Consider the following 57,671-nt stretch of genomic DNA (forward strand, 5'->3'; position numbering starts at 1 on the left):
TAAAAAAGACTATGGAGGATGGTTCGGACAGGAGGAAGAGACTTACATATATATATGATGAAAGAGATAAAAAAAGAAAAAGTGTGGTAACGGAGGCAAAAAAAAATTTTGAAGATTATTTTAGCAGATGGACTGAAGTGGATACTTCCAGACTTTATAAAAAGTTCTTAACCAGTCAGGAAGTGTTTGAAAAAATTATAAAGGGAAGAGTTTCTGAAAACCTCTGGAATAATCTTGTAAAGGAAATTAAAACAAATATGGAAAATAAGATAGTAGATGGTGATGATTTGGCCGCACTCTGCTATTTGAAATTTAAAATAGAAGGAGTGCCCAATAAATTCAAATATAAACATCTGGTTGTAGATGAAGCACAGGATTACAGCAGCTTTGAAATGGCAGTTTTAAAGGAAATGAGTACAGGGGACTCCATGACTGTAGTAGGGGATCTGGCACAGGGTATATATGACTATAGAGGAATATCCAATTGGAATGATATTATAAAAAATATATTTGAAAGCAATGTAAAGTATTTTCAGCTGACTCAAAGCTATCGTTCTACAGTGGAGATAATAAAATTTGCAAATAAGGTGCTTGAACGCCAAGAAAATGATTTGAAACCTGCAGTACCTGTGTTAAGACACGGAAATTTACCTAAAATAGTTGAATTTACAAATAACAGAGATTTCGGTGAAAAATTAGATAATATAGTGAAAGAACTTCATAATATTAATAAAAATACAATAGCTGTTATAGGAAAAACCTATGAACAGTGCAGAAAAATCAGGGGTTATTTAAAGAAGTACAGTGAGTACGATTGGAATTTAGTCAGAGAAAATGATAATGTATTGAGAGATGACAAAATAATAATTCCATCCTATATGACAAAAGGATTGGAATTTGACTGCAGTGTAATTTATAATTGTGATGAAGAAAATTATACTGAAAGTGAATTGGATAAGAAAATATTATATGTAGTTCTCACCAGGGCTCTTCATATGGAATATATATTTTATTCAGGAAAAATGTCTAAAATTATTACTGGCTCCTATAAATAATTAGAAAACAGCATCTAAAACAGTTCCCATTATTATCAGCAGATTCAAATCTTTAAACTTCAATGCAGTAGAAGAGGATTCATATTTAAATTTGTATCAGATGAGAAAAAGTTGAAAAAAGCAGGTGAACTTGTAGATAAATTTCTAACTTTGATTTAAATTGGGGGCTTAGACCCCTTGTTTTTTATTATGGCTAGAAGAGATGATATATATTGAATATAATTATTAAAAAGCAATAATTAACCAAAATGATTTTCTCTTTGATATTCTAAAATTAGCTTGTCCAGTTTTTCGCTGCATCTAACCACTGTTTCGTCTGTAAGACTACCGCCTTTTATTAATAAATATAGAGTTTCTTTTAGATTATTTATTTGAATATCTAAATCTGTTAAATCATTTTTCATCACTATTCCTCCATAAGGTAACTTTACTCCTCTTATATTTTACCAGATAATAATAAAATAAACATATCTTTTATTAGCCATTAAAATACAGTATATTACAAAAATAAACATAATTTCTGTAGATAAGGTGTGGATTATTCTGTGGAGAAAATGTGGAAAAAAGAAAAATGTGTCTGTATATATTGATATAAAGTGCCATGGTAAAAATTGCTAAAATAAAATAATGTCTAAAAGTTTTTTATATGTTTCAGTTAAAAATAAAACGTATTGATAAGAAATAATAATATAGAACAATATAAGTATTTTAAATAACTATATTCATTAAGGTTTTACATGTGAAAAAGTTATAATTAAAATATAGAATATAAAAATTGATTGGTGATTTAAATGGTTTCAATAATAATTCCGGTATTGAATGAAGAAAAAAAATTAAAAGGCTTTTTGACATTCTTGGAAAACATAAAAGGGAGAAAGGAAATAATTCTGGTAGATGGTGAGAGTACGGACAATACTGCCTTCATAGCAGGCAAATATGCAAAAGTGCTGTTTAGTGAAAGAGGAAGGTCAAAACAAATGAACAAGGGTGCAGAATATGCCCGGGGTGACATACTATGGTTTTTACATGCAGATTCCATAGTGGATCCTAATTCAATTAATTATATAGAAAAAGCTATTGAAGATAAAAATATAGGAGGGGGATTTTCTCTTTATTTTTATGATTTCAATACATTATTTATGAGATACATATCCAAAACTTCAAATATCAGAGCAGAAAAGTTTAAAATATATTTTGGAGATCAGGGACTGTTTATTAGAAAGGACATATTTGAAAAATTAGGAGGATATGCAGACATAGATATTATGGAGGATTTGGAACTGTCATTAAGATTGAGGAAAATGGGGAAGATGAAATTGCTCAGATGTGGCATAGGAACTTCTGCAAGAAGATTTAAAAACCGGGGGCCCATTAAAACTCATATATTAATGCACAAACTCAGGATACTATATTTTCTGGGTGTTTCACCAGAAAAACTAAATAAAATGTACAGGGAGGCCCGATAATGAATGCACTTATACTGATGACAAGAGTGCCTATTCCAGGTAAAACTAAAACCAGATTAATGGAATTTTTAACAGGAGAGGAATGTGCCAAACTTCATACTCGATTTTTGCTTGATGTTTTCAGGGTATGCAGCATGCTGGGTTCTGGAATAGATATATATCTTACATATACCCCAAAAGAAAATTTGTCTTATATGAGGGATATAATTCCCAGTTATATAAATATATTCCCTCAAAGCGGAAATGACTTAGGCAATAAAATGGACAATGCCATAAATAAGGTTTTATACAAGGGATATGAGAAAGTAATTTTAATAGGAACTGATATACCGGAAATACAACCATCCTATATAAAAAAGGCATTTTATATATTGGAAGATAAGGATGTGTGCCTGGGACCAACAGAAGATGGAGGATATTATTTAATAGGTATGAAGGAAAGATATTCGGAGATATTTTCAAATAATATAAGATGGGGAAAAAAATCGGTAATTGAAGGTACTATGGATATAGCAAATAGAAGTAACAAAACCATAGGATTTACTCACAAATGTTGTGATATAGATACTAAAAGCGATCTAATAAAATTTATGTTCAAAGTAAAGGATAAGAATAGATGCTGGGATATATTCCCTAAAAATACTTATGAATTTGTAAACGAAATTTTATTTTACAAGTTTAATGGAAGAAAAGCTAACACAAATAGATAATTCTATAATTTAAAGGAGTTCATATGCTAAAAGATGAATTGATATATAAGATAAAAGAGTACATAAGTGAAAACAGGGAATTGAGGAGTCTGGGCATAGATGATAATTATTCCATTAGTTTTCTTGCCCAGGGTGAATATAATATAAACTATGTGTTGGAATATGATGATAAAAAATATGTATTTAGAGTGAATACGGGAAGTCAGTTAGAACTTAAACATCAGATTTTATACGAATTCAATGTACTTAGAAGACTTCACGTAAGTCAGGTAACACCTGAGGTGTATTATGCAGATGATAGAAGGAAATTTTTGAATTATGGAATTTTGATTATGGAATTTTTGAAGGGAAAGCCTTTAAACTATAAAACAGATTTGGAAAAGGCTGCAGATATTTTCAGTAAAATTCATTCCCTGGATTTAAATGAAAAAGATGAGAAAGATTTTATAGTGGAGAATAATATTTTTTCCAGCAGGGTATTGGAATCTAAAAAATGGCTTAAGGATTTTATGGTATCTCCCTTGGTTAAAAAAGAACAAAAACATTTTTTTTATAAATTCTTGCAGCAGGCAGAAAGTAATATTTACAGGGAAAAATATTTTGTGGAGGATAAATGGCATGTAATTAATAATACGGAAGTCAATTCAAATAATTTCATTATAGGAGAAAAAAATAATTATCTTATAGATTGGGAAAAGCCGGTAATAAGTGATCCCTGCCAGGATTTGACACAGTTTTTAGCAAAAACCACCACGCTGTGGAAGTCCTCTTATGTGTTTCATGAAGAAGAAATAAACAGATTTTTTGCTATATATGAAAATAAATTAAAAAAAGGTAAAAAGGATATAAGAGAAAGAGTGCATATGTATGCACCATATTTGTACTTAAGGGCTCTCTCCTGGTGTGCATATGCATGGCTTCAGTATAGAAACCCAGAGAAAGATATAAAAAATGAAGATACTCTAAAAAAAATAGAGGAATACTTAAATCTGGATTTTCTGGAAAGTTTAAAGGTGAATTTATGGTAGATAAATTTATTAAGTTGGATGAAAAGGTTTTGAATGAATTGAAGGATATAAGCGTCAGTTGTATAGAATGTGGCTTGTGTGTAAAAGAATGTGAGATGCTTCAGCACTTTTGTGTAAGTCCTAAATCTTTATTTAAGGATACAGTCCAAAAAAAGAATATGGATGTAAGCATACCTTATTCCTGTAGTATGTGTAAAACCTGCAAATCAGTCTGCCCGAAAAATTTGGATTTAAGCAGCGTATTTATGAATATTAGAAAATATGTAGTGAAGAACAATAAGAAAATCTCCCCTCTGAAAGGCCATAGGTCTGTGCATATGCACCAAAAATTAAGTTTTTCAAGGCTATTTAGCGGGATTTTAGGAAATAAGACCGGTGAAAGGCCTAAGAGACTTTTCATGCCGGGATGCAGTCTTTGTGCCTATAACCCGGTTCTTGTATTTAAAACTTTCGAGTATTTGAAAGAAGATTTTCCTGAAACGGCACTGCTTGTAGAATGTTGTGGAAAGCCTTCTAGAATCATAGGAGAAGAGGAGATTTTCCAAAAAAAAATTAAGAGGTTTAAGGAAATAGTAGATTCTTCAGGTGCCGTAGAGATAATAACGGCTTGCCAATCCTGTTTTTTACTTCTCAAAGAATGTGGATTAACTCAAAATGTAGTTTCACTTTGGAACATACTGGCAGATATTGGTCTGCCACATGGTATAGAGGGTATAGGAAAAGACAGTGATATAGTTTTTTCAATCCAGGATTCCTGCTCTACTAGATACAGAGAGGATATCCAAAATAATATAAGATATATAATGGAGGAACTTGGATATAGAGTAAGAGAAGGGAAGTACTATGGAAAGCATACACACTGCTGTGGCACTGGAGGAATGATTTTCACCACAAACCCGGATATATCCAGGAAGATCATGAGAACTACTGCAGGCTGCAGCAGCACTGATTATATACTTACGTATTGTGCCAGCTGCAGGGAGTCCATGTCAATGGGCGGTAAAAAGTCCCTGCACCTACTGGATTTGATATTTGGAGGCAGGTGGGATTCTAATTGCAAGATACCTGACAATACCAGCCTTTATAGAAATTGGATAAATAGGTATAAAGTTATGAGGGGAGGGCACAAGTTTGAATAAAAAAAGTATTCTGTTAAAAATACTGGTTATTGCTTTAATTGTATCTGCTGTATGGATATGTTTTAAATTTGGTTTATGTCATAAATACAATGCAGCTGGTATAAAAAACTACATTGCTTCTTTTGGAATGCTTGGACCTATAATATATATAATAATGTTTACCCTTGTACCTCTTACACTTTTCCCCAATGCTGTACTTGCACTGGCTAGTGGAATGGCTTTCGGTGTGGTTTATGGTATGATATATACTATCATAGGGGCTGTTCTAGGAGCTGCTTTATCTTTTTATATAGCCAGGTTTTTGGGAAAAGATATGGTGGAGAAACTAGTTAGAGGCAGGGGAAAGTGGTTTGGAGATGGAGTGGAAAAAAAGGGTTTTTTAATAGTGTTTGCATTGAGGTTGATACCCTTAGTACCTTTCGATATAATAAGTTATGGGGCAGGACTTTCTAAAATAAAATTCAAGGATTTTTTGTTGGCTACCGCAATAGGAATAATACCAGGGGTATTTGTCTTTATAAATTTAGGTGATAAGTCACAAAATGCAGGTTCTTTAAATTTTATTTTTGCCCTGGTTCTTCTGGGAATTCTTGTTTTAGTATCTTATTTTATAAAAAATAAGATATCTTTTGATAAACTTCAAGATGATTTATCTGGTAAAGAAGTTGACAACACAAAATAATTTATGGAAAATAAAGATAGGATAAATTCAACTGAGGAGTGAGAAAATGTCAGTTACAGTAGAAAATATTATAAAAGATTTAAATTTAGAAGTTATAAATAAAGGGAATAAAATAACTGAAATAACTGAAAGTGATATAAATAGACCGGGACTTCAATTTAGTGGATTTTACAATTATTATGCCAATAAAAGAGTTCAAATAGTAGGTAAGGCTGAATGGAGTTTCCTAGATGCAATGCAGCCGGAACTCAGAAAAAAAAGACTGGAAAAGTATTTCGAATTTTATAATCCCTGTACTATAGTTACTAGAAATTTGCTGCCGCATAAGGAATTTTTGGAAAGTGCCATTTCGAACAACAGGTGGATACTGAGAACTGACAGCATATCAACAAGATTTATAAATAAACTTATGAATTATCTGGATGATAAACTAGCACCTGAAACCAGGCTACATGGGGTTTTGGTGGATGTATACGGCATTGGTATACTTATAACAGGGGAAAGTGGTATAGGAAAAAGTGAAACTGCACTGGAACTTATAAAAAGAGGGCACAGGCTGGTGGCTGATGATGCAGTGGATATAAAGCAGATAGACGGAGTGCTTCATGGTACTTCACCCTATATCACATCGGGAATGATAGAAGTCAGGGGAATGGGGATAATTGATATTCCTGCACTTTATGGATTGAGTTCTGTACTTAGAACTAAAAATATTAGTCTTGTAATATATCTGGAGCAGTGGAAAAAAGATGAAAATTATGATAGACTTGGTATAGACAAAGAGTATATGAATATTTTAAATATTCCAGTGAGAAAGCTGAAAGTTCCTATAAGACCTGGAAGAAATTTAGCTGTTATAGTGGAGGCTGCGGCGGCAAATTATAGATATAGCCTTATGTCAGATATAACCCCGGTAGATGTAATCAGCAAGAGAATACAGGAGGTGGAAAATAAAAGATCATGCGAATAGATAAGTCCTATATTAGAAAAGCAATTAGGGAGGAAAGAAATAACCTGTCTAAAAGCAAAAGAGAAGAATTAGACAATATAATATTTCAAAAAATTTTATGCAGTAAAGAATACAACAGTGCCAAAAGCTTGTTTATATTTGTAAGTTTTGAAACTGAAGTGGATACTCATAAAATTATAAAGAGGGCCTTGGAGGACGGCAAAAATGTTTCCGTTCCAAAAACAATATCCAGGGAGCAGGGAATGGCAGCAGTGAGGATATCTAACTTTAGTGAATTGAAAAGTGGAGCTTATGGAATACTGGAGCCAGAAAATATAAATTTAAAGGTGGAGGAGTCCTCAATAGATTTGTGCTATATTCCTGGTATTGCCTTTGATAAAAATGGAGGAAGAGTGGGATATGGAGGAGGATATTATGATAGATTTTTAAAAAAAGTAAGAAAAAATTCAAAAAAAATTGCTCTTGCCTACAGCTTTCAGATTTTAGAAATGGTTCCAAGAGAAAAGCATGACATACTTATGGATGGCATTATTTCCGACTGAATTTTAATAAAATATTTTTAAGGGCTTTTGCTCTTTTTTTATTTAAGGTGAATTTTAAAACACTTCCACATAAAGCGGACTTATAAAATGCAATGAATTATTTTTGATTAAATTAACACACTAATATAAACTGAGATCATTTATAAGCGAATTAAAGTTGGTTTTTATTGGTGGTGTTTTTATGAAAGTATTGGATATAGACAATAATTTTCAAGAGATTAATGGAACAATTGACTTTGTAAACGGTCATTATTGGATACTTCTGTATATAGATGAAGTTGAAAAGTTAAATGATTTTATATCTGTAGACAGGGAAACTATAGATGAATGTAAAAGCTTTTCACAGACGTCAAAAATAAATTTTTTTAATGGATACATTTTTATAATATTTAATGTGCTGAATTATATGGAGAAGATAGTGGTATCCAGAGAATTAAATGTCTTTTTAAGCAGAAATTACATAATAACTGTATATAAAGACAAAATTGATATATTGGAAAATCTTATAAAAGATATATATGGTTGGAAAAACTGCTTTGTACTAAAGGATAATCCAAGAGTATGCATACTCCTATACTGTATTTTGGATAGAATAGTTATAAAAAATTACGATATAATATCTGAATTGGAAGTAGAAGCTGATAAAATTGAAATAAATATTTTAAAAAGCCCAAAGCAGGATCAAATAGATAATTTAATAACTTTAAGAAGACAGGTCTATAAAATAAGAAAGTATTTAAGCCCTTTGATTTATATAGGAGACAGCCTTACTATAAATGATAATCTTGTTATTGAAAAGGAAAGCATAAAATATTTTATAGGTTTAGACAGAAAAATAGAAAAACTTATGATTTCTCTTGAAAGTTTAGTTCAGGATCTGGCTTTGGTGAGAGAAGCTTTTGAATCTGAAATAGCAAATAAAACCAATGAACTCATGAAGATTTTTACAGTAATAGCTACTATATTTTTACCCTTGAATCTCATAAGCAGTATTTATGGCACTAACTTAAAGGGAGTACCATTTATGGAAATAGAAAATGGATGCCATTATGTAGTTATATTCATGACTTTCATAGCTATAATTCTTATATGTATATTTAAAAGAAAAAAATGGCTTTAGAGAAGGAGTGTATAAGTCTTTTTAAAAATATTCTAATAAAAAATACAAATGATGATTACATTTTTCAATTTTATGATAAAATATAATTGGTAATAAATGAATAATAAAAATTATTTTTCATATTTCATAATTAAAATATAGACAGGAGAGATGAAAATGTCAAAGGATTTAATCAAAAAATATAATTATGCCTGGGATAAATATTCAAAAAAAGATTTTGAACTGCTTTTTAAATTGTCAGATGAATATAAAGATTTCATGTCCAAATGTAAAACTGAAAGGGAATGTATAGCAGAATTCATATCCCGAGCTAAAAAAAATGGATATAAAAATATACAGAATGTAATAGATAAAAAGGCCTCATTAAATCCAGGAGATAAAGTTTATGCCAATAACAAAGGAAAAACTTTAGCACTTTTTGTAATTGGAAATGAAAGCATGGAAGATGGTATGAGAATACTTGGAGCCCATGTAGATTCTCCAAGACTTGATTTAAAGCAGAACCCACTTTATGAAGATACGGATTTAGCTTTATTTGACACTCATTATTATGGTGGAATAAAAAAGTACCAATGGGTTACTCTTCCTCTTGCCATTCATGGAGTAGTAATAAAGAAAGATGGTACCAAGGTGAACATAGTAGTGGGAGAAAAGGACGATGATCCTGTATTTGGAGTATCCGACTTGTTGATACATCTTGCTTCAGAACAGATGGATAAAAAAGGAAGCAAGGTAATAGAGGGTGAAGATTTAAATTTACTGGTTGGAAGTATTCCAATCAAGGATAAAGATGCTAAAAATAGAGTTAAACAAAATATATTGAAATTATTAAATGAAAAATATAGTATGGAAGAAGAGGATTTTGTATCTGCAGAACTGGAGGTAGTTCCTGCAGGGGCTGCTAGGGATTTTGGACTGGACAGAAGTATGGTTATGGCTTATGGACATGATGACAGGATATGTGCATATACTTCCTTTGAGGCAATGATGAAAATAGAAAAACCTGAGAAAACCTGCGTAACTCTCTTGGTGGATAAAGAGGAAATAGGCAGTGTAGGAGCTACGGGAATGCAGTCAAGGTTTTTTGAAAATACAGTGGCAGAGGTTGTAGCTCTGTGTGGGAAGTACAATGATTTAAAGGTGAGAAGGTCTTTAACCAATTCAAAAATGCTGTCTTCAGATGTAAGTGCCGCTTTTGATCCTAATTATCCTTCTGTTATGGAAAAAAGCAATTCAGCCTATCTGGGAAAAGGGATAGTATTTAATAAATATACTGGAGCCAGGGGAAAATCAGGATGCAATGATGCAAATCCTGAATATATAGCCGAAATAAGAAATATTATGGAAAAAAATGATGTGTGCTGGCAGACGGCAGAACTTGGTAAAGTGGATCAGGGAGGCGGTGGAACCATAGCATATATACTGGCAGAATACAATATGCAGGTTATAGACTGCGGTGTAGCACTTCACAATATGCATGCTCCTTGGGAGGTAGCAAGCAAGGCAGATATATATGAAGCCGTAAAGGGATATAAGGCATTTTTAAAGGAAATATAGCATAAAAAAACAGATATGGTAAAATAATCTGTGTAGTCATATATACCATTACGCAGATTATTTTAATTTAAAGCATTCAGTTTATCTAAAAATATTTTTATTCCATCTTCATCTAAATAAACATCACCTATACTGTGACAATGAGATGAATCATCTCTGCCCTCCCTGGGCAAACCATGAAAATCCGAACCTGCAGTTATTATTTTATTATACTTTCTGGCATATTTTATAAATCTGTCCGTATCATTGGCTCCATTCATAGGGTAAATTGCCTCTATACCGTCAAAGGGAAGCTGGAGTAAAGTTTCTATATTTACACCTTTTATGAGAACGGGATGCGCTAAGACTGCCATGGAATTTAAAGATTTAAGAATTCTTATACCTTCCTGGGTGGTTAGCTTTTTGGTGGGAACAAAAGCAGCACAGGAGTCACCTATAAAATTTGTAAATATATATTTAAAGCTGTAATTATATCCTGAATCTATTATGGCTTGAGCTATATGAGGCCGTGTAATAACATTCTGGGTATTTTCAAGCATCTTTTCATAATTTAATTTTATGTTAAAAAATTTATATAAATTATCAACTATTTTTTTTGCCCTTTCTTTTCTGTATACATTCATTTCCGTTAAAAAATTTTTAAATTTAGGGGATATATTAGAAATTTCTTTAAAATAGCCTAATACATGAATGCTTTTTCCCTCATATAAAGTGGATAGTTCTATACCCGGAATAATTTTAAGCCCTGTTTTTTTACCCATATCTAAAGCTTCATCCATGGCTGATACTGTGTCATGGTCTGTTATGGCAATTATATCCATACCCTTTCTGCCGGCCATTTCAACTACTTTACCAGGGGATAATCTTCCATCGGATGCAGTGGTATGCAAATGGAAATCTCCTTTTTTATACAATAATATCACCTGCTTATACTTATTTTAATTATACCTATTATACTCCAAGCAATTTGTAATTTACAATAAAAAATTGAAAGTATATATGTACAGAAGAGAAATATTTTTTATATGCTTATACAATATAAAAAATAAGATCTTATATAAAGGTTTCTAATTATGTAAATAGTTATCTTATTTTCATGTAATTTTATAGAGTAATAATTTTTATATGGAGCAAACTTATAAATGTAATACAAAAACAACAATATATAAAACAAGGAGGAATTAATTATGGCAAGTAACAGAGGAAATAAAGTTTTAGTTCCCCAGGCTAAGGAAGCTTTAAACAGGTTTAAAATGGAGTCAGCTAGAGAAGTAGGAGTAAATTTAAAAGAAGGATACAATGGGGATCTTACATCAAGAGAAGCAGGCTCAGTAGGCGGAAACATGGTTAAAAAAATGATTGAGGCTTATGAGCAGGGTTTAAAATAGAATAATATATAAAATGAAAATAAATTAGAGCCAGATGAATATCATCTGGCTCTTTAGTACAGAATTATTTAATAAATATGAATATATAAGTAAAAATGCTATGACTGATTATTTCCTTTGAAGATTTCTAGCAGTTTTAAGCAAGGCTGTAAAAAAGATAAAAATACCATATATATTAGATATTTTATAATTATTCAATTAAAAGTTTTATTATTTTTAAATATTTTTTAGATATTAGGTAAAACTATATTTGCATAAATAATATTTTATTGAAAAGGAGTGACTTCTGTGGGTGATGATACAAAAAGAGAACCGGAAAGATCCAATATAGGCAGTTATATACTGAGATTTATTTTAACATTAATTGTGCTTGCAATAACATCCTTTTTGACACCTGGTTTCAGAATAATTGGATTGTGGTCTTATTTAGCAGCAGCAGTTGTAATAAGCTTAATAGATTATTTGGTAGAAAGGTTTATGGGGGTGGATGCATCTCCCTTTGGAAAAGGAATAAAAGGATTTATAATTGCAGCTATAATACTTTATATAACTCAATTCTTGGTTCCTAACATGAGGGTATCTTTAATAGGGGCTATTTTAGCAGCAATAGTTATTGGTATATTGGATGCTGTAATCCCGGGAAGAGTTATGTAAAAGAATTTCAATTTTGAAAATAAATTAATTGTAGTGAGTAGTAAATAATTTATGAAGGCTGCTGGGAATTTACCAGCAGCTATTAAATTTTCATTGATAATTTCTTTTAAAGTTTGTTATAATTAAAATGTAATATATACTATTTTTTTAAATTTTTGCAGTTTGTTTTGGACAAACTATTGTAATAATGATTTTTAGGAGGCAATTTTATAAGATGTTTGATTGGAAAGATGAATACAGTTGTGGAATTAGGAGAATAGACGATGAACATAAAAGGTTGTTTGAAATAGGAAGATCTATATATGATTTAGCTATAAATGAAAATCGAGCAGATTATTTTGGAGAAATATTAAATTTAGTTGATGATCTGAAAGAATATACAGTTTATCATTTTGAGGATGAAGAGAAAATAATGGAGATGTACGATTACCCAGGATATAGGGAACAAAAAAAGGTACATGATAAATTTATAGAAAAAATTCAAAGTCTGGATTTAGAAGAAATTGATGAAAATAAACGGGAGGCGGTATTAAAGCTTTTGGATTTTGTATATAATTGGATAACAGGTCATATAATAGGTATGGATTTAAAAATCAAAGATTATTTTCAAAGTCTAAAGCTAAGCCAATTTACGAAAAAAGAAGAGAGGTAGAAGTTTGAATTTTATACAAAAAATTTATTCCAGGAGAAGAGATCATTATCATAAACTTATAGAAAATCAAAAAAATACTGTTTTGATTATAAGCAGGTTGAGGTTTATAATATTTTTATTTGGCATGGGTTTTGTAATATTTTTTTATATAAAAAAATATTATTATATGAGTTTTAGTGTCTTTTTAGCTTCATCTATATTGTTTCTATTTGTTGTAGCAACTCATGAAAAGCTTAGAAAACGTATGAATTTTACAGAAAAACTGTGGGGGGTAAATGATGATTCCTTAAGCAGAGCTGAAGGAGACTGGAGAAAATTCACTAAAGATGGAGAGGAGTTTAAGGATAAAAATCACAATTATTCTTTAGATTTGGATCTGTTTGGGAAGGGTTCTTTATTTCAGTGGATAAGTTGCTGCAGCACGTATGTTGGAAAGAAAAACTTAAAAAATGTGATTTTAGGTGACATAGGAAATGAAAAAGATATAAGGAACCGTCAGAATGCAATTTTGGAATTGCAGCGTAAGTTGAAATGGAGACAGCATTTTCAAGCTGAAGCTTCCTTTGTAAAAAATGAGGGAAAAAGTATTTTAGAACTAAAAGATATACTGAAAGCAAAAAATTCCTTTTATAAAAATAAATATATAATAGTTTTATTTAAGATACTACCTGTTGTAACTATATTATCTTTAATCATGAGTTTCGTATTCCATTTATTTGAAAATTATATAGGGTATATAGCAGTTATAATACAGATTATTTTACTTATACCAGGAGCCAAAGATAGGTTTAACACTTTAAGCAAAGTGTCAGAAATTAAATACAGTATAACAGCATATGAGAAGATTATACATATGATATGCAGAGAAAAGTTTGAATGTACTTATTTAAATTCTTTAAAACAAATACTTTTTAAGGGGGAAAAAACCTCCGTTAATGCTGAGAAGGAGATATATGACCTGAATAAAATTGCAGGTAATATATCACAACGTCAAAATATGCTGTATATTGTATTGAATATATTTCTATTGTGGGATTATCAATGTATGTTTGCTTTTGAAAAGTGGAAGCAAAAAAATGGGAAACTAATTTATGACTGGATTGAAGTAGTGGGAAAATTTGAAATGCTGAATAGTTTTGCAATTATAGCTTTTGATCATCCAGATTGGGTTATCCCTGAGATTTTGGATATTCCTCTTGTGTTCAAGGCAGACTCCATGGCACATCCTCTTCTTGGGGAAAGAGCAGTATGCAATGATTTGACTTTAAAAAAGCCTTCAGGTATAGTGCTTATTACAGGATCAAATATGTCGGGAAAGAGCACTCTTTTGAGAACTGCAGGTATAAACTTGGTTCTGGCATACGCAGGTGCTCCGGTTTATGCAAAAAAGTTCAGCTGTTCTATAATGAGAATTTATACCTGTATGAGGATAAGTGATAACCTGGAAGAAAACATTTCTTCTTTTTATGGTGAAATACTTAGAATAAAACAAATTGTAGAAGCTTGCAGCAGAGGAGAACAGATATTTTTCCTTTTGGATGAGATATTCAAGGGTACTAATTCCATTGACAGACACCTGGGAGCTAAAATTTTAATAAAAAATTTAGAAGCTGCAAAAACCTGTGGAATGGTATCTACCCATGATTTAGAATTAGCTGAAATGGAAAATGAGAGCGGCGGCAGAATAAAAAATTATCATTTCAAAGAATTTTATGAAGATGGGAAAATTAGATTTGATTATAAACTTAGATCAGGAGTTTCAAGTACTAGAAATGCACTTTATTTAATGAAAATGGCAGGTATAGATGCAGGGATATCACTGTAGCAGTGATATCCCTCCCATTGCATTCTAAAATATTAAAATTGTTCTACGAATAACTCAAAATATGATTGAGGATGTGCACAGGCAGGACAAACTTTAGGTGCAGATGTTCCTTCATAGATATATCCGCAATTATTGCATTTCCATTTATATACCTTGTCTTTTTTAAATACAGTATCATCTTCTACGTTTTTAAGTAAAGCCAGGTATCTTTCTTCATGATGTTTTTCCACTTCAGCTATTTTTCTGAAAACAGTTGCTATAGTGTGAAAGCCCTCTTTATCTGCTGTGTCGGCAAATGAAGGATATAGCTGGGACCATTCTTCATTTTCTCCATTTGCTGCTGCCTTGAGAATAGTTTTAGTGTCTCCTAGTGCAACTGGATAAGAAGCGTTTATCTCTACAGCTTGACCCTGTAAATCTTCATTTAAAAATTTAAAAAATCTCTTGGCATGTTCTTTTTCATTTTCAGCAGTTTCTAAAAATATATTTGAAATTTGAACATAACCTTCTTTTTTTGCAGTAGACGAATAATAAGTGTATCTGTTTCTTGCCTGAGATTCTCCTGCAAAAGCTTTCATTAAGTTTTCAGCGGTTTTTGTACCCTTTAAAGATGTCATAAAAATTACCTCCTGATAAATAATATAGTTTAATACTTTGTTCTATATAATATAATATATTAATTTCAGCATATATTCAATATAATTTTAACAAGATAATTGAGAAACATGAATATATAGCTTATTGTAAAGGGTTAAAAAATCAGGGTTAACGCATGAGTAAACAAAGTGTTAAAATGCCTAAAATAGTAAGTTTGGAGCTTCTTTTAAACATATTATTGTGGTATTATAAATCATATAAATTTATATGAGGTAAAATACCATGGTAAAACGTAAAATGTTAACACATTATTTTGGACTTATAACAGATCAAAGACAGGATACAAAAATTAAACATAACCTAACATCAATATTATTCATAGCTGTAGTTGCAACATTAGCAAATTGTGACAGCTGGGTGGCTATAGAAGATTTTGCAAACGACAGGATCGATTTCTTCAAAAAATATCTGACTTTGCCATATGGGATACCTTCTCATGATACCTTGCAAAGAGTTTTTGAATGGATTGACCCAAAAGAATTTAGAAGTAGTTTTATGAAATGGATAGAAGAAATATCAGCAAGTTTGAATGGATCTATTATAGCGATTGATGGAAAGACTGTATGCGGAGCACGTAATATAGCTGAAGAAAAATCAGCAATACATATAGTAAGTGCATGGGCAAGTAAATATAGAATAGTTATAGGACAGGTAAAAACTGCCGAAAAAAGTAATGAAATTACGGCTATTCCAGAACTTCTAAAATTACTAGATATTAATGGATGTATTGTAACTACTGATGCAATGGGATGTCAGAAAGATATAGTAAAAGCGATAGTGGATAAGAATTCTGATTATGTGCTTGCACTAAAAGGAAACCAGAAGCTTTTTTATGAAGAAGTTAAAGAATATTTAGATGATGCAGTAGAAACGGGCTTTAAAGGTATTCCATACAATTATACAATGACAGTAGATAAGGGACATGGAAGAAATGAAGTACGAAAATACTACATTACAGAAAGTATAGATTGGCTCAGTACACGCAGTGAATGGAAAAGTTTAAAAAGTATAGGAATAGCTGTACGAAAGAGTGAAGAAAAAGGGAAAATAACAATAGAGAAAAGATACTATATAAGTTCTCTACCGGCTGATGCTGTAAAATTTTCAAATGCTGTGCGTAAGCACTGGGGAATTGAAAGTATGCATTGGGTACTTGATGTAGTGTTTAATGAAGATTCTAACAGGACAAGAAAGGAACACAGTCCAGAGAATCTATCATTACTTAGGAAGTTTGCACTTAATATACTTAGAAATATAGAAACAGAAAAACCTATGAGTGGCCCAAGGAAAAGGGCTAAAGCAATGACAAATGAAGATTTTCTTGATTCAATTGTAAAGCATACATTTTTGGCTTGATAAAATAGGGCTTATTTTTGATGTCACGGGATATATCCAATAACAAGGACTATCTGGTTAATTAAAAAAAAGCTATTGGTTCATACCACCATATGTGAAAATTTAGCAATGATAGAATTTATTCCAGAGTTTATCTGGGACATAAGAGATTATAACTTTTCATGCGTTTGCCCTGGTTAAAAAATAAAAATATATTGACTAATTTTAAATTTTAGTTCATAATGTTTATTATAAGTGAATAACTGAGGTAGAGGTGCGAAATTTAAGAGTAAAGCTGTGGAGTTAAGCACGGTGAAGCAGCTTGAAAGGAAATTTTGCCGAAGTATTCAGCTAATGTTTTAATGCTGAATAACTGGATTTGTACAGAATATGTACAAAGCTGTCACAATATTTTAGTTTGTGGAGAGCTATCATTCATTGTAGGATTAATATTTTTTTTATATTTATTACCTTGAGTGTACTCTCAAGGTAATTTTTATGCTCATCTTAGTTAGTTCACTTATGGGAACTTAAAAACCCATAAGGAGGAAGAAAAATGCAAAATGTAGCAAAGCAAAGTAATGAAAACGCGTATAAACTTAAAAGAGGACTTAAAGCAAGGCATTTAAATATGATTGCCATGGGAGGAGCTATTGGAACAGGTATATTTTTGGCATTGGGCGCCACTATCAATCAGGCAGGCCCAGGAGGTGCATTGGTAGCTTATGGCTGCATAGGAGTTATGGTATATTTTTTAATGACCAGTTTAGGAGAAATGGCTACTTATATGCCGGATTCAGGTTCTTTCGGCACCTATGCCAGTAAATTCGTGGATCCGGCTTTAGGTTTTGCATTGGGATGGAACTATTGGTATAATTGGGCCATAACTGTGGCAGCTGAGATGGTAGCAGGAGCTCTTATAATGAAATACTGGTTTCCAGGTGTACCTGCTATTATATGGAGCATATGTTTTTTGGGTTTAATAGTTGGACTTAATTTATTATCTGCAAAAGCTTATGGAGAGTCGGAATTTTGGTTTGCAGGTATTAAGGTTTTAACGGTTATTGTATTTTTATTAGTTGGTATAGCAACCATTTTGGGTATATTTAATGGAAAACCGGTTGGACTGAAAAATTTTACAGTTGGAGAAGCTCCTTTTGTAGGAGGATTCAAATCTATATTTCTGGTATTTTTAATTGCAGGTTTTTCCTTCCAAGGTACAGAACTTGTAGGTATAGCAGCAGGGGAAAGTGAAAATCCGGAGAAAACTATACCAAAGGCAATTAATACTATATTTTGGAGAATATTATTATTTTATATAGGTACAATATTTGTAGTAGGAGCCTTAATTCCATATATGAATGCAGGTGTTAATACAAGTCCCTTTACTATGGTATTTAAAAGAGCCGGTGTGGCAGGAGCAGCTTCTCTTATGAATGCCATTATATTGACTTCAGTATTGTCTGCAGGAAATTCTGGAATGTATGCTTCCAGCAGAATGTTATATTCCATGGCTAAGGATAAAAAGGCCCCTGCCTGGCTGGGCAAGGTTAATTCAAGGGGAGTTCCTGTAAATTCACTGATATTGACTACAATAGTGGCATCTGCCTGTTTCCTTACAGGGCTTTATGCGGAAACTACAGTTTATGTGTGGCTGGTAGCAGCTTCAGGACTGGCAGGATTTGTAGCCTGGCTGGGAATAGCACTTTGTCACTATCGTTTTAGAAAGGCTTATGTTGCTCAAAAACGTGATTTTAGCAAATTGAAATATAAGGCTAAATTATTTCCGCTGGGACCCATAATAGCACTGGCACTTTGTATTATAGTTATTTTGGGACAGGGTATTACTTATTTTGAAGCCAGTAAAATAGATTGGAGCGGAGTGATTTCATCTTATATAGGTCTTCCGTTATTCGGAGGATTGTGGTTGTGGTATAAGAAAAAATATCACACTGCTGTGATAAAATTGGAAAAGGTGGATTTTGACAGTATTGAAAATGATATGAAGTCCTTAAAATAATATGGTAAAAATTGAATTGTCAGAGAGAAAAATTCTTACTCGCTGACAATTTTTATTTTAAATCAAATATTTCACCATATCAGCATATGAAGACCATTGTAAATCAAGGTAGTGCACAAGCATATTATAAAAGCAGTTAACAATGGAATTAGTGCCGAAAACATCATCCATTTTACACTTCCCGTTTCTTTTTTTATGGTAAGGAGAGTAGTGGCGCAAGGCCAATGCAGTAAACTAAACAACATGGTGTTTAAAGCTGTAAGATATGTCCAGCCATGACTTAAAAAAATTTGCTTTAAAGATAGAATACTGTCAACGTTCACCATTGTATTTGTAGATAAATATAACATAAGTAAGATTGGAAGTACTATTTCATTTGCAGGAAGACCAAGTACAAAGGCCATTAATATACACCCATCCAGCCCTATAAACTTGCCTAAGGGATTCAGAAACATAACAACATGATTTATTATACTGGTATTTCCAAGGTATATATTTGAAAGTATCCATATAACTGCTCCCGCTGGTGCTGCCACAATTACTGCTCTCCATAGTACAAATATAGTCCTGTCTATTATGGAAGTATAGATTACCCTTCCTATCTGAGGCTTTCTGTAAGGGGGAAGCTCCAGAGTGAATGTAGATGAAACACCTTTTAATATGGTTTTTGAGAGCAGATAGGATACAGCTAAGGTTACAACTATACCAAATATTATGAGCAGTGTAATGACTACAGCAGGAATTATTTTGGAAAATCCGAAGGCTGAAGCGAAAAACAAGGAGGATATTACTATAAGTGTAGGAAACCTTCCATTACATGGAACAAAATTGTTTGTAATAGTGGCTATAAGTTTTTCCCTAGGAGAGTCTATTATCCTGCAGCCTATTACTCCAGCAGCATTACATCCAAGTCCCATACACATGGTGAGACATTGCTTGCCGTGAGCGCAGGCTTTTTTAAAAAGATGATCCAGATTAAATGCAACTCTAGGCAGATATCCGATATCTTCAAGCAAGGTAAAAATTGGAAAAAAAATGGCCATAGGAGGAAGCATTACAGATATAACCCAGGCTGAAGTTCTGTAAATTCCTAAAATCAGCATTCCATACAGCCAGCTTGGAGCGTTAACCTGGGTAAACCATTTAGTCAATATATCTTCAAAGCCGAATAATAGTTTAGAGAGAATATCAGAAGGTAGATTTGCCCCTTTTATTGTTATCCATAGAATAGCACACAGCATCAGAAGCATAAGAGGTATTCCATACCTTTTTGAAGTTATTATGGCATCGGGGTTAATGTCCTTATGTGTATTTTTACCGCTCGTTTTAATATAATTTGATTTTATGGACTCCGCCAGTTTATAATTTTGTTCTGTTATATAATCCCGTATTTTTTCTTTATCCATATCCCTGCACAATTCATCTGCAAATTTTTTTACAGAATACAGATCACTTTTGTCAAGATACTTGACCATGGAATTAATCATGCTTTCATTTCCATCCATAAGTCTTATAGAAAGCCACCTGGAGTTTATATCTGGAAAAGTTGTTTTTACTGATTGTTCTATTTTATTTATAACATTTTCTATGTTTTCATTGTATATTACAGGATTGTAATCTAATTTGATTTTATTTGATGCGGTATTATATATAGCTTCTTTCAATCCTTCTATACCTATGTTGTTTCTGGCAGCGGACATGATTACCGGTATTCCAAGCCTTTTCTCTATGGCTTTACCATCTATGATTATATTTTTTTTCTTTGCTTCATCTATTAGGTTTATGCATAGCACTATATTACTGGTGATTTCCATTACCTGGAATACCAGGTTTAAGTTTCGCTCTAAACAGGTGGCATCTGTAATTACAGCTATGGCATCAGGTCTCCCAAAACATATAAAATCCCTTGCTACTGTTTCCTCGGTGGAGGAAGCAAATATAGAATAGGTACCGGGTAAATCAACAATTAAAAAATCTCTATCTTTATATTTATAGTTTCCACGGGCATTTACTACAGTTTTTCCGGGCCAATTGCCTGTATGCTGATGAAGACCTGTAAGAGAATTAAAAATAGTGCTTTTACCGGTATTGGGGTTTCCTGCCAGTGCTATTACAAAAGTTTTTTCTTTAGTTTCTATATTAAATATATCTTTAAGGGACTTATTTCTTGTGGATTCAAAAGTTAGGCCCATACTATTCTCCTTTATAATATTGATTGAATTTTACTTGTTTTATAGCTATTAAAGAAGCCTCTTCCTTTCTAAGTGCAATTAAGGTATCTCTAATTTTATATACAGTTAGATTATCACCGGGTCCTTTTAATATCACTTCAATTAAAGTTCCTTTGGTAATGCCAAGTGCCATCATTCTTTCTCTAAGCAGATTTTTGGAAAAAAGCTGTTTCACTACTACTGTTTTACCCACGCTTACATGACAAAGTTTTTCCATCTTAATTCCTCCTTACAGGGATTATAAAAATATGAAATTATTTCCCCAGACTAAAAATATTAGTTTAGATTAAAATTAGGTTCAATATTAATGTATGAAAGGTAAAAATAATGGTGATAGTAAATTTGATGTAAGTATTAAAATTAGACCTTACACAAAATAATTGACTTAAAGGTATTAATGTGATATTATAACCCTGTAATTCAAATTTGAGCAAAGCACTAGGAATTAATATTGAAAATATCATATTTTAAACAAAGTTTTGAATATTATATTGTTTCATATAATATAAAGAAAATTTTTATATAATAACAGGGTGAGTAGGGACTGCAGAAGTGAGCTTCTGCCTCTGTAATAGAGGTGGGGGCTTTTTGGTTTAAACAAATAGTAAAATATACATCTTACACAATTATACATTTATTAACTATAATTATAATGATGAAAAAAATTCAGCAATTGTTATAAAATGGAGGTGAAGAACATTGGATACTATACTTAAACTTGTTAATCTGATAAAAATATTTAATAATCAAAAGGTAATAAAAAATATTTCCATAGATATTAAAAGAGGTGAATTTTTAACTATTTTAGGGCCCAGCGGCTGTGGGAAGACTACTACACTTAGAATGATTGCAGGATTTGAAAAACCTACTAGTGGAAACATTCTATTGGATGGACAACACATAGAAAATAAAGAACCCTATGAATTAAACATCAATACTGTTTTCCAGAATTATGCCCTTTTTCCCCATATGAATGTGTATAACAACATAGCCTACGGACTTAAGATCAAGAAATTTAAGAGGTCAGAAATAAAAAAACGTGTAACTAAAATGTTAGAACTTGTACAACTTAATAACTATGAAAAGAGAATGCCAAGCCAGTTAAGCGGGGGTCAAAAACAAAGGGTGGCAATTGCAAGAGCACTTATAAACAACCCTAAAATATTGCTTTTGGATGAACCTTTAGGTGCATTGGATTTTAAACTCAGAAAAAAAATGCAGATGGAGTTAAAATTCCTTCAGCAAAAATTAGGTATAACTTTTATATATGTAACTCATGATCAAGAAGAGGCTCTTAATATATCCGATAGAATAGTTATAATGAATGCCGGAGCTATAGAACAGTTAGGCGATGCCAGAGATATATACGAAAGACCCAGAACCAAGTTTGTGGCAAGCTTTATAGGTGAATCCAATTTGTTTGATTCAACAGTAGAAAATATTTTTGGAGATAAGACTTTATTAAAAACAAAAAATTCAAAAATAGTTGCAAACAATAAATCATTGGAGGCTGGGGATAAAGTCTGTATACTGGTCAGGCCGGAAAATATCAGGTATTCTCTAGGAAGTGTTGAGCATTTTAGCCTTAAAGCAGTAGTTAAAGAAAATATATATTTAGGATCTAATATAAGGACTAATTTTATTTTGGAGGATGGAAGGAAGGTAACTTCAATTAATTATAATAAAAACTTGGAGGTGCCAAAGGTGGATGAATCTGTCTGGATATACTGGGATCCTCAGGATGCCGTAATAATAAATCAGAAAAAAGAGTACAATGAATTGGAGTCAAGGGAAAAGGTGATGGTTAGTTGAGAATTGAAAGCAAATCCACACATGAAAAAAATATAGTTAAAAGATGGATCCCAAATTTTGAAAAGAGTTTTTTTATACTTCCCATTTCTATATGGATGATATTTTTTATGGCAGTTCCCATTTTGTATATTGTGTTCATAAGTTTTCTTCAAAGGGGAGTAAATGGCGGGATAGATTTTATATTTTCCGTGGAAAATTATAAAAGAATTATATCTCCTCTTTATTTTAAAGTATTTTTTGATTCTGTATCCATTGCACTTATAACTACACTGTGTACGCTGGTTCTAGGATATCCTTTTGCATATCTGGTGGTGAAAATACCAAAGAGATTTCGTATACTGGCCATAATGTTAATAATTATCCCTTTCTGGACAAATTCTCTTATAAGAACCTATGCATGGATGATACTTATGAGTACAGAAGGACTTATAAATAATGTACTTATTAAAACAGGACTTATAAGTGAACCGCTGGAGATGCTTTACACTTATGGGGCAGTACTTGTAGGAATGATATATACTCTTTTCCCATTTATGGTACTTCCATTGTACACTTCCATAGAAAAGATACAAAAAATTTATATTGATGCGGCTGAGGATTTGGGGGCAAGCCCCTTTAGAGCTTTTTTAACTGTGACTTTGCCCCTCACCATGCCAGGGGTGGTTGCAGGATGTGTTCTGGTTTTTATACCTTCTCTTGGATTATTTTATATATGTGATCTGATGGGCGGAAGCAAAGTGATGCTTATGGGAAACCTCATTAGGAATCAATTTCTAGTATCGAGGGATTGGCCTTTTGGAGCAGCTGTATCTATAATTATGATAATTGCGGTTTTGATTATTGTGGGTATCAGCGTGAAATTAGTGGGCAGGAAAATTGATTTGGAGGTTTTCTGATGAAAACTAAAATTTTTAAAGGAATTTCCAACATATATATTGGAATAATATTTATATTTTTATATTTACCTATATTTGTAGTTGTGGCCTATTCTTTCAATCAGGCGGCAGCGGGAACTGGGTGGACAGGATTTACCATGGAGTGGTATGAAAAATTATTTGAGGATTTAAATGTTATTGTAGCATTTAAAAACAGCTTAATCATAGCGGTTGCAAGTACTGTGGTTTCTTCCATAATAGGAACAATAGGAGCTGTTGGTTTATATAAGTACAATTTTAAAGGCAAGAGTGTGGTAGAAGGACTTTTAAATATAACCATTGTCATACCTGAAATAATTATGGGTATTGCCCTGCTTATGTATTTTTCACAGATGGGATTTTCACTTGGTATAGGTACGTTGGTTTTATCCCATGCTACTTTTAGCATACCTTTTGTGTTTATTGTAGTAAAGTCAAGACTTGCAGGATTTGATTCCAATATTGAGGATGCAGCCATGGATCTGGGAGCCAATAGGTTTAAAGTATTTACCAGCATTATATTTCCACTGATATTGCCAGGTATACTTTCAGGGGCAATGATTGCTTTTGTCCTGTCTTTTGATGATGTAATTATAAACTTTTTTGTATCAGGACCGGAAAGCACAACTTTACCTATAAAAATATTTTCCATGCTTAAATTTGGTTTATCGCCAGAAATCAACGCACTTTGTACTTTAATGCTCTTGATTACTTTTGGAATTTTAATTTTTGCACAGTCTGTTAAAATGATAGGGGCTAAAAAGGTATAGCCGGTTCATATATTTATATAGCATAAAATTAGGGAGGAATATATAATGAAAAAGAAATTATTTAAGTTATTAAGTCTGGCAGTGATGACTACATGTTTGATGTTTACCCTATCTGCCTGTGGAAATCAAAAGCAAACATCTGGCAGCAGTGAGAAAGTGGTAAATTTATTTACCTGGGCCAATTATGTACCTGATTCCGTAGTAAATGAGTTTCAAAAGCAAACTGGAATAAAAGTAAATTACAGTAACTTTTCTACCAATGAGGAGATGCTTGCAAAACTTCAGGCTTCCAAGGGTTCTCAGTATGATGTAGTAATATGCAGTGATTATATTATTGAAGTTATGGGGAAACAAAAAGACATTTTAATGCAGCCCATAGATAAATCAAAAATACCTAACTATAAGAATGTGGATCCTCAATTTTTAGCTCAGCCCTATGATAAAGACAACAAATATTCTATACCATATACCCTGGGAAGCCAGATGATTGTATATAATTCTGAAAAGGTAAATTTTCCTATAAAAGGGTATAAGGATCTCTGGAATCCTGCACTTAAAAATTCAATAGTGCTTGTAGATGATCCTAGAATAGTAATAGGTATGACACTTAAGAAATTAGGTTATTCCATGAATGAAACAGATCCTAAAAAATTGGATCAGGCTAAACAGGAACTAGATAAGCTAAAACCAAATGTGAAGGTGTTTGATGCAGATACACCACATAACAGCCTTATAAATGGTGATGCTACGGTTGGATTTATGTATGGTTCACAGGCATCCGCAGCAGTTAAGTCAAATCCAAAACTCAAAATAGTATATCCTGAAGAAGGAATGAATGCGGAGGAGGATAATTTTATTATACCAGTAAAGGCACCTCATAAAGAAAATGCAGAAAAGTTTATAAATTTTATGTTGGACGGCAAAATAAGCAATGAAGCAACTACAGCTAATGAGTATGTAAATACAAATAAGGCCGCTAAAAAATACATGTCTAAAGAATACTTGAATAATAAGGCTGTATTTATACCGGATGCAGAGTTAAAGAGAGCTGAAAGGTTTAAAGATGTAGGAAGCGCTACAAAAACTTATGACTTAATATGGTCTGAATTTAAACAGAAGTAATATTTGGAAAATACTTTTAGAAATCAAATGTATTGGCAGAAAGTATTTTTGAAGGGGGGGTGGTTTTATGAATATCTATGATGTAGTTATAAAAAATGCTCAAATTGCGGATCCGGAGCAGCAGATTATATTCAGGGGCAATATAGCACTGCTAAATGGCAGGATAGCTGCAATTACCAGCGAGAATATAAATGGAAAAAGAGAAATAGATGCTGAAGGTTATATAGTGAGTCCTGGGTTTATAGATATTCATGCCCATATTGATGGGGATATGAGTTGCGGAGAATTATCCCTAGTTCAGGGAGTTACTACCACAGTAGGAGGTAATTGCGGTGGCGGGCCATTGAATTTGGATGAATTTTTCAGAGTACAAAATGGAAATGGATTTTTGATAAACCAGCTTCAATTTATAGGACACTCATTTAGCCTGAGGTACAGAGTAGGAATTACTAACTCTTATATTGGAGCAACAGAAGATGAAATACAAAAAATGAAATACATTTTGGAAAGGGAATTTTGTAATGGTGCAGTAGGATTATCCTTTGGACTTGAATATGCTCCGGGATCTTCTTTTGAGGAAGTCATAGCTTTAAGTAAGATAGCTTCGCAGTATAAAAAAATAATTTCTATTCACACTAGACTTAAGAACCCAAATGATCTGGAATCTCTTAGGGAAGCTGTGAGAATTTCTGAACTTACAGGAGCATTGGTACAGGTGTCCCATCTGGTATATCAGTATGGAACAGGGGTTATGACTGAGGCACTTGACATTCTTGATGAGGCCAGAAAAAGAGGTGTTAATATATGGGCAGACAGTGGTATGTATACTTCTTTTGCCACAGGTATGAGCACCAGTGTTTTTGACAAAGAGCACATTAGGGAATTTGGGTGGAAGTTCAGTGATTTATATCTTGCTTCTGGAAAGCTTAGAGGAAGGTGCCTTACAAAAAATTTATATGAAAGTATGAGAAGAAAAAAGGAAAATGCAATAATAATTTGCAATACTGGAGTGGAGGAAGAAATTTATGAAGCCCTTTTAAAAGACTATATAGTATTGTCTTCAGATTCAGGATCTAGTCCCACAGGCAACATGGAAGAAGGACATCCGCAAAATGCAGGTACTTTTCCAAGGTTTTTTAGAAAAATGGTAAGAGAAAAAAAGTATATTTCGCCTATTAAGGCTATTGAAAAGTGTACTTTGACACCAGCCCGTATACTTGGACTTAGAAACAAAGGCAGGATGGCTGTAGGATGCGATGGAGATTTAGTTGTATTTGACATGGATACTATTTGTGATAAATCGGAGTTTTTAGGAAGAGGCAGACCAGATGCATATCCTGAAGGAGTTTATTACGTAATTATAAATGGACAGATAGTATTTGAAAATGGTAAGATCAAAAGGGGAGTCTTACCTGGAAGGGCAATTGAAATGAAATGATTTTAGATATAAAATATATATTATCATATATCTTAGGAGGATTTTTATAATGGCGATTTTGGTTTGCGGCGGAGCAGGATATATAGGCAGTCATATGGTTGCAAGGCTGCTGGAGGAAGGTAAAGAAGTTGTAATATTGGATAATTTTGAAAAGGGACATAAAAATGCTGTCTTAGGCGGTAAGGTATATGAGGGAGATTTAAGAGAGAAAGGTTCATTAAATAAAGTTTTTTCAGAAAATGAAATTGAAGCAGTAATAGATTTTGCAGCTTATTCCCTAGTAGGGGAAAGTGTAAATGAACCTATTAAATATTTTGAAAACAATGTAGGAGGCACTTTAAATCTGATAAAGGTCATGAAAAAGTACGGTGTAAAAAATATAGTTTTTTCATCAACTGCAGCTGTTTATGGTGAACCCAAAAGTATACCTATTTTAGAAGATGCACAGACCTGCCCTACCAATCCTTATGGTGAATCAAAACTTACAGTGGAGAAGATATTAAAGTGGAGCGATAGTGCTTATGGAATAAAATATGCAGCACTTCGATATTTTAATGCTGCAGGAGCGCATATAAGGGGAATTATTGGAGAAGATCACAGGCCAGAATCCCATCTGATTCCAATAATACTTGAAGTGGCTTTGAAAAAAAGAGATAAAATATATATATTTGGGGACGACTATAATACTGAAGATGGAACCTGTGTAAGAGATTATGTACATGTTACGGATCTAGCTGATGCTCATCTTCTGGCATTAAATAAAATTATGAGTGACAGAAAAAGCAAAACTTACAATTTGGGAAATGGAAAAGGCTTTTCTGTAAAGAAAGTGATTGAAGTTTCAAGGGAGGTAACCGGTGAAAAAATAGATGCTGAGATTGCTCCAAGAAGATCGGGAGATCCTGCTGTACTGGTGGCTTCTTCTAAAAAGGCAGGGGAAGAACTTGGGTGGAATCCAAAATATAATTCTCTTGAGACAATTATTGAAACTGCATGGAATTGGCATAGAAATCATCCCAATGGATATGAGAGGTAAGTACAATACATAGTGAATGCGAATGGAAAATGAGAAATAATGATAAATAGGAGAGGAGTTGAAAAGTGTTAAGTAAACCTGTGTTTATTTAACAATCGTATGGATTATAAGAAACTAGCAGCAGAAAAAATTCAAGAAAATATAAATGTAAATTTACAACTGGATTTTATAGAGGGTTTAATAGAAATACCTCCAAAATCTGAGATGGGGGACTATGCATTCCCATGCTTTCAGCTGGCAAAAAATCTAAAAAAATCACCTAATATAATTGCAGGGGAATTAAAGGATAAAATAGAAAAAGATTATTTTGAAAAGATTGAAAATAAGGGAGCTTACTTAAATTTTTTTGTAGATAAGGATACATTTACAAGAGATGTATTGACGAAAATACTGGAGCAGGGAGACAAATATGGGAGTTCATCTGTAGGAAGTGGGGAAAATATAGTTGTGGAATATTCCTCTCCTAATATTGCAAAACCATTTCATGTAGGTCATCTGTTTAGTACTGCCATCGGAAATTCCCTCTATAAAATGATGAGTTTTGAGGGTTATAATTGTACTAGAATAAACCACCTGGGAGATTGGGGAACTCAATTTGGAAAGCTTATAGCTGCATATAAAAGATGGTGTGATGAAGAAAAACTCCATAAGGATCCCATAAAAGAACTGTTGAGAATATATGTAAAATTTCATGAAGAAGCGGAAAAAGATCCTGCTCTTAACGAAGAAGGCAGAATGTACTTTAAAAGATTGGAAGATGGATGCAAAGAGGAGGTTGAACTTTGGAAGAAATTTAAGGAGCTGAGCCTTAGGGAATTTAAAAAGATATATGCGTTGTTGGGAGTGGATTTTGATTCCTATGCAGGAGAAAGTTTTTATACGGATAAAATGGATGCGGTTATTGAAGATATAGATAAAAAAGGACTTCTTGTAGAGAGCAACGGAGCAAAAGTTGTTATGCTTGATAAATATAATATACCTCCCTGCATTGTAAAAAAATCAGATGGTGCAACTATATATGCCACTAGGGATTTAGCAGCAGCTATATACAGGAAAAAAACTTATGATTTTTCCAAATGCATATATGTGGTGGGAATAGATCAGTCACTTCATTTTAAACAGGTGTTTACTACACTTAAATTAATGGGGAAGGATTGGGCGGATTCATGTGTTCATGTGGGCTTTGGATTAGTCAGGTTTGCGGATAAAAAGCTTTCTACAAGAAAAGGCGATGTAATATTTTTAGAGGATCTTCTAAATAAGTCGGTACAAAGAACTCTTGAAATAATAGATGAAAAAAATCCTAAGCTGGAAAATAAGCTTCAAGTTGCTCAAAAGGTTGGAATAGGTGCTGTGATATTTACTTACTTAAAAAATAACAGGGAGAGGGACATAGTGTTTGATTGGAAGGAAATGTTGAGTTTTGAAGGAGAAACTGGTCCCTATGTTCAATATAGCTATGCTAGGGGAAAGAGCATATTGAGAAAGTCAGAAAATATAAAAGGTGATGTGGATTACAGTAAATTAAGCACTAAAGAAGAATTTGAACTTGCTAAAGTTCTCAATAATTTTAACAGTTCTATATTAAATGCCATAGATAAATTGGAACCATTTATGGTAACCAGGTATGTAATAGACGTAGCAAAGGCTTTTAATAAATTCTACAATGCCCACAGTATTATAAATGCCGGCGATGAAACTATAAAAATTGCCAGACTTCAGCTTGTAAGGGCAGCCTGTCAGGTATTGAAGAATGGATTAAATCTACTGGGAATTGATGTAGTTGAAAAGATGTAGTATTGATTGATGTTTCAAGGTGTGTTATAGAATTAAGAGAGGAGAAGTTACATTAAGTAACGGACATTATGGAAATTAAAGAATATGAACAGGCTACAGCCATAGGTGAGAGTGAATTTTTAAAATGCAATATGGAGAATATATCATATTTTGATATAGAGACTACAGGGTTTGACCGAGAGAGCCACAGTATAATACTCATATCCTTGGGGAAGTTCCTGGGAAAAAATAAATTTAAAGTGAAACAATATTTTGCAGATGACTTGAAGGATGAAAGGGAGATATTATATAAATTTTCTGTAGATATCCAAAAGGATAATATATGGTGTTCTTATAACGGCATAGCTTTTGATGAGCCATTTATAAAGGAAAGAATGATTCAAAACAATATATGTTTTACTGCCCCCAGGTATCATGTGGATTTATACAGGATTATAAGGCCATATTACAAACAGCTTGGTATGGAAAGGTGTAATTTGAAGACCGTAGAAAAATATATAGGCATAAACAGGAAGGATAAAATAGACGGTGGTATTAGTGTGGAGCTTTATGAGGAATTTCTATTATCTAAAGATAAACATATAAAAGACACCATAATGCTTCATAATTATGAAGATGTGTTAAATCTGCCTAAAATTCATGAACTTGCTGCTAAAATAAAGAACAGCAATATTCTTGTGAGAAAAGATTGTATTACGGACAAACAGCTTAAATATTTAAGGGCTCTTTTGAGAAAAAATAAGATAAATTTAGACATACAGCTGAATAGAATATCTAAAAAAGCGGCCTCTCATACTATAGAATATCTGTTGAAAGGTGAGAATGATTCAGATGAATTAGTAAATATAATAAACAGCAGTTATTAATAGAGTTTTAATTCAACTAAAACTTTTGAAATCCATGAAGATGTTGTATAATAATAAATGGGAGGGTGAGTATATGGCAGTAAAAGAAATAATGCGTTCTCATATTGTAAGATTAAAGAAAGAAGATAGCCTGTGTAAAGCTTTAAATGTTATGGACAATCATAATATAAATGGTGCACCGGTAGTGGATGAATATGGAAAATTGATTGGGATGATAGTGAAGGCGGATATATATAGATTTCTGATGGAAGAGGGGCATTATGATACTTGTCCGGTAGATTGGGTTATGTCAAAGAACGTAGTTACGGCTTATGGTGATGAGAATATTTTTACTGTAGCAGAGAGACTGAGGGAAAAAAGTATAATAGCTATTCCCATAATTGATGATAAAAATATAGTAAAAGGGATTGTATCTATTGAAGATATACTGGATTATCTAATAAAAAAGTCCTAATATGGAATTAGGACTTTTTTTTAGTATTATGATAAGGGCAATTGGTAGTAGAACAGCAATCACATTTGCCCTTGGATTTACCTTTAAGATTTCTATATAATATATAACCTGCAGCTAATACTATTACAGCTGTTACTGCAATTTCCAAAAACATTACAAAAGCACCTCCATCAGCCAAATATCAAAGTAGCTATCCTGAATACAAGGAAAGAACCTATCCATGCAAGCAGAATTTGATATGTTACAGAAAAAACAGCCATTTTATTTCCATATTCTTTTTTCATAGTTGCTATTGATGATATACATGGAGTATAGAGAAGTACAAAAACTAAAAAAGCATAAGCAGAAATAGATGTAAAATGAGTAGGCAATATGGTAGACAAGTTTCCGCCATATACAATTCCCATAGTACTTAATACAATTTCCTTAGCCATAATTCCGGTTATAAGTGATACTGAACTCTGCCAATTGCCAAATCCCATAGGTGCAAATATAGGACTTATAAAGTTTCCAATAGAAGATAAAATACTTTTATCCATATCCACCATGCCGGATAAATTAAAATTAGATAAAAACCAGATTAAAACGGACATGGAAAATATTATTGTACCAGCTTTTCTTAAAAACCCTTTAGCCTTTTCCCAGGTATGGAAAAGCAAACTTCGTGACTGGGGGATATTATATTCTGGAAGTTCTATTATGAAAGGTTCTTCATCTTTCTTAAATATAGTATTTTTAAAAAGAATGCCAATTAAAAAGGCTATTGCAATTCCAAGAATATACAGGGAAAAAACCACAGTGGTTTTATGATTCACGAAAAAAGCAGATGCAAACAGGGCATATATTGGGAGCCTGGCATTACATGACATTAAAGGAACCAATAAAGCTGTTAATTTTCTGTCCTTTTCACTTTCTAAAGTTTTGGAAGACATAATTGCCGGAACTGAACATCCAAAACCTACTATAAGAGGAATAAATGCTTTTCCAGACAGACCTATTTTCCTCATAAGCTTATCCATTATAAAAGCTCCTCTTGCCATGTATCCGCTATCTTCTAAAAATGATACACCGAGGAACAGACAAAATATAACGGGGAAAAATACAATTACAGATCCTACTCCAGCCAGAATACCATCCACTAAAAAAGAACTAAACCAGGGACTGGCTGATGAAAGCAGTCCTTTTAAATACGTGGTTAGAGAACCATTTACAAAATCACTAAGAGTGTCTGCTATAGGTTGGCCTACCCAACTGAAGGTAAATTTAAAAATTAATATAAGTGCTAATAAAAATATTGGATAAGCCCAAAACCTATTTAAAACTATCTTGTCTATTTTTTCAGTAACAGAGGTAATATCTTTTTTTGTCTTTGTCAGACATTTTTTCAGAACTTCGGTTATATAAGAATAAGCTTCTTTCTCATTCTCAAATTTAAATTTTTCACTGTCATTAGATTCTTTAAAATCACCATTCTTTAAAATTTCAAGAAGTTTGGCTATTCCCGTTCCCTTAGTTGCTATAATTGGGAGTACAAGTACTCCAAGTTCCTTAGACAATGTAGAAAAATCCACCTTAAAGCCTTTTGATTCAGCCACATCCAGCATATTTAACACTAGTACAATAGGTTTATTAAATTGTTTTAATTGAGTAGTTAAATATAGATTCCTATTTAAATTGGAGGAATCTACAATATTTATTATAACATCTGGGCTGCCATTTAACAAAAATTCTTTTGATACTTTTTCCTCATTGGAATAAGTATCCATAGCGTATATACCCGGCAAATCTACTATTTTTATAGAATTGTCTATATAGCCCTCTTTTTTTTCTACAGTTACTCCCGGCCAATTGCCTACATATTGATTTGAACCAGTTAAGTGATTGAATAAAGAAGTTTTACCTACATTTGGATTTCCCAGTAAAGCTGCTACAATCATAATAATCCTCCTGTCATCCATAGTATATACCATCAATACTTATATTATAATCAATAAACACTTAAATTAAATCAGCTATTGATATATTTTTCGCATCCCTTTTGCGTATAGCCAAATTAAAACCTCTTAAATTTATAACTATCGGATCTCCCAAGGGGGCAGAAGTCTTTACAAGTATTTCAGTACCTTCTATGCAGCCAAGTGCTAGAAGCCTTTTAACTAATTTCTTATCTCCGCTTAAACTTTTTATAAATCCTTTTTCGCCAGGTTTTAAATCACAAATGCTCATAATAAATCACCTCAATAATTAATTTGTAAGTAATGAAAATCATTATCATTTCCTAAATTCATAATATCATATTTAATATGTACTGTCAATAAACTGATATATAAAATAAATTATCATATATTTTTATTATAATATTAAGAGGTTTTTAAGAAATTTTTCTAGTTACCTGCAGAATTAAAATATAGATATGTGCTAAAATAATATTGTAAAATAGAATTTTCATATAAATATAAAGGAGAAATAACAGATATGAATACTGTAGCTTTTTTTGATATTGATGGTACTTTATATAGAGAAGGTCTTATAACAGAAGTTTTTAAAAAGCTGGTTAAATATGAAATAATACCAGCTGAAAGGTGGTATAAAGAAGTTAAACCAGAATATGATAGGTGGGATAAGAGAAAGGGAAATTATGACAACTACCTTTTGAAAATGGCAGACATATATATTGAAGCTATAAAAGGCCTTCATAAGTCTCAGGTTGAATTCATAGCTAAAAATGTAGTGGCACAAAAAGGAGATAGAGTATATTCTTATACTAGAGACAGAATAAAATGGCATAAGGAAAGAGGACACAAGATATTGACCGTATCAGGAAGCCCTGCAGAATTGGTTAAGGAAATGGCAATTAAATATGAATTTGATGATTATGTTGGTGCCGTGTATATTAGAGACAGCAATGATGTGTATACAGGAGAAGTTGTTCCCATGTGGGATAGTGAAAGCAAAAAAAATTCCATAGACATGCTTGTTAAAAAGTATGATATAGATTTGGATAAGAGTTATGCTTATGGAGATACTTCAGGTGATTTTTCAATGATGAAGATGGTTAAAAACCCCGTATGTGTAAACCCTACCAGGGAGCTTTTAAAAGAAATATTAGATGATGCAGCATTGAGTAAGAAAATAAATATAGTAGTTGAAAGGAAAGATATGATATATAAATTAAAAGCAGAAAATATCAAGTGTTTTTAGGTATAGTGGAACTTGATTATGTGGAATGCCTTTCATACCTGAACATCAGGAGAACTTATCCAGGGGTGCAGCATTGATTATGCCGCTGTTTTACAAAGCTGTGGGCGTTAGCAATGCCGTTCAGCGGATAAATTGGAGGATTAATATACAAAATATATACAACATGTATAAAGTTTAAATTGTGTAATTTAGAATAGTTAGAAAAGAGTGGTAAAGTGATAGAAAGAATTAATGATATTGACGTAAAAAAACCAGTGATAGAGAATTCATTAAAGGTGGGTGATAATAAATGTATTTTTAAAGATGCTGTATTTTTTGATTTGGAACATTATATATACAAAAAACCCATATGCATAGGTGTATTTGGATGCTGCTTTTATGATTATAAAAATGAGAGCCTGAAAGTAACTCAATATATGATAGAAAATAAAAAAGATGTAAAATCCATACTTGAATTATCAAAAAAGTATTTTAAGACCATGATTGAAAAGGGTAAAAAATATATAGTTACTTTTTCAGGAAATAATGATTTTACAGTGATAAATTATCTTTTTAAAAAATACAATATGGAATTTAATATACAGGATTATTTTATAAGTATAGATTTACAGAAACAGTATGAGAATGAGATCCATAAATCAATAGGGTTGAAGGCACTGGAAAAGGAATTTGGAATTACCCGTGAAAATGGTGTTATAAGCGGTTCAAATCTGGCTAAAACTTTTTGCAAGATAGTGAAGGATAGTGAGTATATAAATAGAATGCCCAACATGAAAAAGGAAAAAATACTGTTATATAATGAGCAGGATGTGGTTAGTCTTTTTGATATATATACAAAATGGAACCATGTTTTTGTAAATTCTATATAAAATACTTTAAAAAAGATATCGAATATTGTAATATTATATTATCTATGTTTATGAGGAGGTGAATGACTTGATTTTTACTCCTATAAAGAGTACGAAGGTATATGAGCAGGTAATAGAGCAAATTGAGAATATGATTGTAGACGGCACACTGAAAAAAGGGGATAAACTTCCCTCGGAAAGGGAACTGGTAGAACATCTGCAGGTAAGCAGAACTTCTATAAGGGAAGCATTAAGGGCACTGCAGGTTATGGGACTAATAGAAAGTAGACAAGGTGAGGGTAATTTTATAAGGCAGAGTTTTGAAGAAAGCTTGTTTGAACCTCTTTCTGTAATGTTTATGCTTCAAGGAGGGAATCCTGAAGAAATAATGGATGTTAGAAGACTTATAGAAATAGAAACCGCTTCTATGGCTGCAGGAAAAATAAATGAAGATCAGCTGAAAAGTTTAAAAAAATTATCAGATGCCTTCAAGACTTCCAGAAATGAGCAGGATAATGTAAAATTTGATAAAAAATTTCACTATAAAATTGCACAGGCTGCGGGAAATTTTTTAATAATAAATATTTTAAATGCAATGTCTTCTTTAATGGATGCTTTTTTAAAAGATGCCAGAAGCAAAATATTGGTAGATAAGAAGAATATAGAGGTGCTTGCAAAGCAGCATATGGGAATATATGAGGCACTCAAAAACCATGATGTGAAAAGAGCTTCAGATGAAATGAAGAAACATCTTGATTTTACCAATGCCTATATAAAAAAACATATATGAAAGACTTTTAAAAAAGTTATAATGGTTTTGGTGGATGCTAATGTTTTATTTAATATGCTGTATTGATAAATTCCGCATATTAAATAAAATTTTATGCTGACTAAGATTAAAGAAAATAAACATCTCCTTTATATCGGTTAATTTATTAACCAATATATGATATTTATACTTAATTTTTATATAAACAAAAAAATTTTTTGTTTATACGATTATATTGTAAACGTTATGTATACAATATAAATTAATTAATTCTATAAAATAAATTGATGTTAACAAAATAACAATTGTAGAAATATTAAAACAACTATGATATGATTAGCTCATAACTGGTAGTACCATAATACCATAATACATAGTACCATAACCTGTAGGTACTTGGGGGGAGGATTAGCATGAATGTTTATTTACTTTTTTTCATTGCACTAATACCGATAGTATGGCTTATGATTTCATTAGGTGTTTTGAAGATGCCAGGTCATAAAACTTGTCCTTTTACATTGGTTATTACTATATTATTAGGAATTCTGGTATGGAAAATGCCGATTTTAAATGCTGCAACTGCAACGCTGGAAGGATTTGCCCTTGCCGTATGGCCAATTATGATCGTAATAATAGCAGCTGTATTTACTTATAATCTTACCGTTTACACTAAAAGTATGGATTCAATTAAAAAAATGATGACGGGTATAACAACAGACAACAGGATACTGGTACTCATTTTAGCTTGGGCTTTTGGAGGGTTTATGGAAGCCATAGCGGGGTTTGGAACTGCAGTTGCAATACCGGCCAGCATACTTGCAGGGCTTGGATTTAACCCTGTTTTTGCAGCTGTCATATGTTTAATTGCCAATACCACTCCTACTGCCTTTGGAGCTATAGGAATTCCTGTGACAACCCTTGCAAAGGTTTCTAATATTGATGTAACGCAGCTTAGTTATGCAGTAGGTCTTCAACTGACAATTTTAATTATTATTGTGCCTGTTATACTTGTAATGCTTACGGGCAGGAGTGTAAAGGCTATAAAAGGTTTTTGGGGAATATCCCTTGCATCCGGTATTTCTTTTGCAGTTCCTCAATTGCTGGCGGCAAAATATTTAGGTGCAGAGCTTCCTGCAATACTTGGTTCCGTAGTCTGTATGGTAGTTACAATAGCGGTAGCTAAAATATTTTATAAAGACACTGCTGCAAAAAATGCTGAAAGGGTTTCTGTCAAACAGGGAATACTAGCATGGCTGCCCTTCATATTGGTTTTTATATTTGTAATATTGAGCAGTGCGTTGTTTCCAACCATAAATAAGGCACTTTCTTCAATAAAAACATCAGCACTTATTTATTCTGGAAAAGGAGCGTCACCTTATGTATTTAATTGGGTGTCCACTCCAGGAACACTGATTATAATAGCAACCTTTATAGGGGGACTTATTCAAGGTGCTAAATTTGTGGAGATATTAAAAGTCCTGGTGGATACCTTTAAACAAATGTATAAATCAGCTATTACCATAATTGCCATAGTGGCGCTTGCAAAAGTAATGGGTTACAGCGGGATGATAAAATCAATATCAGTAGTTCTGGTAACTGCTACAGGAAGATTTTATCCGCTTATTGCTCCCATAATAGGCGCTATGGGCACATTTGTAACAGGAAGTGATACATCAGCCAATGTATTGTTTGGAGGTCTTCAGGTGGAAGTGGCAAGATCACTTCATTTAAACGAGTTCTGGCTTGCAGCTGCAAATACGGGAGGAGCTACGGCAGGAAAGATGATATCACCTCAAAGTATAGCAGTTGCCACAGCAGCTACAGGACTTGTGGGACAAGAAGGAAAAATATTAAATGCCACTTTGAAATTTTGTGTAGTATATGTAATTATATTAGGACTTATTGCTTATTTTGCAGGACCTGTATTTGGGTTTAATTAAATAGAAGAAGGGAAGATTTGCCTATGTCAGTAATAAAACTGCCTTATAATAAAAGAACTGTGGAAGTTGAAATAGAAGATAAAAATCTTGCAGCAGTACTTGAGTCAAAAGCAGGAAGTTATAAAACGGAACTTACAGAATCCGAAATAGTTGAAAGTGCACTTGACAACCCCATAGGATCTCCGAAGCTGGAGGATCTGGTTAAAAATAAGAACAATATGGTTATAATAAGCAGTGATCATACAAGACCAGTACCAAGTAGAATTATAATGCCCATACTCTTAAAAAGAATAAGGAAGGTAAATCCCAATATTGATATAAAGATTTTAATTGCCACAGGATTTCATAGAGCTACAACTAGGGAAGAACTCATAGATAAATTTGGTGAAGAAATAGTTGAAAATGAGAATATAATAGTTCATGACTCGGGGAATGATGCAGGTTTGCTCAAGATAGGCACACTTCCATCAGGAGGGGAACTTATAATCAATAAGACAGCAGTAGAAACAGAACTTTTAATTGCAGAGGGTTTTATAGAATCTCACTTTTTTGCGGGATTTTCAGGTGGAAGAAAAAGCATACTTCCTGGCATAGCTTCAAGAAAAACCATTATGGCCAATCATTGTTCAGAATTTATATCAAATCCATGTGCCAGAACAGGCAAGTTAAAAGATAATCCCATTCATAAGGATATGTTATATGCTGCAGAAAGAGCAAAACTAGCTTTTATAGTAAATGTAGTTATAGATGGAAACAAAAAAATAATAAATGCTTTTGCAGGCAATAGTAAATTGGCCCATGAAGAGGGCTGCAGGTTTGTCATGGAGTTGTCTGAAGTTAACAAGGTAGAAGCAGATATTGCCATTTCCACCAACGGCGGCTATCCACTGGATCAAAATATATATCAGGCAGTTAAGGGGATGACCGCAGCAGAAGCAACCTGCAGGGAAGGCGGGGTAATAATAATGGTGTCTGCCTGTAATGATGGCCACGGCGGCGAAGGATTTTACAATAATCTAGCTGGGGTGAAATCCCCGGAAGAATTTTTGGAGAAGGTTTCCAAGGTTCCGAGAGGGAAAACTGTGCCTGATCAATGGGAATCTCAGATACTTGCCAGAATACTTCATAAGTGCACTGTAATTATGGTTACTGATATGTGTCAACCTGAGATTATAAAAAGTATTCACATGCAGCATGCTTATACTGTTAAAGAAGCTCTTGATAAAGCATATGACATTGCAGGAAAAAATGCAAAAGTTACTGTTATACCGGATGGAGTTGCTGTAATTGTAAATTAGACAATAAAATTATTTTTAAGTTTATATAAATTTTGGAGGTAGTTTAAATGGACATATTAGTATGTATAAAACAAGTTCCAGGAACATCAAAAGTTGAAGTGGATCCTGTAACTGGAGTATTAAAAAGAGAAGGTATAGATTCCAAAATGAATCCTTATGATTTATATGCATTGGAAACTGCACTTAAAATTAAAGAAAAGCATGGGGGAATAGTAAAAGTAATAAGCATGGGACCGCCTCAGGCATCCGATGTAATAAAAGAAGCGTATATGATGGGTGCAGATGAAGGGGTGCTGCTGTCTGACAGAAAATTTGCAGGAGCAGATGTATTGGCAACCTCTTATACCATATCCCAGGGAATAAAAAGGATGGGACATATAGATTTAATACTTTGCGGAAAACAGACTACAGATGGTGATACAGCACAGGTAGGACCTGAGATGGCAGAGAATTTAGGAATACCACATATAGCTAATGTTTTAAGTATTGAAGAAGTAAAAAATGATTCCTTGATTGTTAAAATGGATATGCCTAATACTGTGGAAATATCAGAGGTGAAATTTCCATGTCTTCTAACAGTGGAAAAAGACATATTTCAACCCAGGCTTCCATCCTTTAGAAAGAAGATTGAGACAAAGGACAGGGAAGTTAAGGTATTGGGCTATAAGGACTTTGAAGACAAAAATGAAAACATGTATGGGCTTAATGGTTCACCTACACAAGTAGAGAGAATATTCCCACCGGAGGTAAATACTGATAAGGAAATGTGGAATGGAAATGGAGAAGAATTGGCAAATAAATTAACTAAAAAACTTAGAGAATGTAAGTTTATATAAATTATTAGGAGGAATTGAAAAATGGGTAAATTGGTAATAAATAAAGATAAGCTTACGCCTTCCGTTATAGAGGAATTGGTTGGTATATGTCCTTTTGGTGCCATGGAAAATAAAAATGGAAATTTAGAAATAAATTCTGCCTGTAAGATGTGTAAAATGTGTGTAAAAAAAGGGCCAGAAGGAGTAGTACAATTTATAGAGGATAAAATCGAAGAAATAGATAAAAGCCTTTGGAGAGGAATATCCGTATATGTAGATCATGTAGAAGGAAATATACATCCTGTAACTTATGAGCTTATAGGCAAAGCCAGGGAATTGGCGGCAAAAATAAATCATCCAGTATATGCGGTATTTGTAGGATATAATATAAAGGACAAGGCAGAAGAATTATTGCATTATGGTGTAGATGAGGTTTTTGTGTATGATTATGAGGAGCTGAAAGATTTTAGAATAGAGCCTTATACAGCAGCATTGGAAGATTTCATAAACAAAATCAAGCCATCGGCTCTTCTTGTAGGTGCAACTACAGTAGGAAGATCCCTTGCCCCTAGAGTTGCAGCTAGATTTAGAACTGGTCTTACTGCTGATTGCACAGTTCTTGATATGAAAAAAAATACGGATCTTGTACAAATAAGACCTGCATTTGGCGGTAATATAATGGCTCAGATATTAAATCCAAATCATAGACCACAGCTTGCTACAGTAAGATATAAAGTCATGAATGCTCCTGAAAGATCAGAAAAGACTTCAGGAAAAATAAATATACAATGTATGGACAAAACAAAATTTAAATCAGGCATAAAAGTGCTGAAGATAATTAAAAAAGAAATTGAAGAAGAAATATCAGAGGCAGATGTTATAGTTGCAGCAGGAAGAGGTGTTAGATCTGAAAAGGATTTAGCCATGATAAAAGAACTTGCCGATTTACTTGGAGGCCAGATAGCCACTACCAGGCCCCTTATAGAAGCAGGATGGATAGATGCAAAAAGGCAGATTGGATTAAGCGGAAGAACAGTTAAACCAAAACTTATAATAACCTGTGGCATATCCGGTGCAGTTCAATTTGTAGCTGGTATGAATAATTCTGATCTGATTATTGCAATAAATAAGGATCCGAAAGCGGCTATATTCGATGTGGCCCACTATGGCATTGTAGGGGATATATATGAAATCATACCGAAGCTTATAGATAATATTAAATCAGAAAAAGGATTGTATGAACTGGTTTAAAAATTATCCAGTGTATTTAAAATCTTTGAGTTCAGTTTGGAGGAAAAAATATGGAAATGTGCATCGAAAAATATAAAAAGTTAGATAATAATGATATAGAGTTTTTCGTGGATTTGCTTGGACAAGATAGAGTTTTTACCGGCGAAAATATAAATGAAGATTACAGTCATGATGAATTAGGTGGAGTAAGCAGATATCCTGATGTTATGTTAGAAGTTTTAAGTGCAGAAGAAGTTTCAAAAATAATGGCTTATGCCTACAAAAACAATATTCCAGTGGTGGCAAGGGGTTCAGGAACAGGATTGGTTGGTTCATCAGTTCCAATAGAAGGTGGAATAATGATAAACTTAACTAAGATGAACAATATACTTGAATTAGATGAGGAGAATCTTACATTAACACTGGAACCAGGAGTTCTTCTTATGGAGATAGCCAAGTTTGTAGAAAGTCATGATTTGTTTTATCCACCAGATCCAGGTGAAAAGTCAGCTACTATTGGAGGAAATATAAACACCAATGCAGGTGGAATGAGGGCTGTTAAATATGGTGTTACAAGGGATTATGTAAGAGGTTTGGAGGTAGTACTTCCGAATGGAAATATTATACAAGTAGGAGGCAAAGTAGTTAAAAACAGTTCAGGTTATAGTATAAAGGATTTAATATGCGGATCTGAAGGAACTCTTGGAATAATTACAAAAGTAATACTAAAGCTTCTGCCCCTTCCTAAAAAATCAATAAGTCTGCTTGTACCATTTCCTGATTTGAATAGAGCCATAACCACGGTTCCCAAAATAATAAAGTCCAAAGCCATACCAACGGCTATAGAATTTATGCAGAGGGAGGTTATACTTGCAGCAGAGGAGTTTTTGGGGAAGAAATTTCCGGATAAATCATCAGATGCATATTTACTTCTTACCTTTGATGGAAACAGCAGGGAACAAATAGAGGCTGATTATGAAAAAGTAGCAGATATATGTTTAAAAGAAGGAGCTATTGATGTGTATATTTCAGATACAGATGAGAGAAAGGAATCAGTCTGGTCTGCAAGAGGGGCATTTTTGGAAGCAGTCAAGGCCACAACTACCGATATGGATGAATGTGATGTGGTTGTTCCAAGAAACAAGGTAGCTGAATTTGTAAAATATACAGATGAGCTTCAGAAACAATTTAACATTAGAATAAGAAGCTTTGGACATGCAGGAGATGGAAATATACATGTATATATTTTAAAAGATGATCTTTCAAATGAGGAATGGAATAAAAAGTTAAGCGATGTATTTGACTGCATGTATAAAAAATCTGAAGATTTAGAAGGAGCCGTTTCAGGCGAACATGGCATTGGATATGCCAAGAAAAAGTATATAGCCCGTCAGTATGGAGAGGATTATATTCAGCTTATGAGAAATATAAAGCTTGCTTTTGATCCTAAAAATATATTAAATCCAGGCAAGGTTTGTGAATAATTGAAAAATAAAAGCTTTCGTAACATTTTACGAAAGCTTTTATTTTTTTGCAGAAAATATTTAAATTTTAATAAAATGTTTTATTTCAGTTATTGTATATTTATAATAAAAGAAAAGCTGCAATAACAACGTAATATAATGATAAATCCTATGTATTATAGGTTAATTAAAAAAATAAATTAATTTTTATAAAAAATATTGCATATTTATTCATAAAGTCATATAATAACTACATATTTAAAATAAATATGAAAACTGTCAGCTTATAATTTCCATAAATAAATCTATTTAAAGAGGGGGAAAATAATTTGATGCAAGTAGGAATTATTGGAGGAACAGGTTATGTTGGGGCGGAGCTTGTAAGGCTTTTGTCAAATCATAATAAAGTGAAAATATCAGGAATATCTTCTGTTCAATATAAAGGAAAATCTATTTCCAGTATATATCCAGGATTTTACGGGCTCAATGAACTTGTATGTGAAAGCCAGCAGGAAGTTATGGAAAAAAGTGACTTGATATTTTTGGCATTGCCCAGCGGGTTAAGTGAATCTATTGTTGAAAAGGCAATTCACAAAGACAAGGTATGTATAGATATGGGGGCGGATTTTAGATTTAAAAATGAATCTTTATATAAAAAATGGTATGGTAAAAGTTTTCTTACACGTAGTTTACATGAACAAGCTGTATATGGACTTCCGGAATTAAATAGAGAACGTATAAGAAAATCACAAATTATAGGTAATCCGGGATGTTATGCTACTTCTGTTGAACTTGCCCTTTTACCCCTTATTTCCGAAGGGTTAATAGAGGAGAAGGGGATAATTGCAGATTGTAAATCAGGGCTCACCGGATCTGGGAAAAATCTCACTGAAAACAGTCATTTTGTAAATTGCAATGAAAGTTTTGCTCCTTATAAAGTAGCAAATCACAGGCATACACCGGAAATAGAAGAAAATTTGGGTAATATATCCAAGAACAACATAAAACTGACATTTGTACCTCATTTAATCCCAATAAACAGGGGAATTTTATCTACAATTTATACAACTCCTCAAAAACCAATAGATATAGAAAAAGTGCATGAAAAATATTGTGAATTCTATAGAAAAGAGCATTTTGTAAAAGTACTTCCCCTTGGGGAAATATCAAAAATAAATAATATCAGATTTTCAAATTACTGTCATATATCTCTGCATTTTGATGAAGAAAATAATAAATTGATAATTATATCTTGTTTGGATAATATGATGAAGGGTTCAGCAGGACAGGGAATTCAGAATATGAATATTCTTCTGGGATTTGATGAAACAGAAGGTCTTACAGATGTTCCTGCAGTTTTTTAATTAAATTTCAAGGAGGCTGTTAAAATGAAATTTCAAATTATTGAGGGTGGAGTTACTTCTCCAAAGGGATTTTTATCCTCAGGAATTAGCTGTGGTCTTAAAGGTGAAAATTTAAAAGATTTGGCACTTATAAAATCTATTAAACTTTGCAATTCAGCAGGAGTTTATACGAAGAACAAAGTGAAAGGTTCACCGCTTTTAGTTACTAAGAAACATTTGGAAAATAAAAGTGCTCAGGCAATTATTGCAAATAGCGGCAATGCAAATACCTGCACAGGTGAGGAAGGAATAAAAAATGCAGAGCAGATGTGCGAGTATGCAGCAAAAGAACTTGGAATTGAAAGTGATGATGTACTTGTTGCATCTACAGGAATTATAGGGTTTAAATTAAATATTGGCGCTATAAAAAATGCAGTACCTGAACTTGTTGAAAAATTGGATAAGCAGGGATACAGTGATGCTTCAAAAGCTATTATGACTACAGATACTGTCCAAAAAACAATGGCTTTGAAATTAGAGATTGGCGGCAAAACAGCAACTGTTGGAGTTATGGCCAAGGGTTCTGGAATGATACACCCCAATATGGGAACTATGCTTTCCTTTATAACAACGGATATAAATATAAGTTCTGAGCTTTTGGAAAAAGCTTTAAAAGAAAGTGTAAAGGTAAGTTATAACAGGGTTTCAGTAGATGGGGATACTTCAACTAACGATATGGTGCTTATACTTGCAAATGGATTAGCTGGAAATCCTGTAATAGAAGAAGAAAATGATGATTACAAGGTATTTCTGGAGGCACTTAAAAAATTAAATATAAAGATTGCCAAAATGATTGCAAAAGATGGGGAAGGTGCTACAAAACTTATAGAGTGCAGAGTTTTAAATGCAGCTGATGAAGAGGAAGCTGAAATACTTGGAAAGTCAGTAATATGCTCCAGCCTGGTTAAAACTGCTTTCTTTGGGTGCAATGCAAATTGGGGAAGAATACTGGATGCAGTTGGATACTCCGGAGTGGATTTTGATATAAATAAGCTGCAGGTTTCTATGGAAAGTTCCAAGGGAAATGTACTGGTATTTAAAGATGGAGAGCCTGTGAATTTTTCAAATGATAAGGCAGCGGATATATTGTCACAAGATGAAGTGAGTATAATTTTGAATTTTAATTCAGGCAGCTGCAGTGTTTGCTGCTGGGGATGTGATTTAACTTATGATTATATAAAAATCAATGGAAGTTATATGTCGTAAAAATTTAAATTGTAGTGCTTATATTAAAAAAAGGGGGCGCATAATGGATTATAATGAAGTGGCAAAAGTTTTAGCAGAATCACTGCCCTATATTCAGAAATACAGAGGTAAAACTATAGTTGTGAAGTATGGTGGCAGTGTAATGAAAGATGAAAAACTTAAAAGATGTGTTATAAATGATCTGGTACTTATGAAATGCGTTGGAATAAATATAGTAGTGGTTCATGGAGGAGGGCCTTTTATTTCCTCTCATTTAAAAAGGCTGAATAAAAAAAGTATTTTTATAGATGGATTGAGATATACAGATAACGAAACCATGGATATAGTTCAAATGGTGCTTTGCGGAAAGGTCAATAAGGATTTGGTGAATCTGATTGAAAGTTATGGTGGAAAATCCATAGGACTATGTGGAATAGATGGTGCTATGATTGAAGCCAAAAAGGTTTCTTTTAAAGTGGATTTAGGAAGGGTTGGGGAAATAGTAAATATAAATACTGAAATTATTAATAATTCTATAGACAACGGTTATATTCCAGTAATAAGCAGTGTAGCTAGAGGAAATAGGGGGGAATTATATAATATAAATGCAGACACTTGTACTTTTAGAATTGCAGCAGCTTTAAAAGCGCAGAATTTGATACTTCTTACAGATGTACCTGGAGTTATGAGGGATGCAGAAGATCCTTCCACACTGATTTCAGAATTAAAATTGCAGGATATTCCCAAGGTATATGAAAGCAATATTATAAAAGGCGGAATGATACCTAAAGTAAACTGCTGTGTTGAAGCTGTCAAATGCGGGGTTAAAAGTGCTCACATTATTGATGGAAGAGTTCCTCACTGTCTTCTTGTAGAATTGTTTTCGAAAAGCGGCATAGGAACCATGATCTTTTAAAATTGAAGTTAAAACAATTTGCTAAAGTGTATTAAAAATTTATAATAAAAAAGGGGGCAAGACCATTTACAAGGCTGTATAAGTTTTGTAGATGGAAATTTATATGGATTATTTACATTATGCAAAGGAATATTTAATGAACACTTATAATCATCTTCCCGTAGTATTTACCCATGGAAAGGGATGCAAGCTATATGATGTTTCAAATAAAGAATATCTGGACTTCACTTCAGGTATCGGAGTTATGGCATTAGGCCGTGGAAATGAGAAATGGATTAAAGCTGTTGAAGATCAACTGGAAAAATTAGCCCATACATCAAATATAGTTTTAAATGTTCCTATACTAGAACTGGCTAAAAAGCTTACAGAAATTTCAAGTATGAGTAAGGTATTTTTTTGCAATTCGGGAACAGAGGCCAATGAGGGGGCTATAAAACTTGCCAGAAAGTATAGCTTTGAAAAGTATGGGAATGGAAGAAATACTATAATTACTTTGGACAGGAGTTTCCATGGAAGAACAATGGCTGCATTGGAAGCTACCGGAGAAGAGGAACTCCATAAATACTTTTATCCTTTTCCAGAAGGATTCAAACATATTGATATAACTGTGGAAGCTTTGGAAAAAGCTGTGGATCCGAGTGTTTGTGCTATTATGATAGAAGCAGTTCAAGGAGAAGGGGGAGTAAATCCTTTAAGCAGTGAATTTGTCCACAAGGTATTTGAAATAAGTGAAAAAAAAGATATCTTAGTTATATGTGATGAGATTCAATGTGGCCTTGGAAGAACAGGAAAATTATATGGATTTAACAATTACGATGTACATCCGGATATTATATCTGTAGCCAAAGCTCTCGGCGGGGGTCTGCCCATGGGTGCTGTGCTTTGTAATGAAAAGCTTAAAAATACCTTTAAATATGGGGATCACGGTTCAACTTTCGGGGGAAATCCAGTTTGTGCAGCTGGAGCTATAGAAATATTAAACGAAATTTCCAATGAAAAATTTTTAGAAGAAGTAGCTGACAAGGGAAAATTTATTAAGGAGTTTTTTAAAAATAAATCTTTTAAGAATATAAAAGAAGTTCGTGGAATGGGATTGATGGTAGGCATAGAAATCAAAGGGAAAGCTTCTGAAGTGCAAAAAAGGATTTTTGAAAAAGGTATCCTTGTGTTGACTGCCGGTAAAAACAATGTAGTAAGGCTTCTTCCACCTCTTGTAGTTTCCAAAGAGGAATTGGAAAAAGGATTAAATATAATATATGAAGTTATAGAGAGTATGTAGATAGTTAAAAGGCCCCAGCTTATTAAAAGTAAGCCGGGGCTATTTTTGCGGTTAAAAATTCATAAAATTACATGTAATAATTTATACAAACAAGGTAAAACTAGATTAAAATAGTTAGTTAAACTTTGTAAATAAAAAAATATAGCATGAGTAGGAGGTTTTAGAAGTTGACTGTGGGATCCAAAGTAAAACAAACACTGATTACTCTTAAAGGTGCAGAAAGCACCTTGAGATTATATTCTCTGCAGGAACAGGATAAAAAGGCCAGAGCTGTGTATAGAGAGGCCTTTGAAGGTGTAGAAGGTATAACTCAGGATTTAAATAAGAGAATAAAATTTTTAGAATATGAAGAACCGCAGTATAAAGGTAATTGATTTGGAGGAATAATATATGAAGATCTGGATTGCAATTTTATTAAAATCCACAGCATTGTTTTTTTTGTCCCTGGTTTGTATAAAAATGCTGGGTAAAAAACGATGGGCTAAAATAACTCCTTTTAATTTTATAAATTACATTATAATAGCTGTTTTGATTGCATTGATTTCTGTAAATATTATACCTAACTGGGTATTTGGCATACTTGCTTTAGCTGTTTGGGTGTTTTTACCAATAACTTTAGATTATATATGTATGAGAAGCAAATTTATGTATGACTTGATAAATGGGAAAGAAATAGTAGTTGTAAAAAAAGGAAAAGTCATGGAGGAAAATTTAAGTAAAATAAGGTATAGCGGTGAGGATCTGCTGAGAGAGCTTCGTTCCAAAAATGTGTTTAATCTGGCAGATGTAGAATTTGCAATAATGGAATCTACAGGAGACATAAATGTAATACTAAAATCCGAGAAAAAGCCAGTTACTCCAAAGGACTTGGGAATACAGACCTCACAGGACGGAGCACCCCAGACTGTAATACTAGATGGAAATGTAATAAATGAATCCTTGAGCAATCTGGGATTAAATCAGGGATGGTTAAATGAGCAGCTGGAATTGCAGGGAGTGTCTTTGGATAATGTATTTATAGGTCAGGTAAATTCAAAAGGTGAGCTCTATGTAGATTTGTTTGATGACATGATTGAAGTCCCACAGTCAAATGTAAGAGAGATGTTATATGCCAGCCTGGGAAAGGCAGAAGCAGATTTAATGTCCTTTACTTTGGATACACAGGATAAAAATGCACAGGATATCTATAAAAAAGATTCTCTTATATTAAAAAACATACTGGAAAAATTAAAACCCTATTTGTTGGGATAGAAGGTGATAAAATGTCTGATAAAAAGAAAAAAAAGCTAACGCCTGCACAACAGCAGTATCAAAATCTTGCAAAAGAAAATGAAATCAAAAGAAAGGTTTTTACAAATTGTTTAAAGGCATTTTTAGTAGGCGGAGTTATATGTACAATAGGCCAGGGTTTGCAAGTCATGTTTATAAAGTATTTTAATTTTACTGAAGCAACTGCAGGAAACCCTACTTCTGCCGTTTTGATTATAGTATCCGTACTTCTTACAGGGTTCGGTGTATTTGATCATATTGCCCAGTGGGCTGGGGCAGGCACTGCCATACCTGTTACCGGTTTTGCAAATTCCATTGCATCCTGTGCCATAGAACATAAAAGTGAAGGATTTGTTTTAGGAGTAGGAGGAAACATGTTTAAGTTGGCAGGATCCGTAATAACTTTTGGAGTTTTTTCCGCATTTGTAGTAACTATTATAAGAATAATTATTCAATGGTTAGGTGGGATTTAAATGATTCAAGGACATCAATCCTGGATATTTGAAACGAAGCCTATTATACTTGGATGTTCTGCTGTAGGCGGACCTTTTGAGGCAAAAGGTGCCCTGGCCAGAGAATTTGATTTACTTCATGAGGATATATGGCTTGGCCAGGATAGTTTTGAAAAAGCTGAAAAAAAATTACTGGAAGAAGCCTGTAATCTTGCTATAAAAAATTCAAAGGTTAAAAAAGAAGATATAAATTTTTTTGTTAGTGGAGATCTTATGAATCAGATAACCAGCAGCAGTTTTTCTGCCAGAAGTCTTAAGATACCTTATTTAGGCATATTTGGAGCCTGTTCAAGTTCTATGGAGGGATTGGCTATATCTTCATTTATTGTAGACAGCAATGGAGCTGAATATGTTCTCTGTGGAACTTCAAGCCATAATGCAGCTGCAGAAAAACAATTCAGGTATCCCACTGAATATGGAGGTCAAAAACCGCCTACTGCACAATGGACAGTAACAGGAGCTGGAGCTGCAGTGGTGGGGAAAGGGTATGATAAGCCTAAAGTTACTTCAGCTACCATAGGTAGAGTAATAGATATGGGGATTTCTGATCCTTTTAATATGGGAGCGGCCATGGCACCTGCTGCAGTTGATACAATAGAGGCACATTTTAGGGACTTGAATAGAGATCCTTCCTATTATGATATTATAGCTACTGGTGATTTGGGAAAGATAGGTCATGATATAGCCAAAGAAATGTTAAAAAGGGATGGATTCGAATTTCCACAGGGAGTATTCACTGATTGTGGTATTCTAATGTATAAAAAGGATCAGCCTGTATTTTCAGGTGGCAGTGGATGCGCTTGCTCTGCTACAGTAACTTATGGACACTTTTTAAAAGAAATGAATCGAAAAAAGATAAATAAAATATTGATAATAGCAACAGGGGCCCTTATGTCACCTATGTCCTATCAGCAAAAGGAAAGCATACCTTGTGTTGCTCATGCAGTGTCTATAGAAGCATAGAAAAGAGGTGCATTTATATGGAAAAGTTTTTCTGGGCATTTGTAGTAGGAGGAATAATATGTGTAATAGGGCAGATTATGATGGATGTTTTTAAACTTACGCCGGCTCATACCACAACTACACTTGTAGTAGTGGGGGCCATATTAGGGGGATTTGGACTATATGAACCACTTATAAAGTTTGCTGGAGCAGGTGCTTCTGTACCTATAAGCAGCTTTGGAAATTCACTTGTAAAAGGTGCTATTATGGAAGCCAAGGAGTTTGGAATAATAGGAGTTTTAACTGGAATTTTTGAAGTTACCAGTGCAGGTATATCTGCTGCTATAATTTTTGGATTTATCGGAGCTCTATTATTTAAACCTAAAGGATAATCATTTAAAGGAGGTGATAAATATGACAGTTGGAACTCAAATGCAGCAGGCAATAGCCGGGATACAAAGTGCAGCTGCAACTATGAAAACATTTGCCCTGGAAACTCAGGATCAAAATGCAAAAAATGATTTTCAAAATATAGCAAAAAATTTAGATGATGCTCTACAAGTTCTCAATGGAAGACAAAAATATATTCAGCAGCAAGAACCTCAGTATACCAAACTGTAATAGTTGTTGCAAACAAATTAATATTTTTATATGCAGCTTAATACCAAGACTATAATTATCAATATGTTAATATGGATAATTATAGTCTTTATGTTTGAAATTAATTGAAGTAAATATGATATACTGTAAAAAACAATTAATTTAGAGGATGAAAAATATGAATAAAAAAATTGCAATAATAGGTTATGGAAAAGATGCAGTGGATACCTATGGAAAACAAATTACTGCCTTGTTTTCCAATAATTTATCAATAGAAAAAATCTATATAGATGAGTCAGAAATAAGGAAGGGAATAAATGCAGATCTTATACTGGTGCAGTCCTACCATACTTTAAAAAAGGTGAAACAATATTTGAATCCAGAAAGTAAAATAGTATTTGCAAACAGGACTATTTCAAAAGCTGGATTTTGTAAAATAATGAATATTCCCAGGGGAATGCACTTGGGGCTTTTAGATGAAAGTATGGAAATGGCTATAGAAATGGTATGCTTATTATATGAACTTGGAATAAAGCATATAGAAATCACGCCTATATATCCTGGCATTGATAAGAATATGATGGGAAAAAACCTTATTTTGTTGGGAAAATCCTCCTGTAATATTGAAGGAGCTAAAAAAATTATAAACATAGGGCATAGTCTTCTGGATATAAGTACTATAATTGATATAGGAGAAAAGTTAAATTTACTTCATATTTTACAAAATCAAAATATTAGAATGGGATATAAGGAGATTGTCAGTAGGAATTTTGGGCTTTCTCATATAATAGGACAGACAAATCGTTTTGGAAGCGAACTTAAAATACTGCTGCAGGTTCTTAATGATGGCATAATAGGAATTGACACCGAAGGGAAGATCTACACTTATAATGAAGGGGCGGAAGAAATAATCGGTGTAAGTAAGGACAATGCCATGGGAAAAAATATAATTGATTTAATACCACATGTTTCCTTTGGAATGGTTCTGAAAAATATAAGGCCAATTAAGGAAAGGCTTATAAAAATAAAAGGATATGATGTTGTATTATCTGCACATCCGTTAGTTAATTCAGGCATACTTTACGGTGTGGTTATTATCATTAAGAAATTTAATGATATAGAAAAAAAACAATATAGATTTAGAGCCCAAATAATTGGACAAGGATATAGGGCAAAATATAAGTTTGAAGATATATTTGGGGAAAGTGAAATTATAAAAAAGTATAAGGAAATTGCAGGGAGAATGGCAAATTCAGACTCATCAATATTGATAACTGGAGAAAGCGGTACTGGTAAGGAATTATTTGCCCAGGCCATACATAACAGTTCAAAAAGAAGGGAGTACCCTTTTGTAGCTGTAAATTGTGCTGCTATTGCTGAAAGCTTGTTGGAAAGTGAATTGTTTGGATATGAAGAAGGTGCCTTTACAGGAGCTAGAAAAGGAGGGAAACCGGGATTATTTGAACTTGCGCATAAGGGTACTTTGTTTCTGGATGAAATAGGTGAAATGCCCTTAAACCTTCAGACAAAGCTTTTAAGAGTGCTTCAGGAAAGAGAGGTTATGCGAATAGGAGGAAGTGGCTTGATCAAAGTAGATATTAGGATCATATCTGTAACTAACAGGAACTTGAAAGATATGATAGATGAAGGAAAGTTTAGGGAAGATCTATATTATAGATTAAGTGTGCTTCCATTGAATTTACCACCATTGAGGTACAGAAGGGAAGATATAATACCTTTATTCAATGACATAAAAGATCAGTTGAATGCCTGCTTTACCCTGACAAAATCCGCTGAAGATGCTTTAACCGGTTATAACTGGAAGGGGAACGTAAGAGAACTTAAAAATTACATAGAATATTTTTCTAGTTTGGGAATTAAGAGAATAGATTTAAAAGACCTGCCTTTTTATAGTGAAAAGTTTCATAAAAATATAAAAAATATATTGGATAAAAATCAAAAAATCATTTTGAAAAAATTTTTAAGTGAAATTGACAAGGATATGGAGAAATACATATTTATATTGGAGGAATTAGATAAGGGTTTTAAAAATGAAAAGAGAATGGGAAGACGGAGTTTATACAAGATAGCCAGACAAAAAAATATCTTTTTAAGTGAACAGGAGATAAGGGTTATACTTATAGAGCTGGAAAAAAATTTGATGATAAAAATAAATAGTGGAAGAGGGGGGAGTGTAATTACGAAATTTGGCAGGAAGGTATTAAACTATTTGAAAGACAATGGTCTATGGGAAGGCTACCATTGCTAACATACACAGCTGAGAATCACTGTATAATAAATTTCATATGTAAAAGGGTTAAATGGTGTAATATATTTCCCCATTTAACCCTTTTATATATGAATATCTTTAGAAAATAAGGCTTTCTTCTCTGTAAAACATCTGGCATAATATATGCTCCTAAATTATAGCATGAAATGAAATTGTGCTTTTAAATTTGTATATATTAAAGTATTATTTTGGAAGGAGTATATAAATGAAAAGACTTATGACAGGCAATGAAGCTATTGCAAGGGGGTTTTATGAGGCAGGTGGAACTGTAGCATCAGCTTATCCGGGAACACCTTCTACAGAAATACTTGAAAATATTTCAAATTACAAAAATATATATTCGGAATGGGCACCAAATGAAAAAGTGGCAGCGGAAGTAGCAATAGGTGCATCAATTGCAGGAGCAAGATCCCTTACAGCAATGAAACATGTTGGATTAAATGTGGCGGCAGATCCTCTTATGACATTTGGGTATACTGGAGTTAATGGAGGTTTTGTTCTAGTTTCCGCAGATGATCCAGGTATGCATTCTTCACAAAATGAGCAGGATAATAGATATTATGGTAAATTTTCTAAAATGGCCATGATAGAGCCAAGTGACAGTCAGGAATGCAAAGACTTTATAAAAAAAGCCTTTAAAATATCTGAAGAATTTGATACGGGAGTGGTTTTCAGGGTTTCCACTAGAATATGCCATTCCAAGTCTTTAGTAGAGATGGAATTGAGAGAAGATGTGGAGATAAAACCATATTTAAAAAATATATCTAAATTTATAACCATACCTGCAAATGCAAAAAAACTTCATGTAATAGTGGAAAATAAGTTGAAAAAATTAGAGGAATTCAGTAATAGCACTGATCTAAACAGAATTGAATGGGGAAATAGAGATATAGGAATCATAACTTCAGGAATAAGTTATGAATATTCAAAAGAGGTATTTGGCAGTGGTGCATCTTATCTAAAGATTGGTTTTACCAATCCACTTCCCTTTGAAAAAATAAAAAAATTTGCCCAAAAGGTGAAAACCCTTTATGTAATTGAGGAATTGGAACCTTATATGGAAGATCAGATTAAAGCAAAAGGCATTAAGTGTATAGGAAAAGAAAGGATACCAAATGTAGGTGAATTGAATCCGGATATTATCACCTCCTCGATTTTGGGTATAAACAATAAAGGTGAAAGAAAACCAGCTGGTCTTATAGAAGATTTAAAAAGGGGAATTATATCAAGACCCCCTACCTTATGTGCAGGGTGTCCACATAGAGGGTTATTTTATGCTTTATCCAAGAAAAAAGATATAATGATAACAGGGGATATAGGCTGTTATACTTTAGGCTGCGCTGAACCTTTAAATGCAATGGATACGTGTATCTGCATGGGATCATCCATAACTACTTCACATGGAGCTGAAAAGGCGTTTAGAATTAATGGAGTAGATAAAAAAGTGGTAGGGGTAATGGGGGATTCAACCTTCTTTCATTCAGGAATTACAGGCTTAATTGATATAGTTTATAATAAGGGAAATTCAGTTACTATAATATTAGACAACAGGATAACTGCAATGACAGGTCATCAGCAAAATCCAGGTACAGGATATACTTTAATGGGGGAAAAGACTAATGCTATAGATATAGCCGGTCTGTGCAGTGCTCTTGGAATAAGAAATATATGGACGGTGAATCCCCTTGATTTAAGTGAAACAGAATCTGCTTTAAATAAAGCATTGGAAATTGACGAACCTTCGGTAATTATAACCAAGTGGCCTTGTGCACTTAAAAAGTTGAGTAAAGAAGATAAGAAAGAATTTAATCTTAACAAGACTGTGTATAGGGTAAATGAGGAAAAATGCAAGAAGTGCAGGATGTGCATAAAATTAGGATGTCCGGCTATATCAGTTTCAAATTTTTCACACATAGATGAAGACATTTGTGCAGGATGTTCTCTATGTGCTCAAATATGTCCTTTCCAGGCAATAGAAAAGGCAGGTGACAGATAATGAACAGAGTAAAAAATATTTTATTTGTGGGAGTTGGCGGACAGGGAATTATACTGGCATCTAAAATACTTATTTCAGGTCTTATATCAGCAGGTTATGATGTGAAAATGTCAGAAGTGCATGGTATGGCTCAAAGAGGTGGAAGCGTTACTACACAGGTTAGATATGGAGATAAGGTATATTCACCCATTATTGGAAAAAGCAATGCAGATGCAATTGTTGCCTTTGAGAAAATAGAATCAATAAGATGGATTGATTATTTGAAATGGGATGGAAAATTAATTGTAAATGATTATAAGATACCTTCAGCTACCGTGCTTTCAGAAAAAGAAAAATATCCTGAAAATGTTATTGAAAATATAAAATCTCATATAAAAAATGTTACGGTGATCAATGCAGCAGAGGAAGCTAAAAAACTTGGAAATATAAAATCACAAAATATAATTATGCTGGGGGGCCTATTAAAGAGCCTGCAGCTTCCGGAAGTGGATTGGGAGAAAGCTGTAAGGAAAAATGTAAAGGAACAGTTTGAGGATTTAAATATAAGAGCTATAAAAGTCGGAATGAATATATCATAGACAAATAAAAAATCGCTATTTAAGATAAATTTTTAATAGTGATTTTTTATTTGCTTTATTTAATCAAAATCAATAAAAATATTGTATAATTAAAATAGGATATACTTACAAAAGATGGATAAAATCCGATTCTTGCATATAATAAATAAATTATCAAAAAAGCTTATTGATAAATATAATGTTAATATAAATATCATAAAGGGGGATAATTGTAATAATGGCACAATGTACAAATTTTTTAGAAAGGAGAAATCATGAATTATTATTGCGAAGAGTGGAATAGAATGAAAATTAAAGGAAAAATAAAATTTATATTGGATGTTAAAAATCTCATACTTGCATTTATATTTATATTCATATTTTTAGTGGTAAAAATTTTTACACTTAAACAGTTTTATCTTTTAAAGGAATTCATATTTTATATTGTATACATGGCTGCAGCTTTTTCAATTCTTTTAATAATATCACAAAGTATAAAATGGAATTTATATGAGAAGTTTTTTAATGGAAATTTTTCAAAAAGATCATTTGTTGTTAAATTAAGTGAAGTTATTCTGGGAATTTTAAGTCTATGGGTTCCTCTTGGAATTTTTTATTCTATATTTGCAATAGAGCCTAATTCCCATATATTAAAAAATCTCAGCTTTACTTTGAATTATATAGTTTATTTTACTGCCTATATAATTGTAAATAGCATATTCTGGATATCAGTTGGATTTATATTAGAATTCTTAATTAATGTAAAAGCCATAAGTTTTTTGAATCCTCTAATAAAAGGTAAAAATAAAATTTATATATTAATTGATAAAAAAAATATATTCTAGCAGAATCTATAGTATAATAAAAAATATAGTTAAATTTTATGAGGTGGGGATTTAAATGAGGGTTATAATAGACAGATTTGAAGGGCCATATGCTGTTTGCGAAAAAGAGGATGGAACCATGATGGATATAAAGAGAATAAATTTACCTAAGGGTGCAAAACAAGGTTGTGTGCTTGATATATGCAAGAATAAAATAACTATAAATATAGAGGAAACTGAAAAAAGGAAGGGAAAAATTAATTCTCTGACCAGGGATATCTGGAACTAAAGCTTTTTAATATGCAATCAGCAGATACGAAAACATACCCCTTCCGTGTCTGCTGATAATTGCAATTGCTAATGTATTGATTTTTTCTTATAACTCTTTCCTGAAACTTCAACATTGCCAATGGTTATAAGTGCAGTACTATCGAAATCATAAACTATAGATTTCAGTTTGGCTATTTCCAGACGTGATACTATTACATATATTACATTAGTTGGGGTATTGGTATAGCCTCCTTTACCATCCAAAAGCGTAACTCCTCTTCCCAACCTTGCTAAAATTGCGTCGGTTATATCAGTGTATTGATCTGAAATTATCAATACGGATTTTGATTCATCCAGTCCTTCTACGGTTATGTCAATTACTTTAAAAGCTATAAAATAAGTTACAAGTGAATACATGGCCCTGTCCCAACCAAATACAAGACCAGCACTGCTTAATATGAATATATTAAAAAACATTACTATTTCACCTATAGAAAACCCGGTTCTTTTGTCTAAAATTATAGCTATAATTTCAGTACCGTCTGATGAGCCTCCGCTTCTTATCATCAATCCAACTCCAACTCCAAGTATTATTCCGCCGAAGACCGAGGCCAGAAGAGTATCATTCGTGACACCACTAATTGGTTTGAGAAGAGATACCATAATTGACAGAGATGTTACAGAAAATAAAGTGGAAAGTGTGAAAGTTTTTCCAATGTGTTTATATCCCACTAATAGAAAGGGTATATTTAATACAAAGATAAATAGACCAAGAGGTAATTTTGTAAGATAACTGGATATAATTGATATACCGGTAATACCTC

At 32.8% G+C, this 57,671-nt stretch carries 57 protein-coding genes and 1 riboswitch (2 of these 58 only partly in view); of the genes, 48 read left to right on the forward strand and 9 right to left on the reverse strand.

Annotated elements, in window-relative coordinates; genetic code table 11:
* On the forward strand, window positions 1–1,055 hold the 3' end of the coding sequence (helD, locus tag ACYUJ6_RS08085) for an RNA polymerase recycling motor HelD (RefSeq protein WP_461845300.1). Its footprint begins 1,249 nt before the window's first position; only the last 1,055 of its 2,304 coding nucleotides appear in the window; its start codon lies off the left edge, out of view; it ends in the stop codon at window positions 1,053–1,055.
* A 239-nt stretch (window positions 1,056–1,294) separates the two neighbouring features.
* On the opposite strand, the gene ACYUJ6_RS08090 is transcribed toward helD, so the two are convergent.
* Window positions 1,295–1,459, reverse strand: a complete 165-nt coding sequence (locus tag ACYUJ6_RS08090; RefSeq protein WP_461845301.1) for a Spo0E family sporulation regulatory protein-aspartic acid phosphatase — start codon at window positions 1,457–1,459, stop codon at window positions 1,295–1,297.
* A 387-nt stretch (window positions 1,460–1,846) separates the two neighbouring features.
* Here ACYUJ6_RS08090 and ACYUJ6_RS08095 point away from each other — a divergent pair, with 387 nt between their 5' ends.
* The 9 genes from ACYUJ6_RS08095 to ACYUJ6_RS08135 all read left to right on the forward strand — a co-directional run bounded on the left by ACYUJ6_RS08095 (window position 1,847) and on the right by ACYUJ6_RS08135 (window position 10,269).
* Window positions 1,847–2,521, forward strand: coding sequence for a TIGR04283 family arsenosugar biosynthesis glycosyltransferase (locus tag ACYUJ6_RS08095; protein ID WP_461845302.1), 675 nt, complete (start codon window positions 1,847–1,849; stop codon window positions 2,519–2,521).
* Window positions 2,521–3,231, forward strand: coding sequence for a TIGR04282 family arsenosugar biosynthesis glycosyltransferase (locus ACYUJ6_RS08100; protein WP_461845303.1), 711 nt, complete (start codon window positions 2,521–2,523; stop codon window positions 3,229–3,231). Before ACYUJ6_RS08095 ends, ACYUJ6_RS08100 begins: the two co-directional genes overlap by 1 nt.
* A gap of 23 nt (window positions 3,232–3,254) precedes the next feature.
* Window positions 3,255–4,259, forward strand: a complete 1,005-nt coding sequence (locus ACYUJ6_RS08105) for a phosphotransferase (protein WP_461845304.1) — start codon at window positions 3,255–3,257, stop codon at window positions 4,257–4,259.
* Entirely contained in the window at window positions 4,253–5,398 is a 1,146-nt protein-coding gene (locus tag ACYUJ6_RS08110) for a heterodisulfide reductase-related iron-sulfur binding cluster (protein ID WP_461845305.1), read from the forward strand. The genes ACYUJ6_RS08105 and ACYUJ6_RS08110 overlap by 7 nt, the downstream gene beginning before the upstream one ends.
* Window positions 5,391–6,080, forward strand: a complete 690-nt coding sequence (locus ACYUJ6_RS08115) for a TVP38/TMEM64 family protein (RefSeq protein ID WP_461845306.1) — start codon at window positions 5,391–5,393, stop codon at window positions 6,078–6,080. Before ACYUJ6_RS08110 ends, ACYUJ6_RS08115 begins: the two co-directional genes overlap by 8 nt.
* Window positions 6,081–6,126: 46 nt before the next feature.
* Window positions 6,127–7,050 (forward strand): HPr(Ser) kinase/phosphatase, encoded by a 924-nt coding sequence (gene hprK, locus ACYUJ6_RS08120; protein ID WP_461845307.1) that lies wholly within the window; start codon window positions 6,127–6,129, stop codon window positions 7,048–7,050.
* Window positions 7,041–7,592 (forward strand): 5-formyltetrahydrofolate cyclo-ligase, encoded by a 552-nt coding sequence (locus ACYUJ6_RS08125; RefSeq protein ID WP_461845308.1) that lies wholly within the window; start codon window positions 7,041–7,043, stop codon window positions 7,590–7,592. Before hprK ends, ACYUJ6_RS08125 begins: the two co-directional genes overlap by 10 nt.
* Before the next feature lie 181 nt (window positions 7,593–7,773).
* Window positions 7,774–8,712, forward strand: coding sequence for a magnesium transporter CorA family protein (locus ACYUJ6_RS08130; RefSeq protein ID WP_461845309.1), 939 nt, complete (start codon window positions 7,774–7,776; stop codon window positions 8,710–8,712).
* 156 nt (window positions 8,713–8,868) lie between these two features.
* Window positions 8,869–10,269 carry an aminopeptidase gene (locus tag ACYUJ6_RS08135; RefSeq protein WP_461845310.1) on the forward strand — a complete coding sequence of 467 codons (1,401 nt, stop codon included), beginning with the start codon at window positions 8,869–8,871 and terminating at the stop codon, window positions 10,267–10,269.
* Window positions 10,270–10,331: 62 nt separating this feature from the next.
* On the opposite strand, the gene ACYUJ6_RS08140 is transcribed toward ACYUJ6_RS08135, so the two are convergent.
* The gene (locus ACYUJ6_RS08140; RefSeq protein WP_461845311.1) at window positions 10,332–11,183 is read right to left on the reverse strand and encodes a PHP domain-containing protein; all 852 of its coding nucleotides are present in this window, start codon (window positions 11,181–11,183) and stop codon (window positions 10,332–10,334) included.
* Window positions 11,184–11,456: 273 nt separating this feature from the next.
* On the opposite strand from ACYUJ6_RS08140, the gene ACYUJ6_RS08145 reads away from it, so the two are divergent.
* From ACYUJ6_RS08145 to ACYUJ6_RS08160, 4 genes are all read left to right on the forward strand, one after another.
* The gene (locus ACYUJ6_RS08145; protein ID WP_461845312.1) at window positions 11,457–11,657 is read left to right on the forward strand and encodes an alpha/beta-type small acid-soluble spore protein; all 201 of its coding nucleotides are present in this window, start codon (window positions 11,457–11,459) and stop codon (window positions 11,655–11,657) included.
* Window positions 11,658–11,945: 288 nt separating this feature from the next.
* Window positions 11,946–12,311, forward strand: coding sequence for a phage holin family protein (locus tag ACYUJ6_RS08150; protein WP_461845313.1), 366 nt, complete (start codon window positions 11,946–11,948; stop codon window positions 12,309–12,311).
* A 214-nt stretch (window positions 12,312–12,525) separates the two neighbouring features.
* Entirely contained in the window at window positions 12,526–12,963 is a 438-nt protein-coding gene (locus ACYUJ6_RS08155) for a bacteriohemerythrin (RefSeq protein ID WP_461845314.1), read from the forward strand.
* 4 nt (window positions 12,964–12,967) lie between these two features.
* The gene (locus ACYUJ6_RS08160; protein WP_461845315.1) at window positions 12,968–14,788 is read left to right on the forward strand and encodes a MutS-related protein; all 1,821 of its coding nucleotides are present in this window, start codon (window positions 12,968–12,970) and stop codon (window positions 14,786–14,788) included.
* Between the two features lie 32 nt (window positions 14,789–14,820).
* Here ACYUJ6_RS08160 and rbr read toward each other — a convergent pair whose 3' ends face one another.
* Window positions 14,821–15,405 carry a rubrerythrin gene (gene rbr, locus ACYUJ6_RS08165; RefSeq protein WP_461845316.1) on the reverse strand — a complete coding sequence of 195 codons (585 nt, stop codon included), beginning with the start codon at window positions 15,403–15,405 and terminating at the stop codon, window positions 14,821–14,823.
* A 262-nt stretch (window positions 15,406–15,667) separates the two neighbouring features.
* Here rbr and ACYUJ6_RS08170 point away from each other — a divergent pair, with 262 nt between their 5' ends.
* Together ACYUJ6_RS08170 and ACYUJ6_RS08175 are read left to right on the forward strand one after the other, a co-directional pair.
* Window positions 15,668–16,801, forward strand: a complete 1,134-nt coding sequence (locus ACYUJ6_RS08170) for an ISAs1 family transposase (protein ID WP_461842474.1) — start codon at window positions 15,668–15,670, stop codon at window positions 16,799–16,801.
* 240 nt (window positions 16,802–17,041) lie between these two features.
* A riboswitch (Lysine riboswitch) is annotated at window positions 17,042–17,219 on the forward strand.
* Window positions 17,220–17,336: 117 nt separating this feature from the next.
* Window positions 17,337–18,800 (forward strand): amino acid permease, encoded by a 1,464-nt coding sequence (locus ACYUJ6_RS08175; RefSeq protein ID WP_461845317.1) that lies wholly within the window; start codon window positions 17,337–17,339, stop codon window positions 18,798–18,800.
* Window positions 18,801–18,871: 71 nt separating this feature from the next.
* Here ACYUJ6_RS08175 and feoB (ACYUJ6_RS08180) read toward each other — a convergent pair whose 3' ends face one another.
* Together feoB (ACYUJ6_RS08180) and ACYUJ6_RS08185 are read right to left on the reverse strand one after the other, a co-directional pair.
* Window positions 18,872–20,992, reverse strand: a complete 2,121-nt coding sequence (gene feoB / locus ACYUJ6_RS08180) for a ferrous iron transport protein B (protein WP_461845318.1) — start codon at window positions 20,990–20,992, stop codon at window positions 18,872–18,874.
* Window position 20,993: 1 nt separating this feature from the next.
* Complete coding sequence (locus ACYUJ6_RS08185; RefSeq protein WP_461845319.1) at window positions 20,994–21,248, reverse strand: FeoA family protein; 255 nt, start codon at window positions 21,246–21,248, stop codon at window positions 20,994–20,996.
* Window positions 21,249–21,730: 482 nt separating this feature from the next.
* Between ACYUJ6_RS08185 and ACYUJ6_RS08190 the strand changes: the two genes are divergently transcribed.
* The 9 genes from ACYUJ6_RS08190 (at window position 21,731) to ACYUJ6_RS08230 (ending at window position 31,240) form a co-directional block, all read left to right on the forward strand.
* Window positions 21,731–22,843, forward strand: coding sequence for an ABC transporter ATP-binding protein (locus tag ACYUJ6_RS08190; RefSeq protein WP_461845320.1), 1,113 nt, complete (start codon window positions 21,731–21,733; stop codon window positions 22,841–22,843).
* Window positions 22,840–23,739 (forward strand): ABC transporter permease, encoded by a 900-nt coding sequence (locus ACYUJ6_RS08195; protein WP_461845321.1) that lies wholly within the window; start codon window positions 22,840–22,842, stop codon window positions 23,737–23,739. Before ACYUJ6_RS08190 ends, ACYUJ6_RS08195 begins: the two co-directional genes overlap by 4 nt.
* The gene (locus tag ACYUJ6_RS08200; protein WP_461845322.1) at window positions 23,739–24,527 is read left to right on the forward strand and encodes an ABC transporter permease; all 789 of its coding nucleotides are present in this window, start codon (window positions 23,739–23,741) and stop codon (window positions 24,525–24,527) included. Before ACYUJ6_RS08195 ends, ACYUJ6_RS08200 begins: the two co-directional genes overlap by 1 nt.
* A gap of 45 nt (window positions 24,528–24,572) precedes the next feature.
* Entirely contained in the window at window positions 24,573–25,649 is a 1,077-nt protein-coding gene (locus tag ACYUJ6_RS08205; RefSeq protein ID WP_461845323.1) for a polyamine ABC transporter substrate-binding protein, read from the forward strand.
* A 67-nt stretch (window positions 25,650–25,716) separates the two neighbouring features.
* The gene (locus tag ACYUJ6_RS08210) at window positions 25,717–27,087 is read left to right on the forward strand and encodes an N-acyl-D-amino-acid deacylase family protein (protein WP_461845324.1); all 1,371 of its coding nucleotides are present in this window, start codon (window positions 25,717–25,719) and stop codon (window positions 27,085–27,087) included.
* Between the two features lie 49 nt (window positions 27,088–27,136).
* Complete coding sequence (galE, locus tag ACYUJ6_RS08215; RefSeq protein ID WP_461845325.1) at window positions 27,137–28,123, forward strand: UDP-glucose 4-epimerase GalE; 987 nt, start codon at window positions 27,137–27,139, stop codon at window positions 28,121–28,123.
* Window positions 28,124–28,222: 99 nt separating this feature from the next.
* Window positions 28,223–29,920, forward strand: coding sequence for an arginine--tRNA ligase (argS, locus tag ACYUJ6_RS08220; protein ID WP_461845326.1), 1,698 nt, complete (start codon window positions 28,223–28,225; stop codon window positions 29,918–29,920).
* A 68-nt stretch (window positions 29,921–29,988) separates the two neighbouring features.
* On the forward strand, window positions 29,989–30,786 hold the full coding sequence (locus ACYUJ6_RS08225; protein ID WP_461845327.1) for a ribonuclease H-like domain-containing protein: 798 nt from the start codon (window positions 29,989–29,991) through the stop codon (window positions 30,784–30,786).
* 73 nt (window positions 30,787–30,859) lie between these two features.
* Window positions 30,860–31,240: a CBS domain-containing protein gene (locus ACYUJ6_RS08230; protein WP_461845328.1), complete on the forward strand. Its 381-nt coding sequence runs from the start codon at window positions 30,860–30,862 to the stop codon at window positions 31,238–31,240.
* Between the two features lie 7 nt (window positions 31,241–31,247).
* On the opposite strand, the gene ACYUJ6_RS08235 is transcribed toward ACYUJ6_RS08230, so the two are convergent.
* The 3 genes from ACYUJ6_RS08235 to ACYUJ6_RS08245 all read right to left on the reverse strand — a co-directional run bounded on the left by ACYUJ6_RS08235 (window position 31,248) and on the right by ACYUJ6_RS08245 (window position 33,466).
* Window positions 31,248–31,394 carry a FeoB-associated Cys-rich membrane protein gene (locus ACYUJ6_RS08235; protein WP_461845329.1) on the reverse strand — a complete coding sequence of 49 codons (147 nt, stop codon included), beginning with the start codon at window positions 31,392–31,394 and terminating at the stop codon, window positions 31,248–31,250.
* A 16-nt stretch (window positions 31,395–31,410) separates the two neighbouring features.
* A complete protein-coding gene (gene feoB, locus ACYUJ6_RS08240) occupies window positions 31,411–33,177 on the reverse strand; it encodes a ferrous iron transport protein B (RefSeq protein WP_461845330.1) in 1,767 nt (588 codons plus the stop codon).
* Between the two features lie 61 nt (window positions 33,178–33,238).
* Entirely contained in the window at window positions 33,239–33,466 is a 228-nt protein-coding gene (locus ACYUJ6_RS08245; RefSeq protein WP_461845331.1) for a FeoA family protein, read from the reverse strand.
* A gap of 249 nt (window positions 33,467–33,715) precedes the next feature.
* Between ACYUJ6_RS08245 and ACYUJ6_RS08250 the strand changes: the two genes are divergently transcribed.
* From ACYUJ6_RS08250 to ACYUJ6_RS08360, 23 genes are all read left to right on the forward strand, one after another.
* Window positions 33,716–34,441, forward strand: a complete 726-nt coding sequence (locus tag ACYUJ6_RS08250) for an HAD-IB family hydrolase (RefSeq protein WP_461845332.1) — start codon at window positions 33,716–33,718, stop codon at window positions 34,439–34,441.
* Window positions 34,442–34,656: 215 nt separating this feature from the next.
* Complete coding sequence (locus ACYUJ6_RS08255) at window positions 34,657–35,310, forward strand: ribonuclease H-like domain-containing protein (protein ID WP_461845333.1); 654 nt, start codon at window positions 34,657–34,659, stop codon at window positions 35,308–35,310.
* Between the two features lie 70 nt (window positions 35,311–35,380).
* Window positions 35,381–36,079, forward strand: a complete 699-nt coding sequence (locus tag ACYUJ6_RS08260; RefSeq protein ID WP_461845473.1) for a FadR/GntR family transcriptional regulator — start codon at window positions 35,381–35,383, stop codon at window positions 36,077–36,079.
* Window positions 36,080–36,471: 392 nt separating this feature from the next.
* A complete protein-coding gene (locus ACYUJ6_RS08265) occupies window positions 36,472–37,998 on the forward strand; it encodes an L-lactate permease (RefSeq protein WP_461845334.1) in 1,527 nt (508 codons plus the stop codon).
* Window positions 37,999–38,021: 23 nt separating this feature from the next.
* A complete protein-coding gene (larA, locus tag ACYUJ6_RS08270) occupies window positions 38,022–39,296 on the forward strand; it encodes a nickel-dependent lactate racemase (protein WP_461845335.1) in 1,275 nt (424 codons plus the stop codon).
* 47 nt (window positions 39,297–39,343) lie between these two features.
* Window positions 39,344–40,132: an electron transfer flavoprotein subunit beta/FixA family protein gene (locus ACYUJ6_RS08275; RefSeq protein ID WP_461845336.1), complete on the forward strand. Its 789-nt coding sequence runs from the start codon at window positions 39,344–39,346 to the stop codon at window positions 40,130–40,132.
* A gap of 21 nt (window positions 40,133–40,153) precedes the next feature.
* On the forward strand, window positions 40,154–41,362 hold the full coding sequence (locus tag ACYUJ6_RS08280; RefSeq protein WP_461845337.1) for an electron transfer flavoprotein subunit alpha/FixB family protein: 1,209 nt from the start codon (window positions 40,154–40,156) through the stop codon (window positions 41,360–41,362).
* A 50-nt stretch (window positions 41,363–41,412) separates the two neighbouring features.
* Window positions 41,413–42,825, forward strand: coding sequence for an FAD-binding oxidoreductase (locus ACYUJ6_RS08285; RefSeq protein WP_461845338.1), 1,413 nt, complete (start codon window positions 41,413–41,415; stop codon window positions 42,823–42,825).
* Window positions 42,826–43,133: 308 nt separating this feature from the next.
* A complete protein-coding gene (gene argC / locus ACYUJ6_RS08290; protein WP_461845339.1) occupies window positions 43,134–44,168 on the forward strand; it encodes an N-acetyl-gamma-glutamyl-phosphate reductase in 1,035 nt (344 codons plus the stop codon).
* 24 nt (window positions 44,169–44,192) lie between these two features.
* Entirely contained in the window at window positions 44,193–45,413 is a 1,221-nt protein-coding gene (gene argJ / locus ACYUJ6_RS08295; protein WP_461845340.1) for a bifunctional ornithine acetyltransferase/N-acetylglutamate synthase, read from the forward strand.
* A gap of 43 nt (window positions 45,414–45,456) precedes the next feature.
* On the forward strand, window positions 45,457–46,308 hold the full coding sequence (gene argB, locus ACYUJ6_RS08300) for an acetylglutamate kinase (protein ID WP_461845341.1): 852 nt from the start codon (window positions 45,457–45,459) through the stop codon (window positions 46,306–46,308).
* Between the two features lie 103 nt (window positions 46,309–46,411).
* A complete protein-coding gene (locus ACYUJ6_RS08305; protein WP_461845342.1) occupies window positions 46,412–47,587 on the forward strand; it encodes an aspartate aminotransferase family protein in 1,176 nt (391 codons plus the stop codon).
* A 167-nt stretch (window positions 47,588–47,754) separates the two neighbouring features.
* Window positions 47,755–47,961 (forward strand): DUF1657 domain-containing protein, encoded by a 207-nt coding sequence (locus ACYUJ6_RS08310; RefSeq protein ID WP_461845343.1) that lies wholly within the window; start codon window positions 47,755–47,757, stop codon window positions 47,959–47,961.
* A 16-nt stretch (window positions 47,962–47,977) separates the two neighbouring features.
* Window positions 47,978–48,838: a YetF domain-containing protein gene (locus ACYUJ6_RS08315; protein ID WP_461845344.1), complete on the forward strand. Its 861-nt coding sequence runs from the start codon at window positions 47,978–47,980 to the stop codon at window positions 48,836–48,838.
* Between the two features lie 11 nt (window positions 48,839–48,849).
* Complete coding sequence (gene spoVAC, locus ACYUJ6_RS08320) at window positions 48,850–49,329, forward strand: stage V sporulation protein AC (protein WP_461845345.1); 480 nt, start codon at window positions 48,850–48,852, stop codon at window positions 49,327–49,329.
* Window positions 49,330–50,331 carry a stage V sporulation protein AD gene (spoVAD, locus tag ACYUJ6_RS08325; RefSeq protein WP_461845346.1) on the forward strand — a complete coding sequence of 334 codons (1,002 nt, stop codon included), beginning with the start codon at window positions 49,330–49,332 and terminating at the stop codon, window positions 50,329–50,331. It abuts the gene before it with no gap.
* A 17-nt stretch (window positions 50,332–50,348) separates the two neighbouring features.
* On the forward strand, window positions 50,349–50,702 hold the full coding sequence (spoVAE, locus tag ACYUJ6_RS08330; protein WP_461845347.1) for a stage V sporulation protein AE: 354 nt from the start codon (window positions 50,349–50,351) through the stop codon (window positions 50,700–50,702).
* A 22-nt stretch (window positions 50,703–50,724) separates the two neighbouring features.
* Window positions 50,725–50,931 carry a DUF1657 domain-containing protein gene (locus ACYUJ6_RS08335; RefSeq protein WP_461845348.1) on the forward strand — a complete coding sequence of 69 codons (207 nt, stop codon included), beginning with the start codon at window positions 50,725–50,727 and terminating at the stop codon, window positions 50,929–50,931.
* A gap of 157 nt (window positions 50,932–51,088) precedes the next feature.
* The gene (locus tag ACYUJ6_RS08340) at window positions 51,089–53,179 is read left to right on the forward strand and encodes a sigma-54 interaction domain-containing protein (protein ID WP_461845349.1); all 2,091 of its coding nucleotides are present in this window, start codon (window positions 51,089–51,091) and stop codon (window positions 53,177–53,179) included.
* Between the two features lie 226 nt (window positions 53,180–53,405).
* Window positions 53,406–55,196: an indolepyruvate ferredoxin oxidoreductase subunit alpha gene (gene iorA / locus ACYUJ6_RS08345; protein ID WP_461845350.1), complete on the forward strand. Its 1,791-nt coding sequence runs from the start codon at window positions 53,406–53,408 to the stop codon at window positions 55,194–55,196.
* The gene (locus ACYUJ6_RS08350; protein WP_461845351.1) at window positions 55,196–55,774 is read left to right on the forward strand and encodes an indolepyruvate oxidoreductase subunit beta; all 579 of its coding nucleotides are present in this window, start codon (window positions 55,196–55,198) and stop codon (window positions 55,772–55,774) included. Before iorA ends, ACYUJ6_RS08350 begins: the two co-directional genes overlap by 1 nt.
* Before the next feature lie 254 nt (window positions 55,775–56,028).
* Window positions 56,029–56,598 (forward strand): hypothetical protein, encoded by a 570-nt coding sequence (locus ACYUJ6_RS08355; RefSeq protein ID WP_461845352.1) that lies wholly within the window; start codon window positions 56,029–56,031, stop codon window positions 56,596–56,598.
* A gap of 55 nt (window positions 56,599–56,653) precedes the next feature.
* Window positions 56,654–56,866 (forward strand): DUF3006 domain-containing protein, encoded by a 213-nt coding sequence (locus ACYUJ6_RS08360; protein ID WP_461845353.1) that lies wholly within the window; start codon window positions 56,654–56,656, stop codon window positions 56,864–56,866.
* A 68-nt stretch (window positions 56,867–56,934) separates the two neighbouring features.
* On the opposite strand, the gene ACYUJ6_RS08365 is transcribed toward ACYUJ6_RS08360, so the two are convergent.
* A protein-coding gene (locus ACYUJ6_RS08365) for a YitT family protein (protein ID WP_461845354.1) crosses the window boundary here: on the reverse strand, window positions 56,935–57,671 show its 3' portion. The gene runs 121 nt beyond the window's last position; 737 of the gene's 858 nt are visible here — the last part of the coding sequence; the start codon falls outside the window, past its right edge — the gene reads right to left on this strand; the stop codon is at window positions 56,935–56,937.

The sequence above is a fragment of the Clostridium sp. JNZ X4-2 genome, assembly GCF_054889485.1.

Coding starts and splice junctions, on each gene's coding strand:
- ACYUJ6_RS08090 (WP_461845301.1), bottom strand. CDS start 1,459: ATGAAAAATGATTTAACAGATTTAGATATTCAAATAAATAATCTAAAA.
- ACYUJ6_RS08095 (WP_461845302.1), top strand. CDS start 1,847: ATGGTTTCAATAATAATTCCGGTATTGAATGAAGAAAAAAAATTAAAA.
- ACYUJ6_RS08100 (WP_461845303.1), top strand. CDS start 2,521: ATGAATGCACTTATACTGATGACAAGAGTGCCTATTCCAGGTAAAACT.
- ACYUJ6_RS08105 (WP_461845304.1), top strand. CDS start 3,255: ATGCTAAAAGATGAATTGATATATAAGATAAAAGAGTACATAAGTGAA.
- ACYUJ6_RS08110 (WP_461845305.1), top strand. CDS start 4,253: ATGGTAGATAAATTTATTAAGTTGGATGAAAAGGTTTTGAATGAATTG.
- hprK (WP_461845307.1), top strand. CDS start 6,127: ATGTCAGTTACAGTAGAAAATATTATAAAAGATTTAAATTTAGAAGTT.
- ACYUJ6_RS08125 (WP_461845308.1), top strand. CDS start 7,041: ATGCGAATAGATAAGTCCTATATTAGAAAAGCAATTAGGGAGGAAAGA.
- ACYUJ6_RS08130 (WP_461845309.1), top strand. CDS start 7,774: ATGAAAGTATTGGATATAGACAATAATTTTCAAGAGATTAATGGAACA.
- ACYUJ6_RS08135 (WP_461845310.1), top strand. CDS start 8,869: ATGTCAAAGGATTTAATCAAAAAATATAATTATGCCTGGGATAAATAT.
- ACYUJ6_RS08145 (WP_461845312.1), top strand. CDS start 11,457: ATGGCAAGTAACAGAGGAAATAAAGTTTTAGTTCCCCAGGCTAAGGAA.
- ACYUJ6_RS08155 (WP_461845314.1), top strand. CDS start 12,526: ATGTTTGATTGGAAAGATGAATACAGTTGTGGAATTAGGAGAATAGAC.
- rbr (WP_461845316.1), bottom strand. CDS start 15,405: ATGACATCTTTAAAGGGTACAAAAACCGCTGAAAACTTAATGAAAGCT.
- ACYUJ6_RS08170 (WP_461842474.1), top strand. CDS start 15,668: ATGGTAAAACGTAAAATGTTAACACATTATTTTGGACTTATAACAGAT.
- ACYUJ6_RS08175 (WP_461845317.1), top strand. CDS start 17,337: ATGCAAAATGTAGCAAAGCAAAGTAATGAAAACGCGTATAAACTTAAA.
- feoB (WP_461845318.1), bottom strand. CDS start 20,992: ATGGGCCTAACTTTTGAATCCACAAGAAATAAGTCCCTTAAAGATATA.
- ACYUJ6_RS08185 (WP_461845319.1), bottom strand. CDS start 21,248: ATGGAAAAACTTTGTCATGTAAGCGTGGGTAAAACAGTAGTAGTGAAA.
- ACYUJ6_RS08200 (WP_461845322.1), top strand. CDS start 23,739: ATGAAAACTAAAATTTTTAAAGGAATTTCCAACATATATATTGGAATA.
- ACYUJ6_RS08205 (WP_461845323.1), top strand. CDS start 24,573: ATGAAAAAGAAATTATTTAAGTTATTAAGTCTGGCAGTGATGACTACA.
- ACYUJ6_RS08210 (WP_461845324.1), top strand. CDS start 25,717: ATGAATATCTATGATGTAGTTATAAAAAATGCTCAAATTGCGGATCCG.
- galE (WP_461845325.1), top strand. CDS start 27,137: ATGGCGATTTTGGTTTGCGGCGGAGCAGGATATATAGGCAGTCATATG.
- argS (WP_461845326.1), top strand. CDS start 28,223: ATGGATTATAAGAAACTAGCAGCAGAAAAAATTCAAGAAAATATAAAT.
- ACYUJ6_RS08225 (WP_461845327.1), top strand. CDS start 29,989: ATGGAAATTAAAGAATATGAACAGGCTACAGCCATAGGTGAGAGTGAA.
- ACYUJ6_RS08230 (WP_461845328.1), top strand. CDS start 30,860: ATGGCAGTAAAAGAAATAATGCGTTCTCATATTGTAAGATTAAAGAAA.
- ACYUJ6_RS08235 (WP_461845329.1), bottom strand. CDS start 31,394: ATGTTTTTGGAAATTGCAGTAACAGCTGTAATAGTATTAGCTGCAGGT.
- feoB (WP_461845330.1), bottom strand. CDS start 33,177: ATGATTGTAGCAGCTTTACTGGGAAATCCAAATGTAGGTAAAACTTCT.
- ACYUJ6_RS08245 (WP_461845331.1), bottom strand. CDS start 33,466: ATGAGCATTTGTGATTTAAAACCTGGCGAAAAAGGATTTATAAAAAGT.
- ACYUJ6_RS08250 (WP_461845332.1), top strand. CDS start 33,716: ATGAATACTGTAGCTTTTTTTGATATTGATGGTACTTTATATAGAGAA.
- ACYUJ6_RS08265 (WP_461845334.1), top strand. CDS start 36,472: ATGAATGTTTATTTACTTTTTTTCATTGCACTAATACCGATAGTATGG.
- larA (WP_461845335.1), top strand. CDS start 38,022: ATGTCAGTAATAAAACTGCCTTATAATAAAAGAACTGTGGAAGTTGAA.
- ACYUJ6_RS08275 (WP_461845336.1), top strand. CDS start 39,344: ATGGACATATTAGTATGTATAAAACAAGTTCCAGGAACATCAAAAGTT.
- ACYUJ6_RS08280 (WP_461845337.1), top strand. CDS start 40,154: ATGGGTAAATTGGTAATAAATAAAGATAAGCTTACGCCTTCCGTTATA.
- ACYUJ6_RS08285 (WP_461845338.1), top strand. CDS start 41,413: ATGGAAATGTGCATCGAAAAATATAAAAAGTTAGATAATAATGATATA.
- argJ (WP_461845340.1), top strand. CDS start 44,193: ATGAAATTTCAAATTATTGAGGGTGGAGTTACTTCTCCAAAGGGATTT.
- argB (WP_461845341.1), top strand. CDS start 45,457: ATGGATTATAATGAAGTGGCAAAAGTTTTAGCAGAATCACTGCCCTAT.
- ACYUJ6_RS08305 (WP_461845342.1), top strand. CDS start 46,412: ATGGATTATTTACATTATGCAAAGGAATATTTAATGAACACTTATAAT.
- ACYUJ6_RS08315 (WP_461845344.1), top strand. CDS start 47,978: ATGAAGATCTGGATTGCAATTTTATTAAAATCCACAGCATTGTTTTTT.
- spoVAC (WP_461845345.1), top strand. CDS start 48,850: ATGTCTGATAAAAAGAAAAAAAAGCTAACGCCTGCACAACAGCAGTAT.
- spoVAD (WP_461845346.1), top strand. CDS start 49,330: ATGATTCAAGGACATCAATCCTGGATATTTGAAACGAAGCCTATTATA.
- spoVAE (WP_461845347.1), top strand. CDS start 50,349: ATGGAAAAGTTTTTCTGGGCATTTGTAGTAGGAGGAATAATATGTGTA.
- ACYUJ6_RS08335 (WP_461845348.1), top strand. CDS start 50,725: ATGACAGTTGGAACTCAAATGCAGCAGGCAATAGCCGGGATACAAAGT.
- ACYUJ6_RS08340 (WP_461845349.1), top strand. CDS start 51,089: ATGAATAAAAAAATTGCAATAATAGGTTATGGAAAAGATGCAGTGGAT.
- iorA (WP_461845350.1), top strand. CDS start 53,406: ATGAAAAGACTTATGACAGGCAATGAAGCTATTGCAAGGGGGTTTTAT.
- ACYUJ6_RS08350 (WP_461845351.1), top strand. CDS start 55,196: ATGAACAGAGTAAAAAATATTTTATTTGTGGGAGTTGGCGGACAGGGA.
- ACYUJ6_RS08355 (WP_461845352.1), top strand. CDS start 56,029: ATGAATTATTATTGCGAAGAGTGGAATAGAATGAAAATTAAAGGAAAA.
- ACYUJ6_RS08360 (WP_461845353.1), top strand. CDS start 56,654: ATGAGGGTTATAATAGACAGATTTGAAGGGCCATATGCTGTTTGCGAA.